Consider the following 56,518-nt stretch of genomic DNA (forward strand, 5'->3'; position numbering starts at 1 on the left):
GGGTTGGAGCCGCTCCCCGAGCCGATGAAGCCGAACGTGGTGCTGGCTCGGGGTCCGAGGTTGCCGTTGTAGCTGACGTTCGTCGCGGTGACGTTCGACCCGCTGGTGGTGATGGTGGCGTTCCATGCCTGGGTGATCCGCTGGCCGTTGGCGAAGGTCCAGGTCACCCGCCAGCCGCGGATGGCGGAGGCGCCGGCGGTAACCCGCACCTCGCCCTGGAAGCCGCCCTGCCACTGTCCGGTGACGGTGTACGTGGCCGAGCAGCCAGCGGGGCCGGGCGGCGGGGTGCTCGGCGGCGGTGAACTCGGCGGCGGGGTGCTCGGCCCCGGGGTGCTCGGCGGCGGGGTCGCGCCGCTGTACCAGGTTGCTTCGCGGGAGGTTTGTCGGATGCCGTTGGCACCGTTGAAGAAGCGTTGGCCCCAGGAGGTGAGCTGGTTGGGGTTGAAGTTGGTGACCATGTCGAGGTAGTCGACGCCGCCGCTGTTGCCGCTCCATGACCAGCCGATGTAGCCGATGCCGTTGGCCTGGGTGTACGACATGATCGTTTCTTCGTCGGGGTTGCCGTCGGAGTGGTCGTGTCCGAACTCGCCGACGACGATCGGCAGGCCCGCCGAGCGGAAGCGGCCGAGGTAGTCGGTGACTTCGGCGGCGGTGTCGAAGACGCCGTACATGTGGATGGAGAAGACGGTGTTGCGCTGCGGGTCGCTGTTGAACACGGCCTGGGCGTTGTTGCGCATGATGAACTGCCAGTCCTGGCCCCACATCGGCGCGTCCACCATGAGCATGTGTTCGAAGCCGGCGGTGCGCAGTCGACGGATGGCGTTGGACGTGGCGGTGGGCCAGGTCGCGCTGACGCTGGCGTTGTTGCCCATGGGTTCGTTGCCGATGTTGACGACGATGAAGTTCTCGGTTCCGGCCAGTTCGCTGCGCTTGCTGATCCAGTAGCTGGCCGCCTGGTCGAGGGTGGCCGCTTCGCTCTCGTCGCCGTAGCCGGTGGTGTCGTGGACCTCGAGCACACAGATCAGCCGGTTGGTGCGGCACAGGTTGACGATGTCAGGGATGTCGTTGCTCGGGCCCCATCGTTGGCCGCTGCCCAGCACCACCCGCACGGTGTTGGCGCCGAGCGCCTTGATGTTGGCGAACGAGGAGGTCTGGCTGGGGTACCAGATGTGCGCGTGGCTGGCTCCGCGCATGACGAAGTTGCTGCCGTTGGCCTCCACGATTCGCCCGGCGTCGACGCGTAGGCCGACCGCCGCCTCGGCGGGTTTGACGAAGAACATCATCGACGCGAGCATCATGAGCGCCGTCGCGCCCATGACCGCGATCTTTCTTTTCATGGTTCACCTCAGGTAAGGGGACGGGATGTGCCCTCAGCCCGACGACGACTACCCGGCTCCCTGACGTCGACAGGCGGAAGTGGCCAAACGGCGCAATGTATGAGCGCTGACGAGTTGTCCATGGATGGCCCGGCCAACACCGACGAGGAGGCTGCTCCAGCCGCTCGGCGGCATCCGTGGTCACTCTGAGCGCTCCCAGTCGCGCCCAACTGCATCACAAAGTGTCCCGGTCGGGCACGTGGCTGTCAATCGAAGGACGTCGACGGCGCTCTGCGCTTGTCGGTCACTCGTGGCGTCCGACAAGAAGGGTTCCCTCGCCGCGACCCGGGTCCTGCGTCCTTGCGGGTTCGCCGCCAAGTACGGTGGACCCGAACCCCGGGAGGACGAGGTGGCCCACAGGGAGGGCTTGCGTCGCAGCGGCATGCGGGAGGTGGCTCAGGCGGCGGGCGTATCCGTCTCCACCGTCGCCAACGTGCTGAGCCGGCCCTCGATCGTCGCCCCGCAGACCCGTCACCGGGTGGAGCAGGCGATGGTGGCCGTCGGCTATGTGCCGCACGGGCCGGCTCGGCAGCTACGGGGGCTGCCCAGCCCGATCGTCGGCAGCATCACCCTGGACCTGGCCAACCCCTTCTACGCCGAGCTCAATCGCGGCATCGAAGACGTTCTCAGTGAAGCCGGCTGCCTGGTGCTCGCGTGCAGCACCGATCTTCGGCCGGCCAAGGAGAGGCAACTGCTCGGCCTGCTTCAGGAGCAGGCGGTGCGTGGCATCATCATCTCCCCGATCGACCCCGACCCGACGGCACTGTTGCAGGTCAGCCGGCGCGGCACGCCGGTGATCCTGATCGACCACGCGCGCCGGCACCTGGACCTGTGCACCGCGGCCGTCGACGATGTCGCCGGCGGCGAGCTCGCGGCCGAACATCTCCTCTCGCTCGGCCACCGTCGCATCGCCTTCCTCGCGGGCGCGATCGACCCGGGTCCGGTGGCCCGCCGACGCGAGGGCGCCCAGCGGGCACTGATCGCCGCCGGCCTCGACCCGGCCCACGCGCTCGTCGACATTCGCATGTCGGACCATCCCCGCTCGTCGGTGGCGGTCGCCGCGCAGGCGGTCGAGCAGATTCTGGCCACCAGACCCGCGCTGACCGCCATCATCTGCCTCAACGACACCGCGGCGCTGGGCGTGTTGCAGGGGCTGAACGCGGCGGACGTACGCGTCCCCGATGACATCTCCGTCGTCGGCTACGACGACCTGCACTTCGCCGCCCGGCTGTCGCCCGCCCTGACCACCGTGCACCAGCCGAAGTACCGACTCGGCCGCGCCGCCGCCGAACTGCTGCTGGACGAGGCGCACCCCGACCACACCCACCGCGAGACGCACTTCCGGCCGACGCTGAGAGTCCGCGCCTCCACCGCGCCCGCGCCGCGGCGCAGCTGAACCGGATACCAGACGCGATTGCGCCCACGGCCCCTGCGGCGTACGCTCCTCAGCGAGCCGGAATTGCAAACGTTGCAAGACGCGGTGGTCGCGCATTCCCGCGAGTGTTGGGCGTGCTTGTGGGAGCCGTGCCAAGCCCGCCGTCGTCGACTCGACCGCAGGGCCTGGCCGTGAGGCTGGCCATGATGAACGACTCGTCCTCACCGACGTCACCGCCCGAGCGGTTGGAGCAAGGATCATGACCCTTACCCGTGCGGCCGATGAGGCCGCCGGCACCTGAGGCGGCACGGCGACCTACTCGACCGTCCGGCAGTGGGCGGGCCGGCTTCCAGGGCGAGGTACGTGTCACCCGGCGACCAGCGGTTGGGGCCTCACGTGGACCTTCGCCAACGGGCAGCGGACCAGCCAGGCGGGGAGCGCCACGATCAACAGCACCGGATCGAGCGCCACTGCCCGATCAGCCACAACGACAGTCCGGCTCCGGCGCGAGCACGACGTTCGGGCTCGTCGAAGCGTGGAGCGGCACCGACAACGACCCCGACAGCCTCCTGCGCAACCGATTGAGTTGGCACCAGTTCACGGGGCCGGACGATGCCGCCCGGTCCGCACGCTACTTCTAGGAGCCTTGGTTGAAGTTCACTGACGGTCACTGGTTGATGCGCGACGGCGTGCGCCCGCTCTATCCGTCGGAGGTGCACGATGTCATAGCCGAGCCTGGCGCGCTGGTGGTGTACGCGCCGACGGGGCATATCGGAGGCCGGGGCGACACCCTGAACCGGCCACTGCTGACGGTGCGGGTGAGCGCTCCGATGCCGGACGTCGTCGGGGTACGGATCACGCACTTCGGCGGGGGGAGGCCCAGACGGCCGGACTTCGAACTGGCCGTCGGCGACGGCGTCGCGGAGGTCGACACCGAGGAGGCGACGCTCACCTCCGGAAGGCTGGCGGTGCGCTTCACCCGCGGTCCCTCGTGGCGGATGGATGTCCTTGCCGGCGGTGAGGTGCTGACCGCAAGCGGTAAGAAGGCGATGGCGGCGATCGGCACCGACGGCGGCGGACACTACATCCGCGAGCAACTTGCGCTGGGTGTCGGCCACACCGTGTACGGGCTGGGGGAGCGGTTCGGCCCGTTGGTCAAGAACGGCCAGCCGGTGGACATCTGGAACGCCGACGGCGGCACGAGCAGCGAGCAGGCGTACAAGAACGTGCCGTTCTATCTGACCACGGGCGGGTACGGGGTGTTCGTCAACCATCCCGGGCTGGTCTCGTTCGAGGTGGCATCCGAGGCCGTGTCGCGGGTGCAGTTCAGCGTTGCCGGGCAGGAACTGGAGTACTTTCTCATCTACGGCCCCACGCCGAAGGAGATTCTGCGCAAGTACACGGCCTTGACCGGCCGGCCGGCGCTGCCGCCCGCGTGGTCGTTCGGCCTGTGGCTGACCACCTCGTTCACCACGTCCTATGACGAGGACACGGTCATGAGCTTCGTCGAGGGCATGGCCGAGCGGGACATCCCGCTGTCGGTGTTCCACTTCGACACGTTCTGGATGCGAGAGTTCCGCTGGTGCGATTTCGAGTGGGACCCCCGTACCTTCCCGGACCCGGCCGCGATGCTGAGACGGCTCAAGGAGCGTGGCCTGCGGGTCAGCCTCTGGATCAACCCGTACATCGCGCAGCGGTCGGCGCTGTTCGCCGAGGGCGCGGCCGCGGGGTACCTCGTGCGCACGCCGGACGGCGGTGTGTGGCAGTGCGACCACTGGCAGGCCGGCATGGGGCTGGTCGACTTCACCAATCCGGACGCCCGCGCCTGGTTCGCCGGGAAGCTGCGGGCACTGCTCGACATGGGCGTCGACTGCTTCAAGTCGGACTTCGGCGAGCGCATTCCCACCGATGTGGTGTGGCACGACGGCGCTGGCCCGGAGCGGATGCACAACTACTACACCCACCTGTACAACCGGACCGTGTTCGAGCTGTTGCGGGAGCACCGTGGGGAGGGCGAGGCGGTCCTGTACGCGCGCGCCGCGACCGCCGGTGGCCAGCAGTACCCGGTGCACTGGGGCGGCGACTGCGAATCCACCTTCGAGTCGATGGCCGAGAGCCTGCGGGGTGGGCTGTCGCTGGCGATGTCGGGCTTCGGCTTCTGGAGTCACGACATCGGCGGCTTCGAGGGCAAACCGGACCCGGCCGTGTTCAAGCGGTGGATCCCGTTCGGGTTGCTGTCCTCGCACAGTCGGCTGCACGGCAACCACAGTTACCGGGTGCCCTGGGAGTTCGACGAGGAGGCGGTCGCGGTACTCCGTGCCTTCACCAAACTGAAGGCACGACTGATGCCGTACCTGTTCGGCGCGGCCGTCACCGCCCACGATGAGGGGGTGCCGGTGATGCGGCCGATGGTGGCCGAGTTCCCGGACGACCCGGCCTGCCCGTACCTCGACCGGCAGTACATGCTGGGCGACAGTCTCCTGGTGGCGCCCGTGTTCTCGGCGTCCGGCCGCACCTCGTACTACCTGCCGCCGGGGCGGTGGACGCATCTGCTGACCGGGGAGGTCCTCGAGGGTCCGCGCTGGGTGACCGAGACGTGTGGCTTCGACACCGTGCCGGTGTACGTGCGACCGGGCACCGCGCTGCCGTGGGGCGCCCGCGAGGACCGCCCGGACTACGCGTACCACGACGGCGTGGCGCTGCGCCTGTACGAGGTCTCGGCGCCGCTGCGGGTGGACGTGCCGGCCCTCGACGGCTCGGTGGCGGCCAGCTTCACGGTGACGCCGAAGGGCGGCGCCGTCGAGGTGCGCCGCGACGGCCCGGCCGTACCGTGGCGCGTCGAGGTGGTGGGCCACCGCACCGTCGACGCCACTCACGACCAGGGCGTCCTCCAGGTCGGCGCTGTTTGAGGGATCCGTCGCCGGCGGCGTCCTGCTGGGTCGCGGTGCCGCCGGCGACGAGCGGCAGCCCTTACTGCCGCGGCCAGCGCAGAGCCGAACGTTACATCGAGGACATTCGTAACGATGCTCTACGGGCACAGCGGACTCGAGCGTGGAGGGCGTGCCACTCGTCGACGTGGGGCGATGCATCCCAACCGGTCATACCCGCCTGCTGCCACCAGCAGGAATCATTGACTGTCTATATGACGAATGCCATACTGCGCGCGGGATGTTGGCGCGAACATCGCTCATCGACGCCCTCTCAGCCAGGTTGTCTCGACGGGATCGGTCAATACGGTGGCACCTGACTCCATTCGCTCCGCCCCTTTCTCCAGCGGGCAGAACCAGCAATGGCAGGGGCGCGACGCCGGAGCGGCCGGGTGCGCCTGGTCGCGCGCCAATCCGGCAGGTGCCGGGACGTCCCGAGCGGCTCCACCGCCGACGGCAGCCGCCTGATCCAGTACACCCGCAACACCGGCAGAACCAGCAGCCCACGCGCGATTGGGCATGAGCCCGACCACGTACCGGCGCCAGTGGTGACGGTGGGCCGTCCCGGAAGGAGCTTTCCGTGTTCCAGTTGAGGGCTGGCCGCCGACACCGGTGTGCCGCCGGCGGCCGCCGCCACGGAATCCCCCCACGGACCAGGATCATCGCCGGCGCGGCCGCGTTGATCGCCGGTACGAGCATCGCCCACGCCACCGTGCCGGCTTCGGCGTCCACCCGCGCCCCGGTGTCGTCGGCGCAGGCACAGACCGTCCAGGACGTCGGCGGGTCCGGCTCGGTGGCCATCGCCGCGACGCTGCCGACCGGCGCCCGATCACTGGAGGCGACCAACCAACCAGGCCGTTATGTGCGGCACCTCAACTCGACCGGTCAGCTCGCGCAGGTGACCCCCAGCAGCGACGCCGGGACCAAGCGGGACGCCACCTTCACGGTTGTCAACGGCCTCGCCTCGCCGGCCTGTTATTCGTTGCAGGCCAAGGATGGGCGGTTCCTGCGGCACCGCGACTTCCGGCTGCGGGTGGATGTCAACACCGGTGATGCGACGTTCCGAGGTGACGCGACCTTCTGCCCGACGGCGGGGTCGGTTGCCGGATCGGTGTCGTTGGTGTCGTACAACTACCCGAGCCGGCGGGTCCGGCACCGCGATGGCGCGCTCTGGCTGGACACCTACCAGTCCACCGCACAGTTCCAGGCGGACAGTTCGTTCCGCGTCGTCGCGCCGTGGGTACCCAAGACGACCAGAGGCCCGGTCATCCCGGGGCTGTTCGCCGATCCTCACCTCACGATCTTCAACGACCGCTACTACCTGTATCCGACCACGGACGGGTACGCGAGCTGGAGCGGCACCTACCTCAAGGCCTTCTCCTCCACCGACCTGGTGAACTGGACCGACCACGGGGTGGTCTTCGACTACGCGCCGGACGTGTCGTGGGCGGACAACTCGGCCTGGGCACCGGCCGTCGCGGCCAGGAACAGCAAGTACTACCTGTACTTCTCGGGCGGGCTGGCCAGCGGCAACACCGCCAAGCAACTCGGCGTGGCCGTGTCCGACTCTCCGAGTGGGCCGTTCCGCGACGCGTTGGGGCGACCACTGATCCGTAGCGGTCAGTACTCCGGGCAGGCGATCGACCCGATGGTGTTCACCGACGACGACGGCCGGTCGTACCTGTACTGGGGACAGGGCGCAGCGCGGGTGGTGCCGTTGAACGATGACATGGTCTCGTTCGATCCGGCACTGGTGCGCGTCATCACCCCGTCCGGGTACAACGAGGCACCGTTCGTGTTCAAGCGCAACGGCGTCTACTACTTCATGTGGTCCGAGGGCGACACCCGCAGCGAGGACTACCGGGTCGCGTACGCCACCGGCTCGTCGCCACTGGGGCCGTGGACCAAGCGTGGGGTCGTGCTGCGGAAGCGACTCGACGTCGGTATCAAGGGCACCGGCCACCACTCGGTGGTCCGGGCACCGGGCACCGACACCTGGCACATGGCCTATCACCGGTTCGCCGTTCCTGCCGGTGACGGCACCAATCGGGAAACCACCATCGACCGCATGGAATTCAACGCCGACGGCACCATCCGCCCGATCGTGCCCACCCTGTAGGCGTACACATGTCCGACGTCCACACAAGTCCGCATCGAGGAGCCATCGTGTCGATTCACCGGTTCCGCTCCCGCAGGTTCGTCGCCCTTGCCGGAGCGGTGTTGGTGGCCGGTGCCGCCGCACTCGTGGTGGCCCCCGCCGCCGAGGCGGCGGTGATCGACCCGGCGGCGTACTACCAGATCGTGGCGCGGCACAGCGGCAAGGCGGTCGAGGTCGCCGGCCAGTCGGGTGCCGAGGGCGCGGCTGTGCGGCAGTGGACCCGCTCCGACCGGGCTAGCCAGCAGTTCCAGTTCGTCGACGCCGGCGGCGGCTACCACAAGCTGCGTGCCCGGCACAGCGGCAAGGTCGTCGGTGTGGCGGGCGGTTCGGCGGCGGACGGCGCCGACGTCGTGCAGAACACCGACAACGGCGGCGCCAGCCAGCAGTTCAGGGTCGTGGACACCACCGGCGGGTACGTCAAGCTGGTCAACCGCAACAGCGGGAAGGCACTCGACGTCTGGGAGCGGTCCACCGCCGACGGCGCGCGGATCTCGCAGTACACCGACAACGGCGGCACCAACCAACAGTGGCAGCTGGTGCGGGTCGGCGGCGGCACGCCGAGCCCCGCCTACGCCGGCTACCTGTTCAGCTACATGCTCGGCGAGGGCTCGGCCAACGGTGAGCAGGTCTACTTCGCCCTCAGCCAGGGCAACGACCCCACCCGCTGGCGGCAGCTCAACGGCGGTCGGCCGGTGCTGACCTCCACCGTCGGCACCCGAGGGGTGCGCGACCCGTTCATCGTCCGCTCACCGCAGGGTGACCGGTTCTACCAGATCGCCACCGACCTGCGTATCTACGGCAACGGCAACTGGGACGCCGCACAGCGCACCGGCAGCAAGTCCATCGTGGTCTGGGAGTCCACCGACCTGGTGACCTGGAGCGCTCCGCGACTGGTGCGGGTCTCGCCGGACACCGCGGGCAACACCTGGGCGCCGGAGGCGTACTTCGACGAGACCCTCGGTCAGTACGTTGTCTACTGGGCCTCCAAGCTCTACGCCACCAGCGACCCCAACCACACCGCCAACACCTACAACCGGATGATGTACGCGACCACCAACGACTTCCGCACCTTCAGCGCCCCACAGGTGTGGGTCGACAAGGGCTACTCGACCATCGACTCCACGATGATCAGGCACAGCGGCACGTACTACCGCTTCACCAAAGACGAGCGCAGCGCCTCCCAGTCGACGTGCGGCAAGTTCATCCTCGCGGAAACGTCGACCACCATCCTCAACCGCAACTACTCCTTTCTTCGCGAATGCATCGGGCGGGGCTCCCTCTCCCAGGGCGAGGGGCCGCTGGTGTTCAAGTCGAACACCGAACAACGGTGGTACCTGTTCATCGACGAGTACGGCGGCCGTGGGTACATCCCGTTCACCACCACCGACCTCAACGCCGGACAATGGAGCACGGTCTCCAGCTACACCCTGCCCGGCCGCCCGCGCCACGGCACGGTGCTGCCGCTCACCCAAGCCGAGTACGACCGCATCCTGCAGCGGTGGGGCTGAGCCGGCCCGCCCCGGTCCGTACGACAATGTTCAGTCGAGCAAGGCGAGAAGCCGGCCCAGGGCGGGGTTGGTGCTGTCCCGCGGCCAGGCCAGGGCGACGTCAACGGTGGGCGTCGGGGCTGCGAACCGGCGCAGCCGGACGCCCCGCAGCCGCAGCGCGCGGGCCCGGCCGGCCGGGACGGCCGCGACCACGTCTCCCTGCGCCACCGCCCGCAGCAACTGCTCGTCGTCCGGCTCCTGCCGGACGAGCCGGAACCCGCCGAGCGGCCAGACCTGGGCGATCGTCCGGTCGAACATGCCGGGGCCGTTCTCGCGCGGCCACATCACGGCCGGCAGGTCGACCACCTCGGTCCGGCTGATCCTCCGACGGCCGACGGCCAGGGGGTGGCCCGCGGGCAGGGCGAGCAGCAACTCCTCGGTGTCGACCGTCCGGCAGACCAGCGCCGGCTCGTCGACCGGTGGACGGACGAACGCCACGTCGAGCCGGCCGGCGAGCAGGCCGGCGACGTTCGGCGCCGTCCAGGCCGTCTCCGGGACCACCTCGACATCCGGGTGGGCGGCCCGGAACCGGGAGACCAGCGCGTCGACCCGGCCGCCGCGCGCTGACCGGGTGTACGCGAGCCGGAGCCGGCCGCCTCGCCCGCGTACCAGGTCCCGGATGCGGGCGGTCCCCGCGTCCACCTCGGCGAGCAGCCGGGCGGCCTCGTCGGCGACCCGTGCCCCCACCTCCGTCAGCCGGCAGCCCCGGCTGGTCCGGTCCACGAGCGGCACGCCGAGCTGACGTTCCAGGGCGCGGATCTGCTGGCTGAGCGCGGGCTGGGCGACGTGCAGCCGGGCAGCGGCCCGGGTGAAGTGCAGCTCTTCGGCGAGCACCGCGAAGGAGCGCAGCCGCCGTAGGTCCAACCACGTGTCGCGGAGCGGCGCGTCGGACATGCACGCATCATAAGCGCCGCTTATCACCGGCTGCCCGATCCGTCTTGGACGACAACCCACCGCAACGGCGACGATCCGAGCCAACGGCAGGAAGGGGAGCGGGCGATGAGGGCAGCGGCGGACGTGGTGGTTGTCGGGGGTGGCGTCGTGGGGATGGTGGCGGCCGTGACCCTCCAGCAACGAGGGGCACGGGTGATGGTGTTGGCGCCCGACGACACGGCGAACATCGTGTCCGCGGTGGCTGCCGCCGTCTGGTACCCGAGTCACACCGAGCAGGACCCGCGGGTCCTGCGCTGGGCCCGGGAAACCCGCACCGAGCTGGGCCGCCAGGCCGTCAACGGCGTGCCGGGGGTGGTCGAGCGACCGACGCGGATGCTGCTGCGCCACCGGTACGCCGGCCCACCCTGGTGGGCGGATGCGTGCGGTGACCTGGTGGCGGTGGCGGCGGAACCGCCGTACACGGCCCTGCTGCGGTTCACCGCGCCGACGGTGGAGATGACGCCGTACCTGACCTGGTTACGGCAGCGGCTGGAGGCCGGCGGCGGGCGGATCGTACGCCGCAGGTTGCGGCGGCTCGCCGACGCGTTCGACACCGCCCCAACGGTCGTCAACGCAACAGGTCTGGCCGCTGGCCAACTCGCCGCCGACCCCGCCGTGCACCCGGTGCGCGGTCATCTGGTGCTGGTAGCGAACCCGGGCCTGACCGTCTCGGTCCGCGACGAGGACGACCCGGCCGGGATCACGTACGTGCACCCGCGCCGGCACGACGTGGTGCTCGGTGGCACGTACCAGCCGGGGGTGGGGCACACCCGGCCCGACCCGGACACGGCGGCGGCGATCCGGCGCCGCTGCGTCGCGCTGGTGCCGGAACTGGCGGACGCCCCGGTGCTCGGCGAGCGGATCGGGCTACGACCGGCCCGGCACGGCGGCCCGAGGGTCGAGGTGGACCCGGACCCCGGAGGTCCGCGCGGCAGCCGGCTGGTGCACGCGTACGGCCACGGCGGGGCCGGGGTCACCCTGTCCTGGGGATGCGCCGCCGAGGTGGCGGACCTGGCCCTGGACGGGGCTGATGGCCGCACGCCTGGTCGGGCGACAAACCCGGTGCGCCGGCATCCGCTGACGGGCGATGCTTGACGACATGGCTGACACGACACCGGCGTGGCGCAGTACGGCTCTGGCCCAGACCATCGGTGAGATCGAGGCACAGCTCGACCTGGCCTGGGCGCGCCTGCTCGGCGAGTTGAACGTGGCGCCCGGTTCGGCGGATGAGACGGCCCTCGGTTGGCTCGTGGTCGACAATCCCGCCGAGCACGACTGGCGCATCGTCGACGCCGCGCTCGACCGCCTGACGTGCGCGCAGTGCCGATCCACCCTTACCAGGGGGCCGGCCACCTGTCAGCGGTGCACCTACCACCACGAGGTGCGCTTCGTGGCGCGAGAGGTCGACCGGCCGAACGTGCCCGCCGGCAACGAGCACGCCATCCGCGTCTCCTTCGCCGTCGCCCGGAACCGCATACGGTACTCCCCGCGGGCACGGGTCGGCTACGAACTGATCCTGCCCGTCCTCGTCGCCGGTGCCCTGCCCACCACCAAGGAAGCCCAGGCAGCCAAAGCCCTGATCAACAAACTGACACCCGAAGAGTGCGACCAGGTCGCCACCTTCGCAGACGTCGAGAGACTCGCACTTGGCGCGAACCGAGAGCGTCGATGAGCCGGCGGAACTGGTGGAGGCGGACGGAAAGCCGTGCAGGAGCGACAGCACCGGCGCGTCCGGGCGTTCGGGCAGGGACTCGCGGTAGAAGACCCGGACCCGTCGACGTCGATGTGGCGGACCGCGTCCGCGTCGCCCGCCATCACCAGCGCCACAAGCCGGCCTGACCCGGGCTCCTCCAGACCGGTCGGCTCGCGCCCCCCGGGCGCCGCCGGCGGTCCTCGTACCCCGGGCGGGTGGTCCGGTTCCCGTTCCCGCCCGCGCGCCGGCGGCGCCGGTCTAGCCTCCGGTCGAGGGGTGTCGTGGGTGAACGGAGAGGGCCGGCATGGAGGACTACCCGGCCATCGAGGACCACGGCCTGATCGGTGATCTGCAGACCGCCGCCCTGATCACCCGCAACGGCACCATCGACTGGTTCTGCGCCCCACGCTTCGACTCACCGAGCATCTTCGGCGCTCTGCTGGACCGGACCCGCGGCGGCTACTTCTCCCTGGTGCCGGACGCCGTGCAGTACGTGAGCAAGCAGCTCTACCTGCCCGACACGCCGATCCTGATCACCCGCTTCATCAGCGCCGACGGGGTGGGCGAGATCGTCGACTTCATGCCGGTCACCGGCGAGCGGGCGACCGACCGGCACTGCCTGGTACGGACCATCAACATGGTCCGCGGCGACATGCGCTTCCGCACCGCCTGCCGCCCCCGGTTCAACTACGGCCGCGAGCAGCACGAACTCCACATCCAACCCGAAGGCGCCATCTTCCGCGCGCCGTCGGCCACCCTCACCCTGCACCTGTCACGCCCGGACGGGAGGCTGATCCCGGTCGAGAACCTGGAGAACCGCGACGGGGACCTGGTCGCCTCCACGACCATGCACGAGGGCGACACCGGCGCGATCATCATGGAGACGGCCGCGCCGGACGGTCCGCGCGCCGTCCCGTACGCCGAGGTCCAGGCGCTGTTCGAGGAGACACGTGACTACTGGCGCCGGTGGCTCGACCGCTCCCGGTACACCGGGCGGTGGCGGGAGATGGTGGAGCGTTCCGCGATCACGTTGAAGCTGATGACGTACGCGCCGACCGGCGCGATGATCGCCGCACCCACCGCCTCGCTCCCCGAGGAGTTGGGCGGCACCCGCAACTGGGACTACCGCTACACCTGGATCCGCGACACGTCCTTCTCGGTGCGGGCCCTGCTCGGGCTGGGCTTCACCGAGGAGGCCGCCCGGTACACGAACTGGCTCGACGAGCGCATCCGGGAGGCCGGCAACAACGCCGTGCCCCTGAAGATCATGTATCGGGTGGACGGCTCGTCCGACCTGTACGAGGAGATCCTCCCGCACCTGGAGGGGTACCGCGGGTCGGGCCCGGTCCGGATCGGCAACGGCGCTGCCGACCAGCTCCAGCTCGACATCCACGGTGAGGCCCTGGACGCCATGCTGCTCGCCGACGAGCAGGGCATCCGCGCCTCCCACCAGGTGTGGCGGAGCACCGTCCGGCTGGTCGACTGGCTCTGCGACAACTGGGACCAGCCCGACGCGGGCATCTGGGAGAGCCGCAGCCACCCCCGCGACTACACCTTCGGACGGCTGATGTCGTGGGTGGCGTTCGACCGGGCGATCCGTCTCGCCGACCGTCACGGCCGGCCCGGCGACGTCAGCCGCTGGGTCCACCACCGCGACGCCACCTACAACCAGATCATGGCCCGCGGCTACGACTGGAACCGCCGATCCTTCGTCCAGGCATACGGCGAGAGCGTCCTCGACGCCTCACTGCTCATCATGCCGTCGGTCGGTTTCGTCACGCCGAACGACCCGCTGTGGCAGTCGACCCTGCGCGCCATCGACAAGGACCTCGTCTCCGACAGCCTGGTCCATCGGTACAAGCCCTCGGAGGCCCCGGACGGACTGCCCGGCGACGAGGGCACCTTCAACATGTGCACCTTCTGGTACGTGGCCGCCCTCGCCTGTTCCGGACGGCTCGAAGACGCCCGTCTCACCTTCGAGAAGATGTTCACGTTCAGCAATCACCTTCGCCTGTACGCCGAGGAGATCGCCCTCACCGGGCAGCAGATCGGCAACTTCCCGCAGGCCTTCAGCCACCTCTCCCTCATCACCACGGCCGTCACGCTCGACGAGCTGCTCGATGCCGAGGGCCGGCGACGGTAGGGTCGCCGGACGTTACGCCGCGCCGGGAAACTGGCATACCGGTCCAAGGGGCAGGGCGACCTCCGCCGCTGCCAGCCGCCACATGCCTCGACGTCCGCCGGTATGGCGTGCCCTGCACGAGCGTCTGTACCATCATCGGTGTCACGAGTCGGTGCTCAGTGGAGCGATCAGTCGCCGCACGCGCGGGGAGCAGTGTCCTGGCTGTCCCGGCAGACCACAGTCTCCCGACACCGGGGCGGCTCGGCGGGGGGATTCCAGCGGCCCGCAGAACTGGTTCGCCGGCTCGACTCCACGCACCTGCGTGACGGCCATCACGGTGCTGTCGACATGCGGTGACGTCGAAGTCGGTTGGTGAGGGGAGACGGGTGGCGCGTCGCAACGACAACCGCCGTCGCAAGTCGGTGTTGACTCGGGTGCTGGAAGGACTGATGGGGCTCGTGGTCGTCGGCGTGGTCACGATCGGGACCATCGCTGTGTTCGCCGACAACGCCGCGCTGCTGGCGGTGCTGGACATCGGCGCCTACCTGCACGTGATCGGCCTCGGCCTCGGGCTCGGGCTCACCCGGCTCCTCGTGGCCACCTCGATGCGCAACAAGTGGGTCCGCACCGCCGCGGTGGTGCTCACCGTCGCGGCGGTGGTGATGAGCGCGCCCGTGGTGCCCACGATGTTCCGAGCGGTGCTCATCCAGCAGAAGCCCGTCGCTTCGGCACCGCCGCAGAGCACACCGCTGTTGGTCGAGTCGAGATCCCTGACCCACGCCGCTCACCGCGGTCAGGACCTGTCGCACTCCCGAATTGTCCGGTCCGTCGTCGACGACGTCGACTTCGGCGGCGCCCGCCTGCGGGAGAGCGACTTCCGCGGCTCGACGTTCGTCAACGTCAACTTCGCGGGCACCGACCTGTGCGCAGTCGACATCCGCGGCGCCAACCTGGAACGCGCCCTGCACCTGGACGAGGTGAAAAACTGGCGTTGGGTGTTCTTCGACGCCGAGACGAGGGTGCCGTCCACCATGAGCCTGGAGCGGCTGGCCGGGCCGGTGGAGAGCACGACCGGCGAACTGGTCTACTCGTGCGAACCGAACCAGACCCGCCAGATCACAGCCGACGGGCAGCGCCGGTGAACGGGCGTCGGCAGGGGAGGCAGCGGAGACGACGGAAGGCCAACCTGCCCGCCAAACGGCCCACGTCGCCTCCGCCCGCACGCCAACGGCGCGGGCTGTGGGACCGCGTCGTTCGTCTCGGCGTCGTCGACCTCCTCACCGCGCTGGCCGCGTTGGTGCTGCTGGTCGGGGTGGTGATCGTGCCGGATGGGGCCGACTCGAAGCCGCTGCCTCTGCAGTTCCGGGTGGACCGCACGGCACTGAGCGACCTGCCGATCGTCGTGTCGGACCTGCGGTCGTGTGGCTGCTGGAGCGGGCCGCGCGACCAAGCGGTCAAGAAGTTCAAGTTCGCGTTGGAGAACCGGGGCGATCGCCGGATCACCATCGGCGGCGGCGAAGGGTCTTCGATCCGGCTGCTGGTCGCGTATCCCGAGGGGTTCAAACCCTCGGTGACCATTCCCGATGAGTCGACCATCGACAACAAGTACGTGTCCGTCAAGAACCCCCCGGACACCACCGTGTGGCATGCTCGCGGTTTCCGGGCCGCCACCAGCTCGCGTATGGAGAACGGGCGCGACCTGTTCGCCGTGCCCGCCGGGTTCGAGGTGTGGGCGCTCCCACCGGTGCCGAACTACGTCGTCGAACAACAGGACACCGATCTGATGACCTTCGCCACCATCGTCGACAAGGACGAACTCCTGCCGGGCGAGAAGTTCTCCGACCTCCGGCTAGGACACGGGGCGTGGGTCTTCTTCATGCCGTTGCAGCGTAGGTTCATAGACGAGAATCTGCGGGTTTCATCCGGCATCTTCGTCGACACCCACACCCCGTGGAGGAGTCTTCCCAAGACAGGCACGAAGGACACGGCCCCGTTCTTCAGGATCCTCGGCATTGGCGTGTTCACCCAGGATGATTCCCCGAAACTGGCGGGCTTCGCACCCGCGCCGCCCCACGACGAACTGATGCAGCCCGAACATCTGTGAGGGCGGCGACGCCGGTGGCCGGGCAGGTGGGTCAGCGCAGCCAGCCCGGCTGAATCCGGCCCGACTCGTACGCCCACACGACCAGCTGGGCGCGATCCCGGAGCCCGAGCTTGGACAGGATGCGGCTCACATGGGTCTTGGCCGTCGCATGACTGATCGCCAAGCACGACGCTATCTCCTCGTTGGACATCCCGGCGGCCACCAGATCCATGATCTCGGTCTCGCGGGCCGTGAGGCTCGCCAGTTCCGCCGCCGGTGGCGGAACGGCCTTCCGCGCTGCCACGTCGGCGATCAGCCGGCGGGTGACCGAGGGGGCCAGCAACGCGTCCCCCCGGGCCACCACCCGCACGCAGTGGATCAGCTCTGTCGGCTCCATGTCCTTGACAAGGAATCCACTGGCGCCGGCCCGGATCGCGCCGTACAGGTAGTCGTCCTGCTCGAAGGTGGTGAGGACGACGATCCTGACCGCGTCGAGTCGCTGGTCCGAGACGATTCGCCGGGTTGCCTCCAGCCCGTCCCACTCGGGCATCCGGATATCCATGAGCACGACATCCGGGCGGTGCTCGGCGGTGAGCCGCACCGCCTCGGTGCCGGTGGTGGCCTCTGCCACGACGGCCATGTCGGGTTCGGTGTGCAGGATCGAGCGGAAGCCGGCCCGGACCAGGGTCTGGTCGTCGGCGAGGATGACCCTGATCATGCGACGTAGTCCCCGGGTGGCGTCCTGACTGGCCGCGAGTCGCGGCGATGCGGTGACATGAGCCGGGGCACCCCCATGCCGACAACCTTATGCTCGACCCGGCCCTGCTTCGTGCGGCGGTGGGTCAGCCGTGGTGACCCCGGAGCGTACGCGGAACCCGATCCTCGGTCCCCGGCTCGACGACGACGAACTGGCCCATCATTCCCTTGTCCTCGTGGCGCAGGATGTGGCAGTGGTACATGTACGGCGAGACAGGGTCGACGTACCTGTTGAACTTGACCGCCAGTCGCGCCTTCGCGCCCTTGGCGATGAAGACGGTGTCCTTGGGTCCTCGCTGGTACGCGGGCGGCGTTTGGCCGTTGATCTGCAGGATCCGGAACTCCACCTCGTGAATGTGGAAGTTGTGCGCGTACGAGGCGTTGTCTATCTCCCAGATCTCGTGCGCGCCGGCGGGTACGACCTCGTCGATCCGGGTCATGTCCATCTCCCTGTCGTTGATCTCGGAGCCGGACAGCCGGAACGTACGCACCCGGGCACCGGCCGGCGGTGCGGTGGCGGGCGTGCCGCCGAGCACCGAGGGCAGCGCGGCCGAGGAAGCCAACTGCGGGGCGGCGACGAACTTGAGCAGCTCGAAGTCGTCCTCCTCCGGGTCACCCGCCTCGCGTGCCGTCTCGCCGAGGCTGTTGAGGACGATCTCCTCACCAGGGGTGAACCGCACCACGATCTGTGCGCGCTCGCCCGGGCTGAGCTTGACCCGGTCGACCTCGGCGGGTCGCTCCAGCAGCCCGCCGTCGGTGCCCACCACGTGGAAGACGCGGTTGTCGGCGAACCCCACGCGGTACATCCGGGCGTTGGACGCGTTGAGGATCCGGAGGCGCACCGCCTGCGTGGTGACGTTGAACCGCGCGCCGTACGTGCCGTTGACCAGGATGCTGTCGCCGAGGACTCCCCAGGTGCCACCCTCCACGGAGTCCTCGTCGAGCCTGCCGTCGCGCTCGAGGTTCTTGTCCTGGATGATCAAGGGGACGTCGTCGACGCCGTACCCGGTGGGCAGGTCCGGTTCCCTGTCGTCATCGATGATGATCATGCCGGCCAGTCCGCGGTAGACGTGCATGGCGGTCCGTTCGTGCAGGTGGGGGTGGTACCACCCGGTCATGGCCGGCTGGTCGACCGTCCACTCGGGGGTCCAGGTGGCGCCGGGCTCGATCATCTGGTGCGGGCCGCCGTCCATCTTCGCGGGCAGGCGCATGCCGTGCCAGTGCAGGGTGCTGGCCTCGCCGAGCCGGTTGGTCACCCGCATGCGCACCCTGTCGCCCCGGGACGCTCGCAGGGTCGGGCCGAGGTAGGCGCCGTTGATGCCCCAGGTAGCGGTGGACTTGCCGGGCAGGAACCCCGATCGGCCGCCGCTCTGCATGGACAGCGCGAACTGCTTCACGCCATCAGCGCCCACCTCGGGCTCAAGTAGTGGCGGGATCCGCAACGCGTTGCTGAAGTCGACCGCCCCGCCGGGAGGGCTCTCGGACCCGGAGTCGCAGGCACCTGCCACGCCCGCGGTGGCCGCACCGGACAGGGCCGCAAGCAGGAGAACACTTCTACGCTTCACGCCACTAATCGTTGCAGATCCGGCACGAGACAATCCGCCTGCGCCTCCCTGGTCCGCCCCTGATTTGCGGGAGCTCCGACGTACATCTCCAGAGGTACGCCGAATCGGCGAGAATGCGACCAGGGATGCACCTCCACCACCGTTCGGGCACGTGGGCGTAGCGGTCAGGGAACGAACCCGTACGGGTCGGGCAACATCAGCCACTGCTCCGCCCGGTGCCGTCCTCGGCAGTCGGCAGTGGCAGCCGCGCGCGTACCCGGAAACCGCCGCTGTCGGTCGGGCGCGCGTGCAGCTCTCCGCCGACGGCCGCGGCCCGCTCCGTCATGCCCAGCAGACCGTTGCCGGCTCGTGCCACCTCGGGATCCGCCCGCGTCGGCCCGTCGTTCTCGACCTCGATGATCACATCTGTGTCGGTGTGCCGGAGATCCACCCGCACCGTGCTTGCCGGCGCGTGCCGGACGGCGTTGGTCAACGCCTCCTGCACGATCCGGTACGCGGCCAGGTCGATCGGCGCGGGCAGGGCCGGCACCGCGCCGTCCCCGGTGAGCCGGACCAGCAGACCGGATGCCTCGGTGTGCGCAACCAGCTCCGGTAACCGGGACAACGACGGCGTCGGCCTGACGTGGCCCTCCGAGTCGACCTGACGCAACACGCCCAGCACCGTCCGGACCTCGCGCAACGCCTCCTTGCTGGCGGCGCGGATCGCCTCCAGCGCCGCGAGGGCCCCGTCCGGGTCGCGGGTGTGAAGGGCGGCGCCGGCCTGCACGTTGATCAGTGAAATCTGGTGCGCGACGACGTCGTGCAGTTCCCGCGCGATACGCAGACGTTCCGCCGTGGCCCGCTGTGACGCCTCCTGCTCTCGCGTGGCTTCGGCCTCGGCGACCCGCCACTCGGCGGCGACGATGCGCTCACGCCGGCTGCGGGCCACCTCCCCGGCGGCGATCGTGAGGAGCAGGATCGCGCCGATGGCCACGGCGGTCTGCGTCTGCGGGACCCCGCTTCCCGAACCGGCCAGCCGGTGGACGACGACGGGCGCCAGCGGAAAGGCGATCGCCAGTACCAAGGCGGCGCAGACGGACACCGGACGCCAGCAGTCACGAGCGACGACATACAGCGTCAGGACGAAGGACAGGGCCATCGGCGAGTCGGGGAAGCCCAGCGGGTAGTAGAGCAGCGCGCAGCCACTGGTCACCGCGAGGACCGGAACCGGGTGGCGCTGGCGTAGGACCAGCGCCCCGGCGCTGAGCACCAGCAGCGCCCAGCCCACCGGGAACGGCGGGCGGTGGCCGGCATCGGCGTGCAGCACGGCACCGGCACTCAGGACGAGGACCAGCGCCGCCAGCGCAGCTTCACGCGAGATCGGCGTGCACTCGGAGGGCCGCATGGCGACTACTGTAGGCAGCCCGGGGCGTCCATCGTTGCCGTGGACTTCCGGCCGGCGGGTGCGTCACCGCAGCCGACGAGTAGTGATCACGCCGGCGTCCGGCCGTCCGGTCGTCTCTGCCGGCGGTTGCGGCAACGCCTAGAGGGCGTCGTCGGTGTCACCGTGGTGGGCAGTCGATGGGGAGCGTCCCTCCGGTCACCTTGACCTGGCCTGGCCGCGCCCGTGACGCCAGTAGATGGGAAGCCGGTGACAGCCTCGTCGCTCACGCGGTGGGCTGTCGCGCGTTGCTGCTCGGGCCGGCGAAGGCGCGCAGCAAGGTAGCGACGGCGATGGCAAGGTCGGCGCGACTGGCGGCTGTTCCGGCTGGTGGCGCGGTCCGAGCGCCCGCTCCGGCCAGGCGGTCGAATACCAGTCCGTCGATGCAGGCGACGAGGTGGTTGCCGGCCTGCTCCGGGTGTCGCGCGCCGGCGGCCGCCAGCATCAGCCTGGCCTGTGCACGCGACGCGTCGCCGTGCCTGAGGATCGTCCGGAGTTCCGGGTGGTGTGTGGCTTCCAGAAGACATGCGTAGCGGGCGAGCGTGCGGTTGCGTGCTGTGCTCATCCACCGGTCGAGTACTGCCGCGATGCCGGCGGCCACCGAGTCGATGTCGTCCAGCGTGACCGTCGGGCTGGCGGCGTCGGCCGGCAACCCACCGGCTTGCAGGTCTGCTCGATCGAGGTCGGCGAGGCGGCGCACCACCGCCTCGATGAGCGTTTTGCGGGTGCGGAAGTACGCCGACGTGGTGCCCTGCGGCAGTCCGGCGCGGGCGTCCACGGCGCGGTGGGTGAGTCCGCGCATGCCGAGTTCGGCCAGGACGTCGATCGCGGCATCGGTCAGGGCCGCGAGCCGGTCGATCGGCATGATGGGGACACCTCCTTCTACGCCTGTAGTATCGCCTTCTACATCTGTAGAAGGAGTGGTGATGGCGGGGACGGCGCTAGTGGTGGGAGCCGGCATCGGGGGCTTGAGCGCGGCCATCGGCCTGCGTCGCATGGGTTGGCGGGTGACGGTGCTCGAACGTGCCCCCGCCTTCCGTCCGGCCGGAGCTGGCCTCGTCCTGCAGGCGAACGGGTTGCGCTGTCTGGACGTGCTCGGCCTGGGCGCGGCCGTACGGGAACAGGGGAAGGCCGACGTGTCCGGCGGCACCCGCAGATCCGACGGGCGGTGGCTGGCCCGCATCGAGGCGGGCGAGCTGGAACGTGTGCTGGGTACGCCCGCGATCGGCATCCACCGCGCCGCACTGCACGAGATGCTGCTCGGCGCCCTGCCGGACGGTGTCGTCGTGACCGGTGCCCCGGTCGTCGCCGTCACGGCGGGCGGCGAGGTCACCTATCAACATGAGGGCGGACAGGTCCGGACGCGGGCCGATCTCGTGGTCGGCGCGGACGGCATCCACAGCACGGTTCGCCGGCTGCTGTGGCCGGGGGCCGCCGCACCGGTTCGCATCGGAGTGACCGCGTGGCGCGGGGTGACGCCGGTCTGGGACAGAGACGTCGTCGTCGCGATCACCTGGGACCGAGGCGCCGAGTTCGGCATGGTTCCGCTCGTCGACGGTCGTGTCTACTGGTTCGCCGCCGCCAACGCCACCGGTGAGTCGACCGGTGACGAGCAGGAACTGCTCCGCACCCGGTTCGGCGGCTGGCACGATCCGATCCCCGCCCTGATCGCCGCGACCAGCACCGTCCTGCGCGACGACCTCGCCTGCCTGGATGAGCCGCTGACCACGTACGTCAAGGGCAACGTCGTGCTGGTCGGCGACGCCGCGCACGCGATGACACCGAACCTTGGCCAGGGCGCCAACCAGGCCCTCGAAGACGCCGTCGTGCTCGCCTCCGTCGCCGGTCGGCCGGACGGGCTCGCCGTCTACGACCGGCAGCGCCGCCCACGCAGCCAGCACGTGGCCAAGGCGTCCCGCGCGATCGGCCGATTCGGCCAGCAACTGCAGAACCCGATCGCCGTAGCCGTCCGCAACACCGCCATGCGGCTGACGCCGCCACGGCTGGCGTTGCGGTCGATGGCCCGATACGCCGACTGGCGTCCACCGCCGCTGACGTAACACGCTTCTCCAACAGGGGTGGGCCGTGAGACGGGATGAGCCGGCTCGCGGCTGTCTTCGCCTTGGGCTGTCGGCACGCTGGCCGCGACCCGTCGGCCGCCGGTGGCGAGCCCGCCTGATCCCAGGTAGTGTCTCGCCGTGAGCGCGGTCGCCCGAAACAACGTCACGGTCATCGGCCGCGACACCGGTCCCGCCATCGTCTTCTCCCACGGCTTCGGCTGCGACCAACACATGTGGCGCTTCGTCACGGACCGTTTCGTCGACGAGTACCGCGTGGTGCTCTTTGACCACGTCGGCTCGGGTGGCTCCGACCTGTCGGCGTACCGGCCGGAGCGTTACGCCTCGTTGCACGGCTACGCCGAGGACGTGTTGGAGATCCTCGCCGAACTCGACCTGCGGGACGTCGTGTTCGTCGGCCACTCCGTCAGCGCCATGATCGGTGTGCTCGCCGCGGCGGCCGAGCCGAGCCGCTTCTCCCGGCTGGTGCTGGTCGGTCCCTCGCCCCGCTACCTCGACGACGAGGACTATCGTGGCGGCTTCACCCGCCCCGACATCGACGAACTGTTGGAGTCGTTGGACAGCAACTACCTGGGCTGGTCGGCGGCCATGGCTCCGGTCATCATGGGAAACCCGGACCGCCCGGAACTCGGCACCGAGCTGGTCAACAGTTTCTGTCGCACCGATCCGGCCATCGCCCGTCAGTTCGCGCGGGTGACGTTCCTCTCCGACAATCGGTTGGATCTGTCGAAGGTCACCGTGCCCAGCCTGATCCTGCAGTGCACCGACGACGTCATCGCCCCGGCCGAGGTCGGCGACTACGTGCACCGCAACCTGCCCAACAGCTCCCTGGTCGTGTTGAAGGCGACCGGCCACTGTCCGAACCTGAGCGCCCCGGAGGAGACCTCGGACGCCATTCACGCGTTCTTGCGGAACAACTGAGCGTGGTCGACCCACTCCAGCCGGCCGAGACTTTCGTCCCCCTGCTCGAGGAGAGCGCGGAGGATCTCTACGAGAGGGCACCGTGCGGCTACCTGTCGGTGCTGCCCGACGGTACGGTCGCCCGGGTCAACCAGACCTTCCTGGACTGGACGGGCTACCGGCGGGCGGACCTGGTGGGCCACCGGGTGCAGGACTTCTACACCATCGGCGGCCGGATCTTCCACGAGACGCACCTGGGGCCACTGCTGCACATGCAGGGCGAGGTGCGCGGCGTCGCGCTCGAGTTCCGGCGGGCCGACGGCAGCCGGCTGGACATCCTCGTGAACGTGGTCCTGCGGCGGAACCAGGGCACCGACTCGAGGGTGCTGCGGATGACCGTCTTCGATGCCACCGACCGGCGCTCGTACGAGCGGGAGTTGCTCGGCGAGCGCCGCCGGGCGGAGCGCAACGAGGACCGGATCCGGGTGTTGCAGGAGATGGTGGCGCGTTGCGCTTCGATCGACCGTGCCGAGGACATCGTCGCGCCGATCGTCGCCGCCGGGGCGGAGGCGTTCGAGGCGACCAGAACCGTGGTGTGGCTGCTGCACCCGCGGGAACCGGTGCTGACCGTCGCCGGTTCCACCGAGCCGGCCACCCCGCCGGTCGGGCTCGACGATGCGGGGCCCGAAGCGCGTGCCGTTCACACCGCCGAGGTGGTCGGCGCCGACGGACGCGTGGTGACGCCGTTGGTCGCCGACGGCCGGGTGCTCGGTACGGTCTCGTTCTACTTCCCGGCGGGCCGGCAGGTGGCCGTTGACGAGGTGGAGCTGATGCGGACCGTCGGCCGGCAGGCCGGGCAGGCGCTGGAGCGGGTACGGCTGCACGAGGAGACCGCGCGGCGGGCCTGGCAGTCGGCGTTCCTCGCCCGGGTGGGCCGCGACCTCGACGAGGCGGTGGGGCCGGCCGACCGGGCCCGTCGACTGGTTGCCGTGCTGGTACCCGAGATCGCCGAGTACGCGCAGGTGGACCTGGCCCTGGGGGAGGTAGCCGGCGTCGCGACCACGTCCTCGCCGCCCTCGGCGACCGGCACCGCATTCGCCGACGACGTGATCGCCCGGGGTCCGGGTGAGCACTGGGAGATCCGCGACCGGGTCCGTGAAACGGTACGAGCAGGGACAGCGGACACCCCGTTGCCGTTGGCGGGACCGGACGGGCGGCAGGGCCTGCTGCTCCCGCTGCGGGCCCGGAACACGGTGATCGGCACACTGCTGTTGGCCGGGGCGCCGGCCACACACGGCCCGTTCCAGCAGGACTTCCTGCTCGACCTCGCCGACCGGGCCGGGCTGGCGCTGGACAATGCCCGCCTGGCCGAGCAGGACCGGGAGGTGGCCCGTATCCTCCAACGCAGCCTCCTGGTCAGCGAGCGGCCGACCGACCCGCGCTTCCATGTGGCCACCGTCTACCGCCCGGCCGTGGACACGCTGGAGGTCGGCGGTGACTGGTACGACGCGTTCGCCACCTCGGCCGACAGCGTCGGCGTGGTCGTCGGCGACGTGGTGGGCCGGGGCATCCGGGCCGCCAGCGCCATGGGCCAACTGCGCAGCGCCGTCCGGGCGCTGGCGAAGGCGCGATGCGGCCCGGCGGCCGTGTTGCGGCACATGGACGACTTCGTCGCCACCCTGGAGGCGGGACAGATGACCACGCTGGCGTACGCCGAACTGGCGCTGGACACCGGCCTGTTGCGCTACGCGTGCGCTGGTCACCCGCCGCCGCTGCTGCTTTCGCCGGACACCACCCCCCGGTACCTGTGGGACGGTCGGTCCGGGCCGCTGGGCACGCACACCGCCAGCCGGACCCGGCGGGAGGCGGAGCTGACCCTGCCGCGGGGTTCGCGACTGCTGCTCTACACCGACGGCCTGGTGGAGCGGCGTGGAGAACGCATCGACCAGGGACTCGACCGCCTCGCCGAGGCGCTGGACGCCCGCCGGAAGACGCCGATCGGGTCGTTGACCCAGGAGATCAGCGATGGGATGCTCGCCGGCGAGGGTGGTCACGACGACACCTGCCTGCTGGCGCTGGCCTTCGACGGCGCTCCGCAGTTCCACGCCGACGTGCCGGCCCGGATGTCACGGCTCAGTCCGCTGCGGGCCGAGCTGGACGGGTGGCTCGCGGCCCGCCAGGTTCCCGAGCCCGAGCGGTACGGCATCGTGCTCGCCTGCTCCGAGGCCATGGCCAACGCCATCGAGCACGGCTACCAGGGCGACCCGTCAGGCATCGTGAGCGTCACCGCGACCATCGACGGGGGCATCCTCGACCTGCGGGTCTCCGATACCGGCCGTTGGCGGGCCCCGCGAGCCACCGCCCACCGGGGGCGTGGACTGGCGCTGATGGGACGCCTGATGGACGACCTGGTCATCGACCGGGGCGTGGGCACGAACGTGTTGATGAGACGGCAAGTCAGAGGAACGACGGGTGACTGACGAACGGGTGACCGTGCGCGGCGAGCGAGGCTGCGAGGTGGTACGGCTGCGCGGCGAGATCGACCACGGCAACGCCGAGTTGGTGGAGCGGGACGTGCTGAGCACGGCCCGCACCGCTGCCGGAATGGTGATCGACCTGACCGGGGTGACCTTCCTGGACAGCGCCGGTCTGCGTTGCCTCGACCGACTGGTGACCGCCTTCCGCAGGCGGCAGACGCCAGTCCTGGTGGTCGCTCCGGACGGCGGCGCCGTCCGCAGCACCCTCGACCTGATCGGCTTCCTCCCGGACCTGCTCACCGGGACGCTCGACGACGCGCTCGCCGAGCTCACCCGGTGAAGCCGGAGGACGGCAACCACCGGCGGGATGGGCGGAGACGGTCGAGCCGCGCCCGCGGGGTCGCCGACCAGCACGAGGAGGAGGTGCCCGCCGCTCGGTGTCGGCGAGCGTGCCCCGCTCGTCGCCGCCGGCAGTCGTCTGCCAGGGCGGCCGCTCAGGTGGTGGTCGACGCCGTGAGGGCGTCTCCGCCGCGTCGGATCCCTCCTCGGTGTGGTCCCTCGGCGATCCGCAGCGCCTCGACAAGCCGCCGGTACAGTTCGTCGCTGGCGAGCAGTTCGGTGTGGGTTCCGCGGGCGCGGACACGGCCCGCCTCCATGACGACGATCGTGTCGGCGTCGAGGACGGTGGAGAGGCGGTGTGCGATGGTGACGACGGCTCCACGGCTGGCGCGTTCGCGGACGCACGCCTGCAGCGCCGCCTCGGTGAGTCCGTCGACCTGCGCGGTCGCCTCGTCGAGCAGCAGCAGCTCCGGCGTACGCAGGATGGCCCGGGCCAGGGCGATGCGCTGTCGCTGACCGCCGGACACCTCGCTGGAATCCAGCGAGGTGTCGAGCCCGTGGGGAAGCGAGTCGATCTTCTCGTCCAGCTGCACGGCCTCGAGTACGGTCCGTAGTTCGGCGTCCGTGGCGTCGGGGTGGGTGAAGAGCAGGTTGTCCCGGACCGTTCCGGGAACGACGGGAGTCTCCTGTTCCACGTACGCCAGCCGCGCCCGGATCTCGCCGTGGGTGTACGTGTGGTACGGGCGGCCGTCGAGGAGCAACTCGCCCTGCTGCGGCTCGAGGAATCGGAGGATGAGCGAGAACAGGGTGGTCTTGCCGGCTCCGGAGGGCCCGACGATCGCGATGTGTCCCCGTCGGGGGATTTCCAGGTCGATGCCGTGGACGGCCGGTGCCGTGCCGGGCGCGTACCCCGCGGTGACCTCGCGGAGGACGAGCAGTGGTCCCTCGTGGGCCTGGCCGCCCCGGTGCCGCCTGGTGGTGTCAGGCTGCGACCGCTCGGCGTCGATGGCGTGGACCTGACGGATCCGTGCGGCGGCGGCGACACCGGATTGCAGCGCCGTGAGGTTCTGGGTGAGTTCGTTGATCGGGCCCATCAGCTGGAACGCGTAGAGCAGGAAGGCGATGAGGCTGGAGATCTCGATAAGCCCGCGTTCGGCGCGCCAGGCGCCGATCGCGAGGATCACGATGATCGCCAGTTGGATGCCGGTCCAGGAGACGGTCCAGACGGCGGCGCTGCGGCGGGCGGCTCGGACGCTGTGCACGGCGGACTCCCGGGCGTGACTGATGATCCGGTCGGCCTGGCGAGACTCCGCCCGGCTGGCCTTGACCGTGCGGATGGCGTGGAGGGCTCCCTCGAGCGCGCCTCCCAGGCGGCCGACCGCCTCCTGAGCCTCCTCCTGCGCCTTCCCGATCGACGGTAGGAGTGTGGCCATGAGTGCGCCGACAATGATCACCGCGGCCACCGTGCAGCTGAGCAACACCAGGTCGAGGACGCCCATCAACACCAGTGTCCCGACCAGGGCCAGAGTACCGTTGACCAGTCCGACGACGCTTGAGGACGCCGCGTGCAACAGGCCGGTGTCGGAGGTGACCCGGGTGACCAGCTCCCCGGTCGGCCGGGCCGTGAGGGCGCCCACGGTCGCGGCGAAGTAGCGACGGACTATCGAGGTGCGGGCGTCGAGCACCACCCGTTCGGCGAGGGTGCCGAGCAGGGTCCACTGCCACAGGGTGATCCCGGCGCCGACCACGACGAGGGTCACCAGCGTGGCGACGGGTTTCGCCAGCGTGGCCGAGTCGCCGAGAGAGTCGAGTGCCCACTTCGTGGCCATCGGCGTTGCCAGGCTGGCGGCGTTGGCGAGGAGCCCGAGCAGCAGCCCGAGCAGCAGCACCCGCCAGTGAGGTACGACGAAGGTGGCCAGGGTCCGAAGTTTGGGAACCTCATCGAGCCGTCCCGGATCATTCATGCTCTACAGTGGAGCACCGGTGTTCCACAAGGGTCAAGCTGGTTACCGTTCTCGTATCCTGTGCACGTGAGGGACACGCAGGAGAGCGGCACCCGGGCGCGGACCCGGCAAGCGATCATCGACGCGGCGATTGAGGTGCTCGGGCAGAATCCGACCGCGTCCCTCGGTGAGATCGCCGTGGCGGCCAACGTCGGGCGTACCACCCTGCACCGATACTTCCCCGAGAGATCCGACCTGTTGAAGGCCCTCAGCGCCGAAGGGATGAGCAGACTCGACCGGGCTGCCGACAACGCCCGGCTCGACGAGGGCACCGGCGCAGACGCGCTACGGCGGCTCTGCCACGAGTACTTCGAACTCGGCAGCCTGCTCTCTCTGATCTTCAGCGAACCCCAGCTGATCGACGACGCCGACTGGTCGGAGCAGGGCGCCTGCGACCCGCGGTTGCGAACCCTCGTGGAGCGCGGGCACCGCGACGGGACGATCGACCCGGAACTACCCGCCACCTGGGTGCAGAGCGTGCTGTGGTCCCAGCTCTACGCGGGTTGGAGCTACCTCGCGGACACCCACATCTCACGGTACGAGGCGCTGCGCCTCGTCGCTCGCACGCTCGGTGGCGCCATCGCACCGAAGGGGTGACACCGCCGGCAGTGCCCTCGCCGGGCACCGCCGTGACGGCCGGCCTACCCGCGGCCGATCTGCTGGGCCGACCGGTGGCGTGCTGGCCGCCCGACGCACCGCACGCCCCGGGCTCGTGAGGCCCGGCGGTGTTGCCCTCAGGCGGGTGGCGCGGCGAGGTGGCCGGCGAGCAGCCCGGCGAAGGTGTCCACCGCCTCGGGCAGTTGGCCGTGCCGGCTGGCGCAGTACCAGGTGCGGTGCTGCCCGGCACCCTCGATGGGCACGGTGGTCACGCCGTGACCGGTGAGGTAGGGCGCGACGGTCCAGGTGGGCAGCACCGACACCGAGTCGCCGGAGGCGATCGTCTCGATCAACAGTTCGGTGGTGATGGGTGCCGTGGTCAGCCGGGCCGGGCGGGCCCGCGTGGGGATCGGCAGTGCGACCGCCGGCGACCGGGTCTGGTCGTAGGCGTCGAACAGGAGTAGGTGGACATCGGCGAAGTCCTCGGCCCGCATCACGGCGCGCCCCGCCCACGGGTGGTCGGTGGCCACGACGGCGACCAGTTTGTCGTCGAAGAGCGGCTGGAGTCGTAGCCGATCCATCGCCACGTCGAGCTTGCAGGCGAGGGCGAGGTCGAGGTCGCCGGCGAGGAGCGCGGGGACCACCTCGACGTCGGGCAGGTGCTCGACCAGCACCTCCACGCCGGGCATCCGCTGGCGGAAGGCGCGCACCACGGGCGGCAGCCACTGGTAGGTGCCGGCGCACTGCGAGGCCAGCCGCACCGGTCGTGTCCGGCCGGCCGCGGTCCGGCGTACCTCGTGCGTCGCGGCCCGCATCTCAGCCAGGGCGCTGTGCGCGGCGCGCAGCATCCGCCGACCGGCCCGGTTGGCGATCAGGCGTCGGCCGCGCCGTTCGAACAGCGGGGTGCCCAGCCGCTCCTCCAGCCGGATCAGTCGCTGGCTGAGCGCCGGCTGGCTGAGATAGAGGTGTTGGGCGGCGGCGGTGAGGGTGGTGTGCCGGTCCAACGCCTCCAGCAGTTCCAGGTCCCGCAGGTCGACATCCATAACCGCAGTTTATCGATGACATCCAAGGTCGGTATTGGATAAATAGCTCGGCCGTTCGTAGCGTGGAGTCGGTCCCGCCGGAGATGCCGGAGCGGCCCACTGACGAGGCAAGGAGCAGCGATGACGCGAGTCGCGATCGTCTACCACAGCGGTTACGGACACACCCGGGTGCAGGCCGAGGCGGTGCGCGACGGCGCCCGTTCCGTACCCGGGGTACGGGTCGACCTGATCGCCGTCGACGAGCACGACCGGTACGGGGACGTGCTGGACGCGGCCGACGCCATCGTGTTCGGCGCGCCCACCTACATGGCCGGACCGTCCGCGCCGTTCAAGGCGTTCCTCGACGCCACCGCCGGCCGCTGGGCCGAGCAGCGGTGGAGGGACAAGCTCGCCGCCGGCTTCACCAACTCCGCCGGCCTCAACGGCGACAAGCTTGCCACCCTCCAACAGCTGGCCCTGTTCGCGATGCAGCACGGCATGGTGTGGGTGGGGCTCGGCCTGCTGCCGGGCAACCACACCAGCACCGGCTCGCCAGAGGATCTCAACCGGTTGGCGGGCTTCCTCGGCGCGATGGGCCAGTCCCCGGCCGACCTCGGCCCGGAGGCCGGCCCGTCCGCCTCAGACCGGCGCACCGCCGAGTACCTGGGCCGACGGGTGGCGCGGATGGCGCTGGGCTGGCGCCCCGCCGCCGACAGCACCGGGCTGGCGAAGGCGGTCCCGGCGTGAGCGGCGCCCTCAGCGAGCCGGACCCGGCCACCCGGGCGGACATCGGCGAGGCCCTCCAGGAGTACTTCGACGGGCTCTACCACGGCGACACGGCCCGGCTGGCCCGCGTGTTCCACCCGGGGGCGGTGTACGCCACGGCCACCGACAGGGCGCTGACCCGGCTCACCATGGACGAGTACTTCCCCATGGTGGCGGCGCGTCCGGCGCCGGCCTCCCGTGGCGAGCCGCGACGCGACGGCGTCGTCTCCGTGTGGCTGGCCGGTCCGGTCACCGCCAGCGCCGTGGTCACCTGCGCCATCGGACCCAAGCGCTTCACCGACCTGCTGGCGCTGGTCCGCCTGGACGGCCGCTGGCGGATCATCAGCAAGGTCTTCCACTACGAGCTCGTACCGGAGGAGTCGACGACATGCCCTACGTGAACATTCGGGTCACCGACGAGGGGGTCAGCCCCGCGCAGAAGGCCGCCCTGATCGCCGGCGCCACCGACCTGCTGTGCCGGGTACTCGACAAGGAACCGGCCACCACCCACGTGGTGATCGACGAGATCCCGCTCGCGAACTGGGGCGTGGCCGGCCTGCCGGTGGGGGAGTACCGCCGTCGGACGCTCCCGCCGGCGGGCTGAACACGGCTTGGCCGGCAATGGCGCGCGGTGGGCCGTGCTGACGGGATACCCGCCCGTGCCGCGGCTCGCCTCGGCCACCGCCGTGGGCGGGGCGATCTGTACGGGCGCGTCAGCCGCCCGGCGTCGACACCCACGGAGGGTCGGTGCTGCGCGGCCAGGTGCGGGCCGAACTGGAGGTGGGCAGAGAACAGTACGGCTGATGGACTCGGTGGCGGTGCGGGTGATGGGCGTCCCCGGATGTGTTGGCCGTCGGGCCCGGCCTGAGAACGGTACGGCGCTGGTCGTCGTCTTCCTGGTCCGGCGGTCGCCGCCGGCGCGGTGAGACGCCCGAACAGGTCGGCGAGGGCGGTGGTGGATTGGGGGGAGCGCGGCGGAGGCTCCCGCGGGTGCAGCCTCCCGCCGGAACGCCCGGACATGTCGAGCGGGTCGCCGACGTGTCACCGAGAAGTGTTAGCGCTCACAGCCCGGCGGTCAAGAGGCGTTCTCGGCCCCGCACCGGACTCGTCTCGGCGAGTCGGGCTCACGCGTGACCCCCCGACGACCCGGACGGGCACGACTGCCGGCCACCCTCTCGGCCAGGCACGCCGCAGCCTCTTGACCTGGGGGCCGGTGGCCGTTCAGACTGCGCAGCACCGCATCGCCCGTAGGGTGCAGCCCCCGCCGGTCGCGACGCCCGCCCCTCACCACCCCCGTGTCGGCGATGCCCGGCAGCAGGCGGAGTTCGACGCCCGCAGGCCTCGCCGCGTCCGCAAGGCGATAGGAGAATCCATTGTCGCGACGACGCTGGCGTACGCTCGCCGCCGCCTGTGCCGCCCTGCTCGGCGTGGTCTACGCGCTCGTGCCGGTCAGCATCGCGAACGCGGTCGGCGAGACCTCGTTCCGCAACCCGCTGGTGGCCAACGGCGCTGACCCGTGGCTGCAGTACCACAACGGCAACTACTACCTGGCGTACACGACCTGGAACAACCAGTTGCTCATGAAGAAGTCACCCACGGTCGCCGGGCTGAGCACGGCGGCGGCGGTGAACATCTGGTCGGACACCGAGGACGACCGCTGCTGCAGCCACTGGGCGCCCGAGTTCCACCGGCTGACCGGACCCAACGGCACCCGCTGGTACTACATGTACACCTCCGGACGGGACGGGACGCTCGACTTCCAGCACCTGCACGTGCTGGAGAGCGCCGGGGACGACCCGATGGGGCCGTACCTCTACCGCGGCTCCCCGATGCCGACCACGTGGAACATCGACGGCAGCTACCTGCAGCTCAACGGACAGCTCTACCTGATGTGGTCGGAATGGGAGAGCGGCGACCAGAGCCTGTGGATCGCCCAGATGAGCAACCCGTGGACGATCACCGGCTCGAAGGTGCTCATCTCCCGCCCGTCGCTGAGCTGGGAGATCCAGGGCGGGCGCACCGAGGAGGGGCCGGTGGCGCTGCAGCGCAACGGCAAGACCTACATCGTCTACTCGGCCAGCTCCTGCAACACCCCCGACTACAAGCTCGGGATGCTGACCCTGACCGGCAGCAATCCGCTGAGCCCGGCGTCGTGGACCAAGTCGCCCAACCCGGTCTTCCAGGCGGCCAACGGCGTGTACGGCCCCGGCCACAACGGCTTCTTCACCTCGCCCGACGGCACGGAGAACTGGATCGTCTACCACGGCAACGCCTCGTCGACCGACGGCTGTGGGTCGACCCGCTCGACCCGGGTACAGAAGTTCACCTGGAACGCCGACGACACCCCGAACTTCGGCTCACCCGTGTCGACCAGCACCAACCTGGCCGTACCCTCCGGTGAGCAGGCGGCAACCACCGCCGCGGTGCGCGGCGCCGCGTACCGGCTGGTCAACCGCAACAGCGCGCTGTGCGCCGCGGTGACGGGCGGCTCGACCGCGGACGGCGGCAACGTCTCGCAGCAGGCCTGCAGCGGCGCCGCGGCGGAGTGGGTGCTCGACTCGACCGCCGACGGCTACTACCGGCTGGTCAACCGGGGCAGCAGCAAGGCCCTCGACGTGGCCGACTGCGGCACCGCCGACGGGGTCAACGTACGGCAGTGGGCCTGGCTGAACAGCAACTGCCAGCAGTGGCAGGTGACCCACACCTCCGACGGCTGGTTCCGGTTGCAGTCGCGCAGCTCGGGCAAGATGCTCGACGTCAACGGCTGTGGGACGTCCGCCGGCACCAACATCCAGCTGTGGACCTCGCAGAACAACAACTGCCAGCAGTGGCGGCTCCAACCGGTCGGGACCATGGCGATCGCGAGCATGCAGAGCGGCAAGGTGGTCGACGCGGCCAACTGCGCCACGGCCAACGGCACCAACGTCCAGCAGTGGGCCTACCTCGGCACGGCGTGCCAGAAGTGGACGTTCACCCACACCGACAACGGCTACTACCGCATCGTGCCGAGTCACGCGACCGGCAGCTGCCTCGTCGTCGCCGGGGCCGCCACCGCCGACGGCGCCAACGTCGAACAGAACGCCTGTAGCGGTACGAGCGGCCAGTGGCGGGTGGAGCCGCTCGCTGACGGCTCGGTGCGCCTGGTCGCCCGGCACAGCGGCAAGGCTCTCGACCTGGCCAACTGCGCCCTGCCCAACGGCACCAACGTCCAGCAGTGGACCTGGATGGACAACATCTGCCAGCGCTTCCACCTGATGCCCGTCTAGAGGGGGCGGACCCGGGCACCTACCGATTCCCCTCAGACGGTAGGTGCCCGGGCCGTAGCGACGCCACGTTCCGCGTGACGGGCTGACCGAGCGGGATGCCGGCACTCCCATCGCCATCGACGGGCCGCGACCCCGGCCCGGTGGAAGGGCGTCGGGATCCCGCCGGCCGGGAACTGCTGTCTATGCTGGCGTCCGCATCTGGTACCGACGTATCCGGGTGGCGGCGACCCACGGGCGTCGACCGGCCGGGGGAAGCGCGGCACGGTATGGACGTAACGCTGACTGCTGCCGAAGGGCTGGCCGTGCTGGCCGCCGGGGTTACGGCGGGCACGATCAACGCGGTGGTGGGTTCGGGCACGCTGGTGACGTTCCCGGTGTTGCTGGCCCTGGGATATCCACCGCTTGTCGCGAACGTGTCGAACACGGTGGGGCTGGTGCCGGGATCGTTGTCCGGGGCGTATGCCTATCGCGGGGATCTGGCCGGGCACGGCCGGCTGCTGCTGCGGCTGGGCACCGCCGCGGTGCTCGGCGGAGTCGCCGGAGCCGTGCTGCTGCTGCGCCTGCCCGATGGCGCGTTTCGCGCTATCGTTCCGGCGCTGATCGTCCTGGCGCTGGTGCTGGTGGCGGTGCAGCCGTGGCTGGCCCGGGTGCTGGCCGGTCGGCACGGCGGAGACGGTCGGCGCGGCGGACCGCTGCTGCTCGTTGGTGTGTTCGGCACCGCCACGTACGGCGGTTACTTCGGAGCAGCCCAAGGGGTGCTGCTGCTGGGGCTGCTCGGGGTGCTGCTCTCCGCCGACCTGCGTTGGGTCAACGGGGTGAAGAATCTGCTCGCGGGTCTGGTGAACGGGGTGGCGGCGGTGTCGTTCCTCGCCGTCGGGACGGTCGCGTGGCAGCCGGCGTTGCTGATCGCGGCGGGGTCCGTGGTGGGTGGCCTGATCGGCGGCCGCTGGGGCCGCCGGCTGCCGCCGGCGGTGCTGCGCGCCGCGATCGTGGTTGTCGGGCTGGCTGCCCTGGTGAAGCTGCTGATGGCCTGACCGACAGGTGTTTCGGCTCAACGGTCGGCTGCTGTCCGCCGGCGACGAGCTGGCCCGACCGGTTGGTCTGACGAGCGCGGGATGGCAGGTGCTCGGAGTGATCGACGGCGAGTCTCGAACCGAGGCGCAGGTCGCCCGCGCCACGGGTCTCACCCGGCGGAGCGTCCAGCAGACCTCGGACGCCCTCGGCCGGACCGACCGAGCCGCCCCAGACGCGAGGAACGACCGTGGCCCCGACGCCGCCCGCACGACTCATCACCGTTGACGTACCAGACGCCAGCGCGGGTCTTCCGGCGTCGGGAGTGCAGGTGGGGGCTCGGACGCCGGCCGGGGGCATGGGCTGGTGGGAAGGCACGGCGGTCGGCCGTCCGTACGTGCTGCCGGCGTGGACGGGGTCGTCGTTGACGTGGCTTCGCCTGCCTACAGCGGCAGGGCGTGGGTCACCTGTAGCTGTGCGCCGTACGCGCACACGGTGGCCCCGGTGAGTGGGTTGCCGCGCACCTCCACCCAGGCGCCGGGGCGGACGACGGCCGGGTCTCCGCCGAGAAGGGCGTAGCTGCCCCAGTCGGCGCGGAGGACCTTGCAGCTCGGGCTCACCTGCTGGACGACGCCCCGGAGGGTGATTCCGGTGGCCGTCGCGGCCGACCGGTCCGAGCTGGCGGTGACTGGGGCATTCGCGGACGCGGGCTGCCCGGGCAGGACGACGAGGAGTGCCGCGACGCCGAGGGCGGCGCCGGCCATGGTGCAGAGCAACCTACGTATCTGCATGTGTCGAAGTGTTACCCGTACGGTCGCGCCGGGTCAAGGGCTCGTCGGTGGCACATGCGTCCACTGTGGATATACGAGACGGAGGGTAGGCGTCTCCGGCGTTGAGCGCAAGCACCTGTCGCTCGAGTCACAGAACGGGTGCCGATTCGGTTACCAGGTGTCACGATGACGTCAGAGATCGAAAGGTGGCCATGCCCCGGGCTCGGAGCCCAGGCGCCGGCCACCAATGAACGGGGAGGAACATGTCCATCAGTGCAAGGCTGGCCCGTGCCCTGTTGGCGGTGGCCCTGACGGGCTCACTCGTCGTCGGGGTACCGTCCACGAGCTCGGCCGCGGTCACGGACTCGGCCGACCGCTCGCCCTCCGACAACCAGGTCACCCTCATCACCGGTGACCGGCTCACCATCGCCGAAGATGGCCAGGTCGTCGTCGAGCACAACCCCAACCGCAGCGGCGTACGGTTCACCAACTACCGCCGGGACGGGCACACCTACGTCCTCCCGTCCGACGCACTGCCCGCGTTGACCGCGGGCGACCTGGACCACGAGCTGTTCAACGTCACCGCGCTGCTCGCCTCCGGTCACGGCACCAACGGCGGTGGTCTTCCGATCATCGTGACCTACGCCCCGACCGGTGAGGCCTCCACCCGTGGCTACCTCGCCGCCGGTGGCGCCACCGTGGGCCGGGAGTTGTCCAGCGTGGACAGCATCGCCGCGCGAACCGACCACGACACCACGTCCGACCTGTGGCATGAGCTGACCACCGCCGCACCGCAGGGACGGGCGCTGCGCCCCGCCGTGGACCGGGTGTGGCTGGACCGGTTGCGAAAGACGACGCTCGACACCAGCGTCCCGCAGGTGGGCGCGCCCGCCGCCTGGGCAGCCGGCTACGACGGCACCGGCGCGACGGTGGCGGTCCTGGACACCGGCATCGACGCCACCCATCCCGACCTGACCGGTGCCGTCGCCGCCGCGCAGAACTTCACCACCGAACCCGACGCCCGCGACCTCAACGGACACGGCACCCACGTGGCCTCGACCATCGCGGGCACCGGCGCGGCGTCGCAGGGCGCGAACCGGGGCGTCGCGTCGGGAGCCACGCTGCTCAACGGCAAGGTCTGCGAGGCCTCCGGCTACTGCCCCGACTCGGCCATCATCGCCGGGATGGAGTGGGCGGTGGCCCAGGGCGCCGACGTCGTCAACCTCAGCGTCGGCGGCCCCGACCGGCCCGGCGTCGACCCACTGGAGCAGGCGGTGAACGAGTTGACCGCCAGCAGCGGCACGCTCTTCGTCATCGCGGCTGGCAACAGCGGCGCGGACGAGGCGATCGGCTCGCCGGGCAGCGCGGACGCGGCGCTGACCGTGGGCGCCGTCGACGGCTCGAACAACCTGGCGAACTTCTCCAGCCGGGGGCCCCGACCGGAGGACGCGGCACTGAAACCGGACATCACCGCGCCCGGCGTCGACATCACCGCGGCCCGTAGCTCCACCGCTCCGATCGGCACCCCGGGCGCGCCGTACGTCGACAACAGCGGCACGTCGATGGCGACACCGCACGTGGCGGGCGCTGCGGCCATCCTCGCGCAGCGCCATCCGACCTGGTCGCCGACGCAGATCAAGGCGGCCCTGATGGGCTCGGCCGTGCGCAACCCGACGCTGGGAGCCTTCGCGCAGGGAGCCGGGCGACTCGACGTCGCCCGGAGCGTCCAGCAACCGGTGGTCGCGGACCCGCCCAGCCTGAGCCTCGGCCGGCAGCAGTGGCCGCACGGCGACGACCCGGTGCTCACCAAGACGATCACCTATCGCAACCACGGCACCAGCCCGCTGAGCCTGAACCTCGCACTGGCCACCTCGGGGCCGGGCGGCGGCGCGGCTCCGGCCGGCATGTTCGCCCTCAGCGCCAGTTCGGTGCAGGTGCCCGCCGGTGGTCAGGCGTCGGTGCAGCTCACCACGGACACCAGGGTCACCGCCCCGGACGGGCTCTACACCGGCTACCTCACCGCCACCGGCCCGAGTGTGCTGGTCAGCACGCCGTTCGCGGTGGACCGGGCGGAGGAGTCGTACGACCTGACGCTGCAGCACCTCGACCGCGCGGGCAACCCCACCACGGCGTACTTCGGCCTGGTCCAGAGCGCCGACGGCAGCAGAGTCTGGATCGTGGGTGGCCCCGGGCCGGTCACCGTGCCGAGGGTGCCCGCCGGCACGTACCTGGTGACCAGCGCGGTGTACGGCGGCGGGCCGGCCGGACCGGAGACGACGGTGCTCGCCGCGCCACGGGTGGAGATGAACCAGGCGCGCAGCCTGGTCATGGACGCCAGACTGGCCCAGCCGGTCAGCGTCTCCGTGCCGGACCCGCAGGCCAGCGTGGTGATGACCGAGATCGGCGTGCAGATGAACGGCAGCGGGGAGAGCGCCTACTACACCCAACGCGTCGGCTCTGGGACGACCTACATCGGGCAACTCGGCAGCCAGTACGTGTGGGGCTCCTTCTCCAAGGTCGGCTTCACGCTGGCCCGACCCGGCCCGGGCGGCGGCTCGTTCAACTCGCCCCGGGTCTACCACCTGGCGTGGTTCACCGACCAGCGCCTGCCGACCGGCTTCAACCGGACGGTGGCCAGCGCCGATCTGGCCACCGTGGAGACCCACTACGCCGGGCACATCCCAGGGACGGTGGGGACCAAGGCCGCGTACGCGCACCCCGGCGGCACGCTGTACGGCACCCAGGTCGGCCACGTGGCGGGCGTCGGGCTGTCGTTCAGCCTGCCGTCCTCACGCACCGAGGTGTACAACACCGACGGCGGCATCCGGTGGCACTCGGCCTTCCTGGAATCGACCTACCAGTTCGGGCCGGGTATCAACTACCTCAACTCGGGCGTGAAGACGTACACCGGTGGCGTCACCTCACAGGAGACCTGGAACAGGCCCGTGTACGGTCCGGCCTTCACCTCGTCGATCTACGACGACAACTGGGTCACCCGTACCGGCAACGTCATCACCGCCAGCGTGCCGTTGTTCGGCGACGCCGACGGTCACGCGGGCCTGCCGGATCCGGCGACGTCCAGCGGGACGCTGGTGCTCAAGCGCAACGGCGTCACCATCGGTGAGTTGGCCTATCCGGCGTACGAATGGAGACGGTTCACCGTGCCGGCCGGCAACGCCACGTACCGGCTGGAAGCGACGGTGGAGCGGACGGCGCCGGTGACTCTGTCGACCAAGGTGAGCGCTGCCTGGACGTTCATCTCGGACACGGTGTCCCCGACGGCGAAGCTGCGGCTGCCGTTGTGGGCGGTGAGGTTCAGCCCGAACCTCGACGCCCAGAGCACCGCGCCGGCCGGCGGCACCTTCGTCATCCCGGTCAGCGCGTCCGCGCAGCCGGCGTCGGCGACCAGCAACCTGCGCAGCCTGACCGTCGACTACTCGGTCAACGACGGCGCCACCTGGCAGAGCGCCACGGTGTCCGCGACGAACGGCGTCGGCACGGCCACCGTGACGCACCCGAACACCACCGGGTTCGTGTCACTGCGAGCCCGCGCGGAGGACTGGGCCGGCAACGTCGTCGAGCAGACCGTGACCCGGGCCTACCGGATAGCGCCTGCCTGACCGGAGTCCGTCCGGCTGGCCCACCGCCCCGCCCCGCCGCCAGCGGGTGCGGGGCGGTGGGCTGCCGCGGCGCAGCGCCGACTCAGCGCGGTGCCGCCGCGGTGTCGGACCCCGCCCGTGCGGCGACTGGGCGTGGAAACATGGCTGCTTTCGCGGCCAGCCGTTCGGCTATGTTTGCTCGATGGCGACTAGACCAGCGCGGCGTCGGCGTATCGGCGTGATGTTCGACCGGGACCGTCAGCCCGAGGAGTTGGCCGCGTTCGCACGAACCGTCGAGGAGGCCGGCGCCGACGACCTGTGGGTGGTCGAGGATCTCGGCTGGGCCGGCTCCGTCTCCAGCGCGACCATCGCGCTCGCGGTGACCGAGCGTATCCGGGTGGGCATCGGAATCGCACCCGCGCCGCTGCGTAACCCGGCGTTGCTGGCGATGGAGCTGGCGACACTCGCGCGCGTCTATCCGGAACGCTTCGTGGCCGGTGTCGGGCACGGCGGGCGCGAATGGATGGCGCAGGTCGGCGCCGCCAGCCCACATCCGCTTGCTCTCCTCGGAGAGACCATCACCGCCGTTCGGTCCCTGCTGCGCGGCGAGACCGTCACGCTGCATGGTCGTGCCGTACACCTGGATGGCGTGCGCCTGGTCCACCCGCCGGCGGTCCCGCCCCCGGTCGTCGCCGGGGTGGTCCGCCCCCGGTCACTGGAGCTGTCCGGGCGGCTGGCCGACGGCACGATCGTCGCCGAGGGACATGGCCCGGCGCAGATCGCGTCGGTGCTGGAGCACATCGAGAAGGGCCGTGCCACCACCCCCGCCGACCGGCCCCACGAGGTGGTCGTCTTCGCCTTCCACCATGTCGACGCCGACCCGGATCGGGTTCGCGCGGCGACCGCGGAGGCCGTCGCGGGACAGGCCGGCTGGCTCGGCATCCCGGCCGATGACGTGTTTCTGGCCGCCGGCTCGGCCGACACGGTTGCCGAGCGGGTGCGCAGCCTGTGGGATGCCGGCGGCGAGACCGTCGTGCTACGGCCGATCGGGGCCGATCCGTTGGGTCAGCTGCGCGCGTCGCTCGCCGCTCTGCGGTAGGCCGCCCCGGCCCCGCGCGGCCCGCCGCCCTGCGGACCGGGTACCGCCGGCCACCGGACCCGTCGCGGGCCGGGTCCGGTGGCATTCACCCCTCCCGCTCGCGGGTCGACGACCGATGCTTGGTGCCAGCGGCAGGACCGGATGGGTGCTAGCAGGTAGGCGAAATGAGGTGCCCTGCCCATAAGGTCATCCGCATCCCGCCCTTCCTATGAGGAGTGCTCTGTGGCTTTCCCGCTGTCCCGTCGGTCGATGCTGGCCACCAGCGGCGCCGTGATCGCCGCCGGCGCCACCGCTGCCGCCGTCGGACCCGCCGTTGCCGCGTACGCCGATTCCGCCGCCCCCACGCCGACCCAGGCGCTTCGCCGCCTCCTGTACGGCAATGAGCTCTTCGCCAGCGGGCACGGCCGACACCCGCACCAGAGCCTGGCGGACGTGCACCGGCTGGCTGCCGGGCAGCACCCGTTCGCCAATGTCCTCGGGTGCGCGGATTCCCGGGTGCTCCCGGAGGCGGTCTTCGACCAGGGGCTGGGCGACCTGTTCGACAACCGGGTGGCCGGGAACATCGCCGACGACCTGCTGCTGGGCAGCATCGAGTTCGGCGTCGAGGAGCTCGGCACCCCGCTGATCGTCGTTCTCGGGCACGAACGGTGCGGGGCGATCACGGCAACCGTCAACGCGATCCGCACCGGCGCACCCGTGCCCGGTCACATCGCCGCCATCGTCGATGCCCTGCGCCCGGTGGTGGAGCCGGTGCTCAACCAGCCCGGCGACCCGGTGGAGAACGGCGTTCAGGCGAACGTCCGGGCGCAGGTGCGAGGGCTGATCGACCGCAGCCACATCATCGCCGAGCGGGTGCACGCGGGCACGCTGCAGGTCGTGGGCGCCCGGTACGACCTGGACAGCGGCCACGTCACGCTCGTGCGCTGACAACCGTCGTTCCGGCGTGAGCGGACCTACCTGCGCTGCTCCCAGTCGCCCACGCGGATCGGCTAGGGGCCGCGCACGGCACCGCCGTACCGGCTCCACCCGGCTGGCGTACGCCGCCACCTCAGCGGATCGCGACCTGGACGCGGGCTCGGCCACGGGCGTTCGCGGGCAGGCGTCAGCGGGATCTCCTGCTACCGCATACCTATCCCAGGTCGTTGCCGAGTGCCGGGCACGGCTTCACAGTGTCCTCATGAGGCCGCCGAGCGGTGACTGAGCCAGTCGGTGGCGGTCCTTCCACGTCAGCCACCAGCCGCGCCCGCGCCCGCCGGTCGATCCGGGTGATGCAAACGGAACTCCCTGTGACGGCGAGGAGAGACCTCGTGTCACAGGGAGTTCCGCTGTTACCCGTTGATCGGACGCCCCCTTGACGTCAACCCCGCTCGGCTAACCACGCCCCAGCGCGTCTAGCCCACCAGCGGACTCAGGGTGTCGGCGAACGGCGTCACCCCGATCCGGTCCACGATGGGCGCCTGCTTCGAGCGCAGCAGCACACCGGGGAACGTGTCGGAGGCGTACGTGGTTCCGTCGAAGTTCGGCAGTTCCGCGGCGGAGAACCTGATCGCGTTCTGCCCCTGGACCAGCTGCACCGGGATGGTCAGCTCCCAGTAGTTGTTGGCGTGGAACGAGTGCGGGAACGTGACCCGCCGCACCTGCCCGTTGATCGAGATGTCCGCGTGGCGGGCCAGCGGGTCCGGGTTGTAGTGCGTGGCCGGCGCCTGCTCCGGGTTGGAGTAGCGGACGGTCAGCGCGTACACGCCGGCCTGGGTGGCGTTGACGGTGAAGGTCAGCGTGTTGCCGTTGCCCGGGTCGCCGCCGACGTTCGTCACCGCCCTGCCGCCGCTGGCCAGCGAGTAGTCGGCGATCACCGCCGTACCGGCACGCTGGGCGTTCTCCGCCTCGTACCAGGTGGTTACCAGGGTGCCCTGGGTGCGCTGCACCCGGAGCCGGTCGACCCGGGTGTCGGTGGTGGTGCTCTTGCCGGTGAGCGTGATCTTGTTGATGCCGCCGGACAGGAACACCTTGACGCGCTTGGAGGCGGTGACGTCGCCGACGTTCTGGCCGTTGACCGAGAGCCCGGCGTTGGCGCTACCCACCATGTCGACGTCGACCGCGGACTCGCCGTCGACGGGCGAGTAGACCCAGAAGCTGACCGACTGTCCCTGGCGGATCGCGGCCACGCCGGCACCGGAGACGCCGGTCTGGTTGTGCAGGGTCCGGGCGCCGCCGACGAGGGTGGCGTGCTCGGCCTCGTAGATCGCCTGGGCCGCGGCCGGGTTGGGCAGCGACAGGTCGATCTTGTCGATGATCACGTCGCCCTTGGTGGTACGTGTCCCGTTGAGGTTGCGCGCCGCGAGGGTGATCGTGTGGCTGCCCGCGGTCAGGTTGACCTTGGTGTCAGCGTGGTCCCAGACCACCCACTTGTAACCCAGCGGCATGGAGAGCTCCTGCTCGGCGCCACCGTCGACGCGCAGGAAGATGTTGGTCGGGCCCTGCTCGGCGATCAGGTTGTAGGTGTTGAGCGAGTTGGCGAAGACGCTCAGGTCGTACGTGCCGTTCTGCGGCACGGATACGTTGAAGTTGAGCACCACGTCGGAGTTGGTGCGCAGCCCGCCGACGTTGTACGTGCCGGAGGTGTAGAACTTCGCGACGTCCGACGGGGTGCCCTCCGGCCCGTTGCGCGACCAGCCGGTGCCGGTGTGCGCGGCGTCTTCCGCCTCGTACGTCGCCTGCCACAGCTTCGGCGCGACGGCGGGGGCGGTCGCCGAGCCACCCGGGGCCAGGGTGATCTGGTACGCGGAGGACTCCTTCAACCTCGGCAGGCTGTTGCCGAAGTCGAACCCCACCCTGCCGTTGACCACCGGAGCGACGAGTTCCGCCACGACCTCCGGCTGGCCGGAGTCACCGATCTGGCCGGGCACGGGATCTCCTGGACCAGCGCGTGCACCCTCTGGCCGAAGACGGCGCTGTTGACGTTTCGGAACTGCACGTACGCGTTGCCCGCCGCGCCACCGAAGATGGTCTTGGCCTGCGCCTTGGTGGTGTCGAGAGTGCCGACGCCCTGCAGCGTGTAGCTGACGTTCGGCTGCGGCGGGGTCACCTTCACCGTCCGCCCGGTGAGCTGGCCGTACGCGTTGAGCAGCCACCACTGACCGTTGCCGCGGTTGGCCTGCACCGCCGAGTCGCTGAGGTTGCCGTCGATGTTCCAGTACGCGATGTCGGCGTCCACCTTGGACTCCTCGATCGCCGAGATCCACTGGATCATCTGGCCCGGCACCGAGGTGTGGTAGTTGAAGGCGTACTCGTTGATGTTGATCGGCAACTGCCGGCCCTCGTGCGCCGTGCCGGCGAAGACCGTGCGCTCCCAGCCGCGGTACTTCGCGACGCTGGTGCGCACCTGCGCCGGGTTGCTCAGCTCGTGCCAGGTCATCACCTCCGGCACGGTGTTCGTCGCCACCGTGTGCCGCAGGAAGCCCTGCACCTGGTTGTAGAGCACGCTGGTGTTCGGTCCGGCGATGCGCGCGTTCGGCATCTTGCCCTTGATCAGGGCGTACGCCTCGTTCCACGCGGCGAAGAAGTACTGCGGGTCATTGAGCCAACTGATCTTGTTGCAACTCCATGTCCCGGTGCCGAACATGTTGCCCTCGGGCTCGTTGAACGGCACGAACACGATGTTGTCCTGGTACTGCGCCGGGAGTTGGAGCACCTGGTCGACCTGTTTGGCGAGCTTCTGCTTGTAGTCGCTCATCCGCTCCGCGCAGGTGTTGCCCGGCCACTGGTACGGGAAGCCGCGGTAGATGTCCGTCATGTAGATGTAGACGTCACCGTTGGTGGCGTCGGCGAGCGGCTTGACCACCTCCAGCGCGTCCGCGCCGGGGTGCTGCGGGCCGTCCTGCGCCTTGGTCGAGACGGTACGCAGGTTGATGCCCTCGATCAGGTTGCGCGTCGGCAGTCCCTCGCCGTACAGGCCGTAGAGGACCCCGGAGGCGCCACCGTGGAACGGGCCGGTGTCGGCGGCCAGGTCGATGGCGAGGTCGGTCATCACGGTGACGTTGGCCTGGACCTGGGTCGTCGTTCCGTCGACCGTGCCGGTGACGGTGAACTGGTTACGGTCGGCGTACTGCGTCGGGCTGATCGCCGGCCAGGTGATCGCCAGCCGGCGGACGATGCCGTCGGTGTACTGGCCGTCGACGGTGGCGGGCAGGTTGGGCGCCGTGCCGGCGGGGGTGGTGATCGTGAACGACGTCTGCGCCAGGCCGGTCAGGGTGGCGAGGCGGTTGCCGGCGAGGTCGGCGACCTCCGCCGGGGTCAGCGCGGCGTCGTACACCCGGAAGTCGTCCAGCGCGCCGGCCAGGAACGGGTGCCCGTTCCAGAACGCCTTGCCCAGGAAGCCGGACGTGGTGTTCGTGTCGGAGTGCATGACGGTGGCGAGGTTGATGGCGGCGGTCCGGCTGCCGACCTTCGCCCCGTTGATGTAGTACGTGATCGTCTGGCCGTTGATGGTGGTGACCAGGTTGACCCACTGGCCGGTCGGCAGTTTCTGCGTTCCCGGCACGCCGACCTCGGCGGTGCCGTTGACCGGCTTGATCGACGATCGGGTCGTCGCGTCCCCCTGGTAGGACGGGGTCACGAAGGTGGCGGTGTTCAGGTCCTTGCCGAGGTTGTAGACCCACTGGAAGTCCGGACCGCCCGACCACTTGAACAAGGTCGAGATGGTCATGGCCGAGCGGTTCTTGAACAGCCCGTTCGGGATGCGCACGTACGGCGCCGTGGTCGAGGTGCTGGCGCCACCCGGCAGGACCAGTGCCTGGGTGCCGTCCGCGCCCGCGGTGGTGCTGGCCGAGCCGGGGTTGACCAGCGTCCCGTTGAGCCCGGACGGTGAGCGGTCGGTGACCGCGCCGGCGGACAGGCTGCCTTCGAAGTCGTAGTGCAGGACAAGGTTGGCTGTCGGTTCGGCCGACAGCGCGGGAGAGGCCGGCAGGGCCAGCGTTGCGGCCAGACCCAGGAGGGCGGTGTGTGTCAACAGCCGGCGAGCATGCCGGCTTCGGTGAGCGGACATCGGGTTCTCCCGTCCGATTGGTGCGGAGCCTCGAATCGATTCGAATGGTGCGCTTCTCTGGTGCCGGGGGTCAGCAGCGAGTGCAGAGGCAGTGTGAGGACGTGGAATGAGTTGCTGTCGAACCGATTCGCTTGAGGGGGAGGTTAAGTTCCGGCTACGAGCATGTCAACGGCGGTCGCCGCCGTGGTTGACACGTCGGGGTTCAGACGCCGTCCCGGTACGGCATACGCGACCGGTCGGAACGCGTCGCCGCCGCGGACGACCCTGATTTCCCCCCGGCCTGCCGGAGCGTGTTCGTGACGGTCGTGCCCAACTGCTGAGCAGCAAGCGGCGCAGGCGGCGGGAGGGGCGTCGCCGTACGGACGACCTCGTCGAGGTGCGCTGATGAGGGCCGACGTACGGGCGTGGCCCATGCCGGCTACCAGCCCAGCGGCAGGCTGCCGACGAACGTGCCGAACCGGTCGGCGATGAGCTGGTGGTCGCGGGCGGAGTAGTGCCAGTGGCAACCGAGAAGGTCCAGGCTGGTGCCGTCGAGGGCCCAGTAGCGGACCCGGCTGTCGCCCGCGCTGGTGCGCTCCTGCACCACCTGCCGGACGGAGTCCGCGAAGGGGCTGGCGCCGACGGCGACGATGGTCGTGTTGGTGCCGTAGCGGGTCCGCAGCTTCTGCAGGAAGGAGCCGTAGGCGGCGCGGTAGGCGGCGACAAGACTCTCGGCTGTCCACGGCTCGCCGGGGTTGAGGGCGGTCGAGAAGTCGTTGGTGCCGAGGTAGACCACGACGAGCTGGGGCCGCCAGGTGTCGGGGTTCCACACGTCGCCGGGCACGTTCAACAGCGCGCGGTCGTAGTAGGTGCGGTAGTCGGTGCCGGGATCGCTGCCGTTGTAGTTGCGGACCATGCCTCTGCCGGAGAACGCGTTGATCTGGTAGTCGGCCGACAGTCGGCGCGCGACCAGCGCGCCGTAACTGACGTCGGTGTTGGTGGTGCGGTTCACCTGGTCGCCGGTGCAGTCCCGGCTGGTGGACGTGTTGCCGTAGCCAGCCGTCAGTGAGTCGCCGATGAACTCGATCTGCCGGCTCCGGGCTGCCGGCTTGGTGAGGATCGCGCCGCCCGGGGCGGCGACGAACCCACCGAACTCGCTGGTGCTCCACGGGCTCTCGTTGCGCTTGACGAGGCGCACGGTGTGCTCGGCGTTGCTCAGCCCGGTGACCCACCGGGTGGTCTGGCCGGGCGTCACGAGGGTGGCGACGGTCGCGCCGTCGACCTGGACGACGTAGTCGGCGGCCGAGTCGTTCAGCACGATCCCCACCCCGGTGCCCCGGAACCGGCCCTCGAAGTAGACGCCGGGCCAGCTGTACTGCACACTGCTGCCGCTGGCCTTGACACGGCCCGCGGTGTGTACCCGGGACAGCGCCTCGCCGGGCGGCGGGCTCGTGGGGCCGCTCGACGGTGACGCGCTGGGCGACGACGCGCTGGGCGACGGCGAGGCCACGCCGCCGGTGCAGGTCGTCCCGTTGAGCGCGAAACTCTCCGGGGCCGGGTTGCCGCCGGTCCACGACCCGTTGAACCCGAAGCTGGTGCTGCCGTTGGTCGACAGGGTGCCGTTCCACGCCGTGTTGCGCGCCGTCACCGTTGATCCGTTCTGGGTCAGCGAGGTGTTCCACGCCTGCGTCACCCGCTGCCCGGCCCCGAACGACCAGGTCAACGTCCAGCTCGTCACCGGGTCGCCGAGGTTCCTGAGCTCTACGTTCGCGCCGAATCCACCCGCCCACCGCGAGGTGACCGTGTACGTGACGGCGCAGCCCGCCGCCGCGGCGTGCGCGGCCACGGCGACGGCGGTCGCCGTGCCGGCCAGCACGGTCGACGCGGCCACCGCGACGAGCATCCTGGTGCGGGATGGGTGCGTGGGCATGGCTTCTCCTCCGGGCAGGGGCAGCGATCGAAGTATCTCGATCACCGCGACTGCTGGCAACACCTGGGCCGGATCGGGCCGCGAACCGGTGGAGAATCTGCCGGGTTTGGGCGATAGGCGTGCCACCCGTTCGAGTGGTCTTCGCCCGTTGGAGGCCGGGACCCGGCGGTCCCGTCCGGTCGGCCGGCCAGTACCCGGGCCGCCCGTCCTGCGTCGGTACGCCACGGTCCTTGGAGGACGACGCTGTCCTGCAACCGTGTCCATTAGGGCGGGTCACGAGTACATCAGGTGCAGTGTCATCCCGGTGTGCGCCAGGTTGTGGCAGTGGTTGGCCCACATCCCGGGGTTGTCGGCCCGGAACGCCACCTCCCAGACGTCGCCGGGGCGTACGTCGAACGAGTCCAGCCACAGGGGGCTCCCGGTCGCGGGCTGTCTGTTGTGGGACAGCACCAGGACGTGATGCCCGTGCAGATGCCACGGGTGTACCACCATCGATCGGTTCACGATCGTGAACCTGACGATGTCGCCGAGACGTACGGCGTGAGGCGGGATGTCCGGGTCGGTCGCGCCGTTGACGGTGTGGGCGTACCTCGGGAGTAGTCCGCGCAGGTCGAGGCCGCGATCCAGGACGAGGGTGAACTTCCGGTCGAACCGGGACCACGGTGCCGGGGAACCGACGCCGTAGCCGAGCGGGTCCAGCACCGGCCACCCGTCGGTCGCCGCCGACATCGGTCCGGTCGAGTAGACCGCTCGTCCGTCAACGAAGAGCGCCACCGGTGTGGCCGGCGCGGTGAACACCAGGTCGTAGCGTCCGCCGGCCGGGATCAGCACGGCGGTGTCCACAAGCGGGGTCGGTCCCCGCAGCTCGTATCCGTCGATCGCGGCGACCCGGAACGGGGTCCCGGCCAGGGCGTACCGGTGTGTGGTGCTGTCGGTGTTGATCAGCCGTAGCCGTACGGGCTCTCCCGCCTCGACCGGCTCCACGCGCGGTGCCGGCAGCGGCTCGCCGGCCAGCGTGTGTACCGGCACCGTGACGTCGACACCGGTCACCGGCGCCGGCCGCACCACCAGGGCACCGTAGAGTCCCTTCCGCACGCCGACGTCGGATACCGCGTGCGTGTGGTACCAGTACGTTCCGGCCTGACCGGCGCGGAACCGGTAGACGAACTCCTGTCCGGGCAGCACCGCCGCCTGCGTCACCCCGGGTACCCCGTCCTGACTGTTCGGCACGTCGTAGCCGTGCCAGTGCAGCGTGACCCCACGCGCGATGTCCCGGTTGCGCAGCGTCACCGCCAGGACGTCGCCGACGGTGGCGGTCAACTCCGGCCCGGGAACCTGTCCGTTGAAGGCCCACGCCGCGACGTCACGGCCGCTCACCCGCACCGTGGCGGTTCCGGCCGTCAGGGTGAACCGCCTGGTCGGCTCGCCCACGGTCGACGCATCCTGGTATCGGTGATCGTGTGGCGCGGCGGGAGTCGCCCCCGGAACGAGCAGCCCGGTTCCGGCCACCAGCGCCGCGACCGCCACGACGGTGGCCGCCCGAGACAGCGTGCGGGACGGACGTGGACTGAGGATGCGCCACGAGACCGCGGTCGCTGCGACGATCCCGGCGACCGCGAGCAGTCCCACGCCCGCCGACGCGGGATAGCCGTGCAGGAGCGTCACCAGCAGGGCGCCGCTCCCGGCGTACCCGGCGAAGAGCATCGGCACCGCGACGGATCGGATGTCGCCCGGGACCCGCAGCAGCCGTGTCCCGGCGACGACCACCCCCGCGAGCGACAGGGGAGCGGCGATGACGACCTTCTCCGCCGCGAACCACCAGCCGGCACGGGCGAGCGCGGTGATCGTGATCGCCCGGGCAAGCGTGGCGAGCAGCGCGAGGCCGGCCAGTCCCAGTGCGAGCGGCCGACGCCGGGCGGCCGACGCGGCACCGCCGCCGAGCCACCCGGCGGCCGCGAGGACCGCGATCACCAGATCGGCCGCGAGCAGCGAACCGGTGTTCATGCCAGCCCCCGTTGCGGGACGGTCACCTCGGTGACGCCGGCCGGCGCCGGGTGGGCCAGCTTGCGCGCCGCCTGGAGGACGGCGACAACGACGTGCACCGCGATGATGCCGTTGAGCGCGTGCAGCCCGGCGATGGCCAGGCCGAACGGGGTGCTGACGCCCGCGGCGTCGGTGGACGCGTTCGCGAGCATGGCGATGAGCGCCTGCAGGACGACGAGACCGAGCGGCAGGAACGCCAGGCCGATGAGTCGCCCCGGTGCCTTCGCCAGCGCGGCGAACAGGACGGTGAGCAGGGTGAGGACCGGGATGACCACCGTCCCGGTGACGCTGTGCAGGACATATGTGCCCTCGCCCGCGGGTTTCGTGAACGCGCCGACGGCGGCGAAGACGAACTGCAGGACGAACGCGACGAGCAGCAGGGTGCTGACGACGACGAATGCCTTGCGCATGGTGATCTCCTAGGCGTGAGCCGCGGACAGGGCCCGGGCGACGTGGTCGGTGGCCGTGATCGCGCCGTACGCGACGATTCGCACGAGGTCGGCGTCGTCCGGACGGGACAGCCGCCAGACCGCGACATCGGCCGGGGTGATCGCGGCGGGGGCGAATGCCGCCAGCAGCGCGATCCGTGTCCCGACCCGGTCCATGCCGGACAGGTCCAGGACAAGTCTGGAGGCCCACTCGGCGGGCCGGGCCGGATGCTGTCCGTCCTCCCAGCGCACCGTGGCCGCGACCGTCTGGCGCGCCACATCGCTCAGCAGGTCACCGCCCCGCGAAGCGACGGTCCTCAGCGCCGCGTACGCGACGCCGACCGGGCTGTCCCCGGCCCACGCCGGTGGCGCCGTCGGGGTGGCGTCGAGCAGCGGGAGGCTGCGGCCCGGTTCCCTACGCTCCCGGGCCGCTCTGGCGTAGGAGCCGCCCCCGGCTGACGGCACCACCGGTGAGCGCTGTAGACCGCCGGGCAGCAGATTCGGGTCGAGCAGTGCCGAGACGATCCGGTTGATGAAGTGGAAGGCGAGCAGGCTGCCGGTGATCTCAGGGCCGTACGGGCTGGTCCAGGCGGTGCTCCGGGGGGTGCGGCTGGCCTCGGCCCAGGCCGCGAGATCGGCCTGCCTCGGATCCTGTGGCGCCCCGCCCCGGGCGATGACCTCGGCCAGCTCGTGCCCGCAGTGCGCGTGCAGCAGCATCACGTGTGTGTGGACGCAGAACCGGCAGCGGTTCGCCCGCGACACCGCCGACGCCACGAGTTCGCGGTCGATCCGGGACACATCGCCGGCGAGCAGTGCCTCGCGCATCAGCGCCCAGGTGGCGGCCAGCACGTCGGGCGCCGGCGAGAGCGCCTGGAAGGTGGGGACCGGCCCGAGGAAGTCTTCCCGCAGCTGCTGGTAGACCTCCGCGGTCGGACCGGTCGCAGCCTCGACCGGAGCGGGCACGAAGAAGCGGTATGTCATGGGCTCGATGCTCGCCGCGGTGAGCCGGAAAGACGTCGTGCCGCCGCAGGCACTTGCCGGGCCTGCGTACCGCGTCCGCAGTACGCCTCATCTACCGCGGGCGTGGGACGCTTCCTTGTGGCCACCGGTCTACAGTTCGCTCATGCGCCGCGATCTGCCGTACGTCCTCAGCGGCCTCGTCCTCGGCGTCTTCCTGCTCGGCAACGCCGCGCTCGCGCCGGACGCCGCTCCGGTCCGGGCGGTCGACGTCGCCCTGGTCCTGGTCATGGCGGCGTCCCTGGCGGCGTGCCGGCGGTACCCGGTGGTGGCCCTGGTCGCGGTGACCGCCGCCATGCTGGCCCTCCACGTCCGGGTGCACTCCGGGGCGTCCGCCGGGTTCCCCGTCCTGGGCGCGGTCTACGTCGCCGCCTGGCGAGGGCGCCGATCGGCCGCCGCCCTGGCCAGCATCGTCTTCCTCGGCGGATTCCTGGCCCACGACATCGCCGTCGCGCCTGACGGCCGGCCCGGCCAGCTGATCGTCGAGCGGACCGCCCTGCTGCTGGGTTGGTTTGTGGCGGCCAACGTCGCCGGGCTCGTCGCGCGGCAACGCCGGGCGTACCTGGCGCAGGTCGAGCAGCGGGCGATCGAGGCCGAACGTACCCGCGAGGAGGTGGCGCTGCGTCGCGCGGGAGAGGAGCGTCTGCGCATCGCCCGGGACCTGCACGACTCGCTGACCCACAGCATCTCGGTGATCAAGGTGCAGGCCGGTGTCGCCGTGCACCTGGCCCGCAAGCACGGCGAGGAACCGTCATCCGCGCTGCTGGCGATCCAGGAGGCCAGCAGCGCCGCGATGCGGGAGCTGCGTGCGACGCTGGAGGTCCTGCGCTCACCCTCCGACGTGGACCTTGTCGGTCTGGCCCGGGTGGGCGAGCTCGCCGAGCGGACCCGGGCCGCCGGCCTGCCGGTGCAGGTGGCCGTCACCGGAAAGCCCCGGGACGTGCCCGCCGAGGTCGACCAGGCCGGCTACCGCGTCGTCCAGGAGGCCCTGACCAACGTCGCCCGCCACGCCGGCCGCGCCACCGCGCAGATCCACGTCGAGTACGCGCCGGCGCAGCTGATCGTCTCCGTGACCGACGACGGTCAGGCTTCGCCGACCCGGCCGGTGACGCCAGGAGTGGGCCTGCGTGGTATGCGGGAACGGGTCGTCGGGCTGGGTGGCACGCTGCAGGCCGCGGCCCGCGACAGCGGCGGGTTCGGGGTACGGGCCACGTTCCCGTTGGACGGTCCGGTTTGATTCGGGTCCTGCTCGCCGACGACCAGGCCTTGATGCGGGCCGGATTCCGGGCATTGCTGCACGCCGAGGACGACCTGGAGGTGGTGGGCGAGGCCGCCGACGGCGCCTCGGCCGTCGACCTGTCGCGACGCCTGCGGCCGGACGTCGTGCTGATGGACGTGCAGATGCCGGGACTCGACGGCATCGAGGCCACCCGGCGCATCGCCGCCGATCCCGAACTGGCCGCGGTTCGCGTTCTCATCCTCACCAACTACGGGCTCGACTCCTATGTCTTCGCCGCGCTCCGCGCGGGCGCCAGCGGGTTCCTCCTCAAGGACGCGGACCCCGCCGATCTGTTGCGGGCCATCGCCGTCGTGGCTCGCGGCGACGCGCTGCTCGCCCCGGCGGTCACGCGTACGCTCATCAGCGAGTTCGTCGCCGGCCTGCCGCCGGCCGAGCCGGCGGCAGGCCGGGGCCTGCTGACCGCCCGGGAACGGGAGATCGTCGCGCTCGTCGGCCGGGGGCTGAGCAACGACGAGATCGCCGAGCGCATGGTGATCAGCCCGTTGACCGTCAAGACGCACGTCAACCGGGCAATGACGAAGCTGCATTGCCGCGACCGTGCCCAGGTGGTCGTGTGGGCGTACGAGTCGGGGCTCATCACGCCGCGCCGCCGGTGACACCGGAATGGGCCGCGACTGCGCCGGCTCGCTGGACGGGCCGGTCGTGAGCCTCGCCCGGCCCGGTCCGGGATCGGCCGCAAGCCGGATCGTGACGGTGAATCCAGGGGTTCACGTCGATGCCATGGTCTGTTCGCCGCAATTGATGATCACAAGTCCTAGCGTGGGACGTCCTGACGCTCCTCGGAAAGGCAGCATGTGAACGCATTGCCCTCGCTGCGGCGCGCCGCGGCCGTCGCTACCGCGGCCGTCCTCGCCGCCGTCCTGGCCGTCCCGTCGACCGCTGGCGCCCGGTCGCCCGCCGACACCGACTCCGCGCGCGCCGACCTCACGAGCAAGGCGGCACACGCCCTCGTGGACCGCCTCGGCGCCGACCGTACCGGCGGCGCCTGGCTCGACCGCAGCGGCCGGATGGTCGTGGCGGTGACCGACGCCGCTGCCGAGAAGGCCGTGGTCGACGCGGGCGGCATCGCCCGGATGGTCACCCACAGCGCGGCCGAGCTGAACGCCATCAACGCCACACTCGCGGCGCAGATCGACACGCCGGGCGTGGCGTTCGGCGTGGACAGCATGAACAACAAGCTCTTCATCGACGCCGACACGACCGTCTCCGCCGAGGACTACCAGCGGCTCGCCGACCTGGCCGCCTCCCACGGCGGCGCGGTGACGCTGCGGCGGATGCGCGGCGAGCTCAAGCCGTTCATCCAGGGTGGGCGGTTCATCACGCCCAACCGTGGATCCGAATACGGCTCGTGCTCGGTCGGCTTCAACGTCCGCAAGAAGGCCAACCCCAACTCGCTGTACATGATCACGGCGGGGCACTGCACCGTGGGCGCGTCCGGCGTCAGCGACTGGTACGACGGCGTCGGTCAGTATGTCGGCTACGACGCCGGCGGCTACTTTCCGGGCAACGACTTCGGCCTCATCAAGCACAACAACGCCAGCCTCAGCAAACCCGGCAACGTGTGGATCAGCGAGGGCGTCGTCCGCGACATCACCCACTCCCGCGACGCCGGTCTGGGTGAGACCGTCTGCCACAGCGGTTGGAAGACCGGTTACCGCTGCGGCGAGGTGCTCGCCAAGAACACCACGGCCAACTATGCCGAGGGTCGGGTGACCGGGCTGGACTACACGAGCTTCTGTGCGGCTGGTGGCGACAGTGGTGGGTCGGTCTTCCACGGCGACGCCGCGCTCGGCCTCGTCTCCGGTGGGATTCCGGAGGACTGCCGCACGTACGTGCAGCCGGTCAACGAGGCTCTCGCCTGGTACGACGTCGAGGTCTACTGAAACTCACACCTGAATGACGGCGACGGACGTGAAAACCGTCCGGTGTGCACGTGGGAGGGGGTGAGCAGCCGCCGTGAAACGTGTCGGACGAGTGGTGGGCCGAGACCAAGCGGCGCTGCCACCCCCGCCGCCACCGCGTCGTCGCCACCCGGGGCGTAGACGTCCCGGCTCGGCCCCTTCTCTGCGCCCGGGAACGGCTGGCGCTGGCGTGCCTACGCGTTGCCGCCCACACCAGTTGCGTTCCCGCCACGGCGCGTCGCCGACATCGATCCGGGTCGCGGCGGCGACGCGCAGGCCGATCGACGGCTCAGCGGCGGACAGCACCCGAGCACAGCCGCAGCACGGCGGTGGAACGGTCGGTCATCCGAGTACATCCCCCGTCGTCGCGTTCTTGGGCGGGACGGTGCGGGCACCGTCCCGAATGGTTGCCGTCAGCGGAGGGTTCGGAAGAAGTCCCGGATGTCGGCGGTCAGTGTCTCGGGTTCCTCGAGTGCGGCGAAGTGGCCGCCGCGGTCGACGTCCACCCAGCGGGTGATGGTGTTCTCGCGTTCGGCGTAGCGGCGGATGGCCACGTCATGGGCGAAGACGATCGCCGCGGTGGGCACCCCGGAGTTCGGCTGCGTGGCGCCCCAGGCGGATTCCTGGGCGTAACCGGTGTACGCCGACGAGCCGGCGGTACCGGTCAGCCAGTAGATCGTGGCGTTGGTCAGCAGCAGGTCCCGGTCGACGACCTTGTCCGGCAGCGCCTCACGGGGGTGGGTCCACTCGCGGAACTTGTCCATGATCCAGGCGAGTTGGCCGACGGGGGAGTCGGTCAGGCCGTACGCGAGGGTCTGGGGCCGGGTGGACTGGATGGCGATGTAGCCGAACTCCTCCCGCATGAACGCCTCGATCCGGTGGATCCGGTCGCGTTCGAGGTCGGACAGGCCGGGCAGTTCCTCGTCCGACAGCGGCAGTGGCGGCAGCGGGCCGGGACCCCCGTTGACGTGTACGCCCGCGACGTGGTCCGGCGCGACCCGGCCCAGCTGCGGACTGACCGCGGCTCCGATGTCGCCGCCCTGTGCCCCGTAGCGCTGGTAGCCCAGCCGGCGCATCAGTTCGGCCCATGCCCGTGCGACGCGACCGGTGTCCCAGCCGGCTTCGGTGGTCGGGCCGGAGAAGCCGAACCCGGGCAGTGACGGGATGACGACGTGGAACGCGTCGGCCGGGTCACCGCCGTGGGCGCGTGGGTCGGTCAGCGGTCCGATCAGGTCGAGGAACTCCACCACGGAGCCGGGCCAGCCGTGGGTCAGCACCAGCGGAAACGCGTCCGGCTCCGGCGAGCGTACGTGCAGGAAGTGGACCCGCTGCCCGTCGATCAAGGTGGTGAACTGCGGGAACCCGTTCAACCGCGCCTCAGCAGCCCGCCAGTCGTAGCCGGTGTGCCAGTAGTCGGCCAGCTTCCGCAACCAGGCGCTCGGGACACCGGTGTTCCAGTCGTCACCGGGCAGCGCGACGGGCCAGCGGGTGCGGCTGAGCCGATCGCGCAGGTCGTCGAGCTGCTGCTGCGGGATGTCTATGCGGAACGGGATGATGTCTTCGCTCATGAGTACGACAGTAGGCAGGGAAGAGGACAGCTTCTGCCCTAGCTGGCTGGCAGACTTCCCCACATGTTGGAGACCTCGGCGCGGCTGCTCCGCCTGCTGTCCCTGCTGCAGACCCCCCGCGACTGGACCGGTGCCGAGTTGGCCGGGCGCCTCGACGTCGACGTGCGAACCGTTCGGCGTGACGTCGACAAGCTGCGGGTCCTCGGCTATCCGGTGCATGCGACACCGGGCGTTGCCGGCTACCGACTCGGCGCCGGCGCGAAGCTTCCACCGCTGCTACTCGACGACGAGGAGGCGATCGCCGTCGCCATCGGGCTGCGCACCGCGGCGACCGGCACGGTGGCCGGCATCGAGGAGGCGTCCGTGCGTGCGCTCGCCAAACTCGAGCAGGTCCTTCCGTCGCGCCTACGGCACCGGGTCAACCTGTTGCACTCGGTCACCGTCGCCGCTCCCGTCGCCGGCCCGACCATCGATCCGGAAACCCTGACCGCGGTCGCAACGGCCTGCCGCGATCACCACCGGCTTCGCTTCGACTACCGCAGCCACGACGGCACGACGTCGGTCCGCACGACAGAGCCCCACCGGCTCGTCCACACCGGCCGACGCTGGTATCTCGTCGCCTGGGACGTCGAGCGCGCCGACTGGCGCACGTACCGGATGGACCGGCTGGCGCCCCGCGTCCCGGCGGGTCCCCGATTCACCCCACGCGAAGCACCCGACGTCGACCTCGCCGCGTATCTGTTCCGTGGCGTCTCGGCCGCGGTATACCGCTACCAGGCACGCGTCACCCTGCACGTCTCCGCGGAGACGGCCGCCGAGCAGGTCCTCCCCACCGTCGGCCTCATCGAAGCCGTCGACTCACGAACCTGCCTCCTGCACACCGGATCGAACTCCCTCGACGAACTTGCCGTCCACCTCGGCCTGTTCGACCTCCCCTTCACCGTGAACGAACCACCCGAACTGATCGCACGTATCCGCGACCTCGCCGCCCGCCTCACCGACGGCGTCCGCTGACCGCCACACCCGACTTCGGGCCAGATCCCGAGGTCGAGCGGGCCGGGCGGCGCACGCCCGACCCGCCCGACGGGGCTCAGCCGGCGCCGCAGGAAACCGACGCGGGGCGGCTGTTCGCTCCGTTCCACGAGCCGATGAAGCCGAACGTGGTGCTGGCCCCCGCGGCCAGGTTGCCGTTGTAGCTCATGTTGCGAGCGGTGACGGTTGACCCGCTGCTGGTCACGGTCGCGTTCCAGGCCTGGGTCACGCTCTGGCCGTCAGCGAAGGACCACGTGACGACCCAGCCACGGATGGCCGAGGCGCCGGCGGTCACCCGGACCTCGCCCTGGAAGCCACCCGGCCACTGGTTCGCGTTCGAGTACGTGGCCGTGCAGCCGCCGGGCGGGGGCGTGGTCGGCGGGGGTGACGTGGGC

The 56,518-nt window shown here is 70.6% G+C and carries 43 protein-coding genes; 26 read left to right on the plus strand and 17 right to left on the minus strand.

Features of this window, described 5'->3' with window-relative positions:
- Positions 1 to 1,337: cellulase family glycosylhydrolase (locus E1165_RS08110; protein WP_132389297.1), on the minus strand; the 1,337-nt coding region annotated here is incomplete at its 3' end.
- Between the two features lie 388 nt (positions 1,338 to 1,725).
- Between E1165_RS08110 and E1165_RS08115 the strand changes: the two genes are divergently transcribed.
- From E1165_RS08115 to E1165_RS08130, 4 genes are all read left to right on the plus strand, one after another.
- Positions 1,726 to 2,772 carry a LacI family DNA-binding transcriptional regulator gene (locus tag E1165_RS08115; protein WP_165945172.1) on the plus strand — a complete coding sequence of 349 codons (1,047 nt, stop codon included), beginning with the start codon at positions 1,726 to 1,728 and terminating at the stop codon, positions 2,770 to 2,772.
- Between the two features lie 629 nt (positions 2,773 to 3,401).
- Positions 3,402 to 5,660 carry an alpha-xylosidase gene (gene yicI / locus E1165_RS08120; protein ID WP_132389301.1) on the plus strand — a complete coding sequence of 753 codons (2,259 nt, stop codon included), beginning with the start codon at positions 3,402 to 3,404 and terminating at the stop codon, positions 5,658 to 5,660.
- Between the two features lie 598 nt (positions 5,661 to 6,258).
- On the plus strand, positions 6,259 to 7,797 hold the full coding sequence (locus E1165_RS08125) for a family 43 glycosylhydrolase (RefSeq protein WP_207916748.1): 1,539 nt from the start codon (positions 6,259 to 6,261) through the stop codon (positions 7,795 to 7,797).
- 47 nt (positions 7,798 to 7,844) lie between these two features.
- Entirely contained in the window at positions 7,845 to 9,344 is a 1,500-nt protein-coding gene (locus tag E1165_RS08130) for an RICIN domain-containing protein (protein ID WP_243704651.1), read from the plus strand.
- A 30-nt stretch (positions 9,345 to 9,374) separates the two neighbouring features.
- Here E1165_RS08130 and E1165_RS08135 read toward each other — a convergent pair whose 3' ends face one another.
- Entirely contained in the window at positions 9,375 to 10,277 is a 903-nt protein-coding gene (locus tag E1165_RS08135) for a LysR family transcriptional regulator (RefSeq protein ID WP_243704652.1), read from the minus strand.
- 105 nt (positions 10,278 to 10,382) lie between these two features.
- On the opposite strand from E1165_RS08135, the gene E1165_RS08140 reads away from it, so the two are divergent.
- The 5 genes from E1165_RS08140 to E1165_RS08165 all read left to right on the plus strand — a co-directional run bounded on the left by E1165_RS08140 (position 10,383) and on the right by E1165_RS08165 (position 16,235).
- Positions 10,383 to 11,411 (plus strand): FAD-dependent oxidoreductase, encoded by a 1,029-nt coding sequence (locus E1165_RS08140; protein WP_132389305.1) that lies wholly within the window; start codon positions 10,383 to 10,385, stop codon positions 11,409 to 11,411.
- A gap of 4 nt (positions 11,412 to 11,415) precedes the next feature.
- The gene (locus E1165_RS08145) at positions 11,416 to 11,988 is read left to right on the plus strand and encodes a hypothetical protein (RefSeq protein ID WP_132389307.1); all 573 of its coding nucleotides are present in this window, start codon (positions 11,416 to 11,418) and stop codon (positions 11,986 to 11,988) included.
- A 325-nt stretch (positions 11,989 to 12,313) separates the two neighbouring features.
- A complete protein-coding gene (locus E1165_RS08155) occupies positions 12,314 to 14,152 on the plus strand; it encodes a glycoside hydrolase family 15 protein (RefSeq protein ID WP_132389309.1) in 1,839 nt (612 codons plus the stop codon).
- A 365-nt stretch (positions 14,153 to 14,517) separates the two neighbouring features.
- Positions 14,518 to 15,273: a pentapeptide repeat-containing protein gene (locus E1165_RS08160; protein WP_132389311.1), complete on the plus strand. Its 756-nt coding sequence runs from the start codon at positions 14,518 to 14,520 to the stop codon at positions 15,271 to 15,273.
- The gene (locus E1165_RS08165; protein WP_132389313.1) at positions 15,270 to 16,235 is read left to right on the plus strand and encodes a hypothetical protein; all 966 of its coding nucleotides are present in this window, start codon (positions 15,270 to 15,272) and stop codon (positions 16,233 to 16,235) included. The genes E1165_RS08160 and E1165_RS08165 overlap by 4 nt, the downstream gene beginning before the upstream one ends.
- Positions 16,236 to 16,266: 31 nt before the next feature.
- Here E1165_RS08165 and E1165_RS08170 read toward each other — a convergent pair whose 3' ends face one another.
- The 4 genes from E1165_RS08170 to E1165_RS08185 form a co-directional block, all read right to left on the minus strand.
- Complete coding sequence (locus E1165_RS08170) at positions 16,267 to 16,932, minus strand: response regulator transcription factor (protein ID WP_132389315.1); 666 nt, start codon at positions 16,930 to 16,932, stop codon at positions 16,267 to 16,269.
- Positions 16,933 to 17,056: 124 nt separating this feature from the next.
- A complete protein-coding gene (locus tag E1165_RS08175; protein WP_207916754.1) occupies positions 17,057 to 18,535 on the minus strand; it encodes a multicopper oxidase family protein in 1,479 nt (492 codons plus the stop codon).
- A gap of 196 nt (positions 18,536 to 18,731) precedes the next feature.
- Positions 18,732 to 19,919 (minus strand): sensor histidine kinase, encoded by a 1,188-nt coding sequence (locus E1165_RS08180; RefSeq protein ID WP_132389317.1) that lies wholly within the window; start codon positions 19,917 to 19,919, stop codon positions 18,732 to 18,734.
- 262 nt (positions 19,920 to 20,181) lie between these two features.
- Entirely contained in the window at positions 20,182 to 20,820 is a 639-nt protein-coding gene (locus E1165_RS08185; protein ID WP_132389319.1) for a TetR/AcrR family transcriptional regulator, read from the minus strand.
- 61 nt (positions 20,821 to 20,881) lie between these two features.
- Here E1165_RS08185 and E1165_RS08190 point away from each other — a divergent pair, with 61 nt between their 5' ends.
- From E1165_RS08190 to E1165_RS08205, 4 genes are all read left to right on the plus strand, one after another.
- Entirely contained in the window at positions 20,882 to 22,015 is a 1,134-nt protein-coding gene (locus tag E1165_RS08190; RefSeq protein ID WP_132389321.1) for an FAD-dependent monooxygenase, read from the plus strand.
- A gap of 138 nt (positions 22,016 to 22,153) precedes the next feature.
- Positions 22,154 to 22,954 carry an alpha/beta fold hydrolase gene (locus tag E1165_RS08195; RefSeq protein WP_132389323.1) on the plus strand — a complete coding sequence of 267 codons (801 nt, stop codon included), beginning with the start codon at positions 22,154 to 22,156 and terminating at the stop codon, positions 22,952 to 22,954.
- 2 nt (positions 22,955 to 22,956) lie between these two features.
- Entirely contained in the window at positions 22,957 to 25,413 is a 2,457-nt protein-coding gene (locus E1165_RS29505; protein ID WP_207916756.1) for a SpoIIE family protein phosphatase, read from the plus strand.
- A complete protein-coding gene (locus tag E1165_RS08205) occupies positions 25,406 to 25,750 on the plus strand; it encodes an STAS domain-containing protein (protein ID WP_132389327.1) in 345 nt (114 codons plus the stop codon). Before E1165_RS29505 ends, E1165_RS08205 begins: the two co-directional genes overlap by 8 nt.
- A gap of 154 nt (positions 25,751 to 25,904) precedes the next feature.
- Here E1165_RS08205 and E1165_RS08210 read toward each other — a convergent pair whose 3' ends face one another.
- Positions 25,905 to 27,713 (minus strand): ABC transporter ATP-binding protein, encoded by a 1,809-nt coding sequence (locus E1165_RS08210; protein ID WP_132389329.1) that lies wholly within the window; start codon positions 27,711 to 27,713, stop codon positions 25,905 to 25,907.
- A gap of 66 nt (positions 27,714 to 27,779) precedes the next feature.
- On the opposite strand from E1165_RS08210, the gene E1165_RS08215 reads away from it, so the two are divergent.
- Positions 27,780 to 28,349, plus strand: coding sequence for a TetR/AcrR family transcriptional regulator (locus tag E1165_RS08215; RefSeq protein WP_132389331.1), 570 nt, complete (start codon positions 27,780 to 27,782; stop codon positions 28,347 to 28,349).
- Between the two features lie 137 nt (positions 28,350 to 28,486).
- Here E1165_RS08215 and E1165_RS08220 read toward each other — a convergent pair whose 3' ends face one another.
- On the minus strand, positions 28,487 to 29,392 hold the full coding sequence (locus E1165_RS08220) for a LysR family transcriptional regulator (RefSeq protein WP_132389333.1): 906 nt from the start codon (positions 29,390 to 29,392) through the stop codon (positions 28,487 to 28,489).
- A gap of 120 nt (positions 29,393 to 29,512) precedes the next feature.
- On the opposite strand from E1165_RS08220, the gene E1165_RS08225 reads away from it, so the two are divergent.
- From E1165_RS08225 to E1165_RS08245, 5 genes are all read left to right on the plus strand, one after another.
- Positions 29,513 to 30,118: a flavodoxin family protein gene (locus tag E1165_RS08225; RefSeq protein ID WP_132389335.1), complete on the plus strand. Its 606-nt coding sequence runs from the start codon at positions 29,513 to 29,515 to the stop codon at positions 30,116 to 30,118.
- A complete protein-coding gene (locus E1165_RS08230) occupies positions 30,115 to 30,537 on the plus strand; it encodes a nuclear transport factor 2 family protein (protein WP_207916758.1) in 423 nt (140 codons plus the stop codon). The genes E1165_RS08225 and E1165_RS08230 overlap by 4 nt, the downstream gene beginning before the upstream one ends.
- Positions 30,525 to 30,740 carry a 4-oxalocrotonate tautomerase family protein gene (locus E1165_RS08235; RefSeq protein WP_132389337.1) on the plus strand — a complete coding sequence of 72 codons (216 nt, stop codon included), beginning with the start codon at positions 30,525 to 30,527 and terminating at the stop codon, positions 30,738 to 30,740. The genes E1165_RS08230 and E1165_RS08235 overlap by 13 nt, the downstream gene beginning before the upstream one ends.
- 769 nt (positions 30,741 to 31,509) lie before the next feature.
- On the plus strand, positions 31,510 to 33,402 hold the full coding sequence (locus tag E1165_RS08240) for an RICIN domain-containing protein (protein WP_132389339.1): 1,893 nt from the start codon (positions 31,510 to 31,512) through the stop codon (positions 33,400 to 33,402).
- 266 nt (positions 33,403 to 33,668) lie between these two features.
- On the plus strand, positions 33,669 to 34,436 hold the full coding sequence (locus E1165_RS08245) for a sulfite exporter TauE/SafE family protein (protein ID WP_207916760.1): 768 nt from the start codon (positions 33,669 to 33,671) through the stop codon (positions 34,434 to 34,436).
- Positions 34,437 to 34,856: 420 nt separating this feature from the next.
- On the opposite strand, the gene E1165_RS08250 is transcribed toward E1165_RS08245, so the two are convergent.
- Entirely contained in the window at positions 34,857 to 35,204 is a 348-nt protein-coding gene (locus tag E1165_RS08250; RefSeq protein ID WP_132389341.1) for a hypothetical protein, read from the minus strand.
- Between the two features lie 242 nt (positions 35,205 to 35,446).
- Between E1165_RS08250 and E1165_RS08255 the strand changes: the two genes are divergently transcribed.
- The 3 genes from E1165_RS08255 to E1165_RS08265 all read left to right on the plus strand — a co-directional run bounded on the left by E1165_RS08255 (position 35,447) and on the right by E1165_RS08265 (position 40,808).
- The gene (locus E1165_RS08255) at positions 35,447 to 38,803 is read left to right on the plus strand and encodes a S8 family serine peptidase (RefSeq protein WP_132389343.1); all 3,357 of its coding nucleotides are present in this window, start codon (positions 35,447 to 35,449) and stop codon (positions 38,801 to 38,803) included.
- 181 nt (positions 38,804 to 38,984) lie between these two features.
- On the plus strand, positions 38,985 to 39,881 hold the full coding sequence (locus E1165_RS08260) for an LLM class flavin-dependent oxidoreductase (RefSeq protein ID WP_132389345.1): 897 nt from the start codon (positions 38,985 to 38,987) through the stop codon (positions 39,879 to 39,881).
- Between the two features lie 222 nt (positions 39,882 to 40,103).
- Entirely contained in the window at positions 40,104 to 40,808 is a 705-nt protein-coding gene (locus E1165_RS08265; protein WP_243704653.1) for a carbonic anhydrase, read from the plus strand.
- A 464-nt stretch (positions 40,809 to 41,272) separates the two neighbouring features.
- Here the strand turns inward: E1165_RS08265 and E1165_RS29510 are convergent, their stop codons facing one another.
- The 6 genes from E1165_RS29510 to E1165_RS08290 form a co-directional block, all read right to left on the minus strand.
- Entirely contained in the window at positions 41,273 to 42,787 is a 1,515-nt protein-coding gene (locus E1165_RS29510) for a hypothetical protein (protein WP_207916762.1), read from the minus strand.
- On the minus strand, positions 42,676 to 44,925 hold the full coding sequence (locus tag E1165_RS29515; protein WP_207916764.1) for a LamG-like jellyroll fold domain-containing protein: 2,250 nt from the start codon (positions 44,923 to 44,925) through the stop codon (positions 42,676 to 42,678). Before E1165_RS29515 ends, E1165_RS29510 begins: the two co-directional genes overlap by 112 nt.
- A 418-nt stretch (positions 44,926 to 45,343) precedes the next feature.
- Positions 45,344 to 46,834, minus strand: coding sequence for a cellulose binding domain-containing protein (locus tag E1165_RS08275; RefSeq protein ID WP_243704654.1), 1,491 nt, complete (start codon positions 46,832 to 46,834; stop codon positions 45,344 to 45,346).
- Positions 46,835 to 47,107: 273 nt separating this feature from the next.
- The gene (locus E1165_RS08280; protein ID WP_132389347.1) at positions 47,108 to 48,838 is read right to left on the minus strand and encodes a multicopper oxidase family protein; all 1,731 of its coding nucleotides are present in this window, start codon (positions 48,836 to 48,838) and stop codon (positions 47,108 to 47,110) included.
- Entirely contained in the window at positions 48,835 to 49,287 is a 453-nt protein-coding gene (locus tag E1165_RS08285) for a DUF6220 domain-containing protein (protein ID WP_132389349.1), read from the minus strand. Before E1165_RS08285 ends, E1165_RS08280 begins: the two co-directional genes overlap by 4 nt.
- Before the next feature lie 9 nt (positions 49,288 to 49,296).
- Entirely contained in the window at positions 49,297 to 50,286 is a 990-nt protein-coding gene (locus tag E1165_RS08290; RefSeq protein WP_132389351.1) for a carboxymuconolactone decarboxylase family protein, read from the minus strand.
- A 142-nt stretch (positions 50,287 to 50,428) separates the two neighbouring features.
- Here E1165_RS08290 and E1165_RS08295 point away from each other — a divergent pair, with 142 nt between their 5' ends.
- The 3 genes from E1165_RS08295 (at position 50,429) to E1165_RS08305 (ending at position 53,505) form a co-directional block, all read left to right on the plus strand.
- Positions 50,429 to 51,559, plus strand: a complete 1,131-nt coding sequence (locus tag E1165_RS08295) for a sensor histidine kinase (protein WP_132389353.1) — start codon at positions 50,429 to 50,431, stop codon at positions 51,557 to 51,559.
- Positions 51,556 to 52,218 (plus strand): response regulator transcription factor, encoded by a 663-nt coding sequence (locus tag E1165_RS08300; protein ID WP_132389355.1) that lies wholly within the window; start codon positions 51,556 to 51,558, stop codon positions 52,216 to 52,218. Before E1165_RS08295 ends, E1165_RS08300 begins: the two co-directional genes overlap by 4 nt.
- A 207-nt stretch (positions 52,219 to 52,425) precedes the next feature.
- On the plus strand, positions 52,426 to 53,505 hold the full coding sequence (locus E1165_RS08305) for a S1 family peptidase (RefSeq protein WP_132389357.1): 1,080 nt from the start codon (positions 52,426 to 52,428) through the stop codon (positions 53,503 to 53,505).
- Positions 53,506 to 53,936: 431 nt separating this feature from the next.
- Here E1165_RS08305 and E1165_RS08310 read toward each other — a convergent pair whose 3' ends face one another.
- Positions 53,937 to 55,091, minus strand: coding sequence for an epoxide hydrolase family protein (locus E1165_RS08310; RefSeq protein ID WP_132389359.1), 1,155 nt, complete (start codon positions 55,089 to 55,091; stop codon positions 53,937 to 53,939).
- Positions 55,092 to 55,154: 63 nt separating this feature from the next.
- Between E1165_RS08310 and E1165_RS08315 the strand changes: the two genes are divergently transcribed.
- Complete coding sequence (locus E1165_RS08315; RefSeq protein ID WP_132389361.1) at positions 55,155 to 56,105, plus strand: YafY family protein; 951 nt, start codon at positions 55,155 to 55,157, stop codon at positions 56,103 to 56,105.
- A 76-nt stretch (positions 56,106 to 56,181) separates the two neighbouring features.
- Here the strand turns inward: E1165_RS08315 and E1165_RS08320 are convergent.
- Positions 56,182 to 56,518, minus strand: a 337-nt coding sequence (locus tag E1165_RS08320; RefSeq protein WP_207916766.1) for a cellulose binding domain-containing protein, incomplete at its 5' end; no start/stop codon positions are given.

The sequence above is a fragment of the Micromonospora sp. KC723 genome, from assembly GCF_004348595.1.
Classification (GTDB): Bacteria; Actinomycetota; Actinomycetes; order Mycobacteriales; family Micromonosporaceae; genus Micromonospora.

Bases quoted from the DNA above. Each gene is read 5' to 3' on its own strand.
- E1165_RS08135 (WP_243704652.1), bottom strand. From the start codon at position 10,277: ATGTCCGACGCGCCGCTCCGCGACACGTGGTTGGACCTACGGCGGCTG.
- E1165_RS08140 (WP_132389305.1), top strand. From the start codon at position 10,383: ATGAGGGCAGCGGCGGACGTGGTGGTTGTCGGGGGTGGCGTCGTGGGG.
- E1165_RS08145 (WP_132389307.1), top strand. From the start codon at position 11,416: ATGGCTGACACGACACCGGCGTGGCGCAGTACGGCTCTGGCCCAGACC.
- E1165_RS08155 (WP_132389309.1), top strand. From the start codon at position 12,314: ATGGAGGACTACCCGGCCATCGAGGACCACGGCCTGATCGGTGATCTG.
- E1165_RS08170 (WP_132389315.1), bottom strand. From the start codon at position 16,932: ATGATCAGGGTCATCCTCGCCGACGACCAGACCCTGGTCCGGGCCGGC.
- E1165_RS08180 (WP_132389317.1), bottom strand. From the start codon at position 19,919: ATGCGGCCCTCCGAGTGCACGCCGATCTCGCGTGAAGCTGCGCTGGCG.
- E1165_RS08185 (WP_132389319.1), bottom strand. From the start codon at position 20,820: ATGCCGATCGACCGGCTCGCGGCCCTGACCGATGCCGCGATCGACGTC.
- E1165_RS08190 (WP_132389321.1), top strand. From the start codon at position 20,882: ATGGCGGGGACGGCGCTAGTGGTGGGAGCCGGCATCGGGGGCTTGAGC.
- E1165_RS08210 (WP_132389329.1), bottom strand. From the start codon at position 27,713: ATGAATGATCCGGGACGGCTCGATGAGGTTCCCAAACTTCGGACCCTG.
- E1165_RS08220 (WP_132389333.1), bottom strand. From the start codon at position 29,392: ATGGATGTCGACCTGCGGGACCTGGAACTGCTGGAGGCGTTGGACCGG.
- E1165_RS08225 (WP_132389335.1), top strand. From the start codon at position 29,513: ATGACGCGAGTCGCGATCGTCTACCACAGCGGTTACGGACACACCCGG.
- E1165_RS08235 (WP_132389337.1), top strand. From the start codon at position 30,525: ATGCCCTACGTGAACATTCGGGTCACCGACGAGGGGGTCAGCCCCGCG.
- E1165_RS08245 (WP_207916760.1), top strand. From the start codon at position 33,669: ATGGACGTAACGCTGACTGCTGCCGAAGGGCTGGCCGTGCTGGCCGCC.
- E1165_RS08250 (WP_132389341.1), bottom strand. From the start codon at position 35,204: ATGCAGATACGTAGGTTGCTCTGCACCATGGCCGGCGCCGCCCTCGGC.
- E1165_RS08255 (WP_132389343.1), top strand. From the start codon at position 35,447: ATGTCCATCAGTGCAAGGCTGGCCCGTGCCCTGTTGGCGGTGGCCCTG.
- E1165_RS08260 (WP_132389345.1), top strand. From the start codon at position 38,985: ATGGCGACTAGACCAGCGCGGCGTCGGCGTATCGGCGTGATGTTCGAC.
- E1165_RS29515 (WP_207916764.1), bottom strand. From the start codon at position 44,925: ATGTCCGCTCACCGAAGCCGGCATGCTCGCCGGCTGTTGACACACACC.
- E1165_RS08275 (WP_243704654.1), bottom strand. From the start codon at position 46,834: ATGCCCACGCACCCATCCCGCACCAGGATGCTCGTCGCGGTGGCCGCG.
- E1165_RS08280 (WP_132389347.1), bottom strand. From the start codon at position 48,838: ATGAACACCGGTTCGCTGCTCGCGGCCGATCTGGTGATCGCGGTCCTC.
- E1165_RS08285 (WP_132389349.1), bottom strand. From the start codon at position 49,287: ATGCGCAAGGCATTCGTCGTCGTCAGCACCCTGCTGCTCGTCGCGTTC.
- E1165_RS08290 (WP_132389351.1), bottom strand. From the start codon at position 50,286: ATGACATACCGCTTCTTCGTGCCCGCTCCGGTCGAGGCTGCGACCGGT.
- E1165_RS08295 (WP_132389353.1), top strand. From the start codon at position 50,429: ATGCGCCGCGATCTGCCGTACGTCCTCAGCGGCCTCGTCCTCGGCGTC.
- E1165_RS08310 (WP_132389359.1), bottom strand. From the start codon at position 55,091: ATGAGCGAAGACATCATCCCGTTCCGCATAGACATCCCGCAGCAGCAG.
- E1165_RS08315 (WP_132389361.1), top strand. From the start codon at position 55,155: ATGTTGGAGACCTCGGCGCGGCTGCTCCGCCTGCTGTCCCTGCTGCAG.